General features: G+C 64.3%; 53 protein-coding genes, 1 tRNA gene, 1 other RNA gene and 1 pseudogene. 18 read left to right on the top strand and 38 right to left on the bottom strand.

The annotated features are described in order from the left end of the window. Nucleotides 1-86 precede the first annotated feature (86 nt). A complete protein-coding gene (locus P9272_RS31040) occupies nt 87-848 on the bottom strand; it encodes an HpcH/HpaI aldolase/citrate lyase family protein (protein ID WP_278163769.1) in 762 nt (253 codons plus the stop codon). Between the two features lie 121 nt (nt 849-969). On the opposite strand from P9272_RS31040, the gene P9272_RS31035 reads away from it, so the two are divergent. Then, complete coding sequence (locus P9272_RS31035) at nt 970-2,061, top strand: LLM class flavin-dependent oxidoreductase (RefSeq protein ID WP_278163767.1); 1,092 nt, start codon at nt 970-972, stop codon at nt 2,059-2,061. On the opposite strand, the gene P9272_RS31030 is transcribed toward P9272_RS31035, so the two are convergent. The 13 genes from P9272_RS31030 to P9272_RS30970 form a co-directional block, all read right to left on the bottom strand. After that, the gene (locus tag P9272_RS31030) at nt 2,062-2,457 is read right to left on the bottom strand and encodes a RidA family protein (RefSeq protein ID WP_128256971.1); all 396 of its coding nucleotides are present in this window, start codon (nt 2,455-2,457) and stop codon (nt 2,062-2,064) included. A gap of 35 nt (nt 2,458-2,492) precedes the next feature. Beyond that, nucleotides 2,493-3,641 carry an acyl-CoA dehydrogenase family protein gene (locus P9272_RS31025; RefSeq protein WP_278163764.1) on the bottom strand — a complete coding sequence of 383 codons (1,149 nt, stop codon included), beginning with the start codon at nt 3,639-3,641 and terminating at the stop codon, nt 2,493-2,495. A gap of 210 nt (nt 3,642-3,851) precedes the next feature. Continuing rightward, nucleotides 3,852-4,664 (bottom strand): enoyl-CoA hydratase family protein, encoded by an 813-nt coding sequence (locus tag P9272_RS31020; RefSeq protein ID WP_278163762.1) that lies wholly within the window; start codon nt 4,662-4,664, stop codon nt 3,852-3,854. Continuing rightward, nucleotides 4,661-5,125: a MarR family transcriptional regulator gene (locus P9272_RS31015; RefSeq protein WP_128256968.1), complete on the bottom strand. Its 465-nt coding sequence runs from the start codon at nt 5,123-5,125 to the stop codon at nt 4,661-4,663. Before P9272_RS31015 ends, P9272_RS31020 begins: the two co-directional genes overlap by 4 nt. Further along, nucleotides 5,119-5,892, bottom strand: coding sequence for an SDR family NAD(P)-dependent oxidoreductase (locus P9272_RS31010; RefSeq protein WP_128256967.1), 774 nt, complete (start codon nt 5,890-5,892; stop codon nt 5,119-5,121). The genes P9272_RS31015 and P9272_RS31010 overlap by 7 nt, the downstream gene beginning before the upstream one ends. Then, entirely contained in the window at nt 5,889-8,183 is a 2,295-nt protein-coding gene (locus P9272_RS31005) for a bifunctional salicylyl-CoA 5-hydroxylase/oxidoreductase (protein ID WP_278163759.1), read from the bottom strand. The genes P9272_RS31010 and P9272_RS31005 overlap by 4 nt, the downstream gene beginning before the upstream one ends. A gap of 194 nt (nt 8,184-8,377) precedes the next feature. Beyond that, on the bottom strand, nt 8,378-8,977 hold the full coding sequence (locus P9272_RS31000; RefSeq protein ID WP_278163757.1) for a VOC family protein: 600 nt from the start codon (nt 8,975-8,977) through the stop codon (nt 8,378-8,380). 80 nt (nt 8,978-9,057) lie between these two features. Next, a complete protein-coding gene (locus tag P9272_RS30995; RefSeq protein WP_278163755.1) occupies nt 9,058-9,882 on the bottom strand; it encodes an ATP-binding cassette domain-containing protein in 825 nt (274 codons plus the stop codon). Further along, a complete protein-coding gene (locus P9272_RS30990; RefSeq protein WP_278163753.1) occupies nt 9,875-10,753 on the bottom strand; it encodes an ABC transporter ATP-binding protein in 879 nt (292 codons plus the stop codon). The genes P9272_RS30995 and P9272_RS30990 overlap by 8 nt, the downstream gene beginning before the upstream one ends. Further along, a complete protein-coding gene (locus P9272_RS30985) occupies nt 10,750-11,598 on the bottom strand; it encodes an ABC transporter permease (RefSeq protein WP_278163751.1) in 849 nt (282 codons plus the stop codon). Before P9272_RS30985 ends, P9272_RS30990 begins: the two co-directional genes overlap by 4 nt. Next, nucleotides 11,591-12,598: an ABC transporter permease gene (locus P9272_RS30980; protein ID WP_278163750.1), complete on the bottom strand. Its 1,008-nt coding sequence runs from the start codon at nt 12,596-12,598 to the stop codon at nt 11,591-11,593. Before P9272_RS30980 ends, P9272_RS30985 begins: the two co-directional genes overlap by 8 nt. A 68-nt stretch (nt 12,599-12,666) precedes the next feature. Then, on the bottom strand, nt 12,667-14,196 hold the full coding sequence (locus P9272_RS30975) for an ABC transporter substrate-binding protein (RefSeq protein WP_278163748.1): 1,530 nt from the start codon (nt 14,194-14,196) through the stop codon (nt 12,667-12,669). An 85-nt stretch (nt 14,197-14,281) separates the two neighbouring features. Next, the gene (locus P9272_RS30970) at nt 14,282-15,856 is read right to left on the bottom strand and encodes an NAD(P)/FAD-dependent oxidoreductase (RefSeq protein WP_278163746.1); all 1,575 of its coding nucleotides are present in this window, start codon (nt 15,854-15,856) and stop codon (nt 14,282-14,284) included. 117 nt (nt 15,857-15,973) lie between these two features. On the opposite strand from P9272_RS30970, the gene P9272_RS30965 reads away from it, so the two are divergent. The 5 genes from P9272_RS30965 to P9272_RS30945 are packed head-to-tail and all read left to right on the top strand — an operon-like array spanning nt 15,974 to nt 22,604. Then, nucleotides 15,974-16,765 (top strand): cyclase family protein, encoded by a 792-nt coding sequence (locus P9272_RS30965; RefSeq protein ID WP_128256958.1) that lies wholly within the window; start codon nt 15,974-15,976, stop codon nt 16,763-16,765. A gap of 16 nt (nt 16,766-16,781) precedes the next feature. Next, nucleotides 16,782-18,347, top strand: coding sequence for an NAD(P)/FAD-dependent oxidoreductase (locus P9272_RS30960; protein ID WP_278163743.1), 1,566 nt, complete (start codon nt 16,782-16,784; stop codon nt 18,345-18,347). Then, nucleotides 18,347-18,829, top strand: a complete 483-nt coding sequence (locus P9272_RS30955; RefSeq protein ID WP_128256956.1) for a MarR family transcriptional regulator — start codon at nt 18,347-18,349, stop codon at nt 18,827-18,829. The genes P9272_RS30960 and P9272_RS30955 overlap by 1 nt, the downstream gene beginning before the upstream one ends. A gap of 45 nt (nt 18,830-18,874) precedes the next feature. Continuing rightward, the gene (locus P9272_RS30950) at nt 18,875-21,028 is read left to right on the top strand and encodes an indolepyruvate ferredoxin oxidoreductase subunit alpha (RefSeq protein WP_278163740.1); all 2,154 of its coding nucleotides are present in this window, start codon (nt 18,875-18,877) and stop codon (nt 21,026-21,028) included. After that, the gene (locus P9272_RS30945) at nt 21,021-22,604 is read left to right on the top strand and encodes an indolepyruvate oxidoreductase subunit beta family protein (protein ID WP_278163738.1); all 1,584 of its coding nucleotides are present in this window, start codon (nt 21,021-21,023) and stop codon (nt 22,602-22,604) included. Before P9272_RS30950 ends, P9272_RS30945 begins: the two co-directional genes overlap by 8 nt. A gap of 51 nt (nt 22,605-22,655) precedes the next feature. On the opposite strand, the gene P9272_RS30940 is transcribed toward P9272_RS30945, so the two are convergent. Beyond that, nucleotides 22,656-23,102 carry a pyridoxamine 5'-phosphate oxidase family protein gene (locus tag P9272_RS30940; protein ID WP_128256953.1) on the bottom strand — a complete coding sequence of 149 codons (447 nt, stop codon included), beginning with the start codon at nt 23,100-23,102 and terminating at the stop codon, nt 22,656-22,658. A gap of 294 nt (nt 23,103-23,396) precedes the next feature. Here P9272_RS30940 and P9272_RS30935 point away from each other — a divergent pair, with 294 nt between their 5' ends. Continuing rightward, nucleotides 23,397-23,666, top strand: a complete 270-nt coding sequence (locus tag P9272_RS30935) for a hypothetical protein (RefSeq protein WP_128256952.1) — start codon at nt 23,397-23,399, stop codon at nt 23,664-23,666. A gap of 275 nt (nt 23,667-23,941) precedes the next feature. Here the strand turns inward: P9272_RS30935 and P9272_RS30930 are convergent, their stop codons facing one another. From P9272_RS30930 to P9272_RS30890, 9 genes are all read right to left on the bottom strand, one after another. Then, nucleotides 23,942-25,180, bottom strand: coding sequence for a DUF1501 domain-containing protein (locus tag P9272_RS30930; RefSeq protein ID WP_278163735.1), 1,239 nt, complete (start codon nt 25,178-25,180; stop codon nt 23,942-23,944). A 20-nt stretch (nt 25,181-25,200) separates the two neighbouring features. After that, nucleotides 25,201-26,658 carry a DUF1800 family protein gene (locus P9272_RS30925; RefSeq protein ID WP_278163733.1) on the bottom strand — a complete coding sequence of 486 codons (1,458 nt, stop codon included), beginning with the start codon at nt 26,656-26,658 and terminating at the stop codon, nt 25,201-25,203. A 99-nt stretch (nt 26,659-26,757) separates the two neighbouring features. Continuing rightward, a complete protein-coding gene (locus P9272_RS30920; protein WP_278163731.1) occupies nt 26,758-27,048 on the bottom strand; it encodes a hypothetical protein in 291 nt (96 codons plus the stop codon). Between the two features lie 111 nt (nt 27,049-27,159). Beyond that, nucleotides 27,160-27,603, bottom strand: a complete 444-nt coding sequence (locus P9272_RS30915; protein WP_128256948.1) for a periplasmic heavy metal sensor — start codon at nt 27,601-27,603, stop codon at nt 27,160-27,162. Continuing rightward, nucleotides 27,600-28,049, bottom strand: a complete 450-nt coding sequence (locus tag P9272_RS30910) for a hypothetical protein (protein ID WP_278163728.1) — start codon at nt 28,047-28,049, stop codon at nt 27,600-27,602. The genes P9272_RS30915 and P9272_RS30910 overlap by 4 nt, the downstream gene beginning before the upstream one ends. Nucleotides 28,050-28,123: 74 nt before the next feature. Continuing rightward, the gene (locus P9272_RS30905) at nt 28,124-28,663 is read right to left on the bottom strand and encodes an RNA polymerase sigma factor (protein ID WP_278163773.1); all 540 of its coding nucleotides are present in this window, start codon (nt 28,661-28,663) and stop codon (nt 28,124-28,126) included. A gap of 45 nt (nt 28,664-28,708) precedes the next feature. After that, the gene (locus tag P9272_RS30900; RefSeq protein WP_278163726.1) at nt 28,709-29,149 is read right to left on the bottom strand and encodes an acid-shock protein; all 441 of its coding nucleotides are present in this window, start codon (nt 29,147-29,149) and stop codon (nt 28,709-28,711) included. Between the two features lie 153 nt (nt 29,150-29,302). Further along, nucleotides 29,303-29,491: a DUF2158 domain-containing protein gene (locus P9272_RS30895; protein WP_126062900.1), complete on the bottom strand. Its 189-nt coding sequence runs from the start codon at nt 29,489-29,491 to the stop codon at nt 29,303-29,305. A gap of 1,057 nt (nt 29,492-30,548) precedes the next feature. After that, nucleotides 30,549-30,624 (bottom strand) — tRNA-Thr (locus tag P9272_RS30890). Between the two features lie 333 nt (nt 30,625-30,957). Here P9272_RS30890 and P9272_RS30885 point away from each other — a divergent pair. Continuing rightward, nucleotides 30,958-32,157: a hypothetical protein gene (locus tag P9272_RS30885; protein ID WP_278163724.1), complete on the top strand. Its 1,200-nt coding sequence runs from the start codon at nt 30,958-30,960 to the stop codon at nt 32,155-32,157. A gap of 36 nt (nt 32,158-32,193) precedes the next feature. On the opposite strand, the gene P9272_RS30880 is transcribed toward P9272_RS30885, so the two are convergent. After that, the gene (locus tag P9272_RS30880) at nt 32,194-33,792 is read right to left on the bottom strand and encodes a cisplatin damage response ATP-dependent DNA ligase (protein ID WP_128256944.1); all 1,599 of its coding nucleotides are present in this window, start codon (nt 33,790-33,792) and stop codon (nt 32,194-32,196) included. 232 nt (nt 33,793-34,024) lie between these two features. Then, nucleotides 34,025-35,035: a ligase-associated DNA damage response exonuclease gene (locus P9272_RS30875; protein ID WP_128257163.1), complete on the bottom strand. Its 1,011-nt coding sequence runs from the start codon at nt 35,033-35,035 to the stop codon at nt 34,025-34,027. 109 nt (nt 35,036-35,144) lie between these two features. On the opposite strand from P9272_RS30875, the gene P9272_RS30870 reads away from it, so the two are divergent. Further along, a complete protein-coding gene (locus tag P9272_RS30870) occupies nt 35,145-36,068 on the top strand; it encodes a methyltransferase domain-containing protein (protein ID WP_278163721.1) in 924 nt (307 codons plus the stop codon). 88 nt (nt 36,069-36,156) lie between these two features. Then, nucleotides 36,157-36,531, top strand: a complete 375-nt coding sequence (locus tag P9272_RS30865) for a hypothetical protein (RefSeq protein ID WP_278163719.1) — start codon at nt 36,157-36,159, stop codon at nt 36,529-36,531. Nucleotides 36,532-36,574: 43 nt separating this feature from the next. On the opposite strand, the gene P9272_RS30860 is transcribed toward P9272_RS30865, so the two are convergent. From P9272_RS30860 to P9272_RS30830, 7 genes are all read right to left on the bottom strand, one after another. Next, nucleotides 36,575-37,516, bottom strand: a complete 942-nt coding sequence (locus P9272_RS30860; RefSeq protein WP_278163717.1) for a glyoxylate/hydroxypyruvate reductase A — start codon at nt 37,514-37,516, stop codon at nt 36,575-36,577. Between the two features lie 38 nt (nt 37,517-37,554). Then, nucleotides 37,555-39,183, bottom strand: coding sequence for an ABC transporter ATP-binding protein (locus P9272_RS30855; RefSeq protein ID WP_278163714.1), 1,629 nt, complete (start codon nt 39,181-39,183; stop codon nt 37,555-37,557). Beyond that, nucleotides 39,180-40,319 carry an ABC transporter permease gene (locus tag P9272_RS30850; RefSeq protein WP_278163712.1) on the bottom strand — a complete coding sequence of 380 codons (1,140 nt, stop codon included), beginning with the start codon at nt 40,317-40,319 and terminating at the stop codon, nt 39,180-39,182. Before P9272_RS30850 ends, P9272_RS30855 begins: the two co-directional genes overlap by 4 nt. Further along, nucleotides 40,319-41,419: a microcin C ABC transporter permease YejB gene (locus tag P9272_RS30845; protein WP_128256938.1), complete on the bottom strand. Its 1,101-nt coding sequence runs from the start codon at nt 41,417-41,419 to the stop codon at nt 40,319-40,321. Before P9272_RS30845 ends, P9272_RS30850 begins: the two co-directional genes overlap by 1 nt. A gap of 30 nt (nt 41,420-41,449) precedes the next feature. Continuing rightward, nucleotides 41,450-43,327: an extracellular solute-binding protein gene (locus P9272_RS30840; RefSeq protein WP_278163709.1), complete on the bottom strand. Its 1,878-nt coding sequence runs from the start codon at nt 43,325-43,327 to the stop codon at nt 41,450-41,452. Then, entirely contained in the window at nt 43,327-45,207 is a 1,881-nt protein-coding gene (locus tag P9272_RS30835; RefSeq protein WP_278163707.1) for an extracellular solute-binding protein, read from the bottom strand. Before P9272_RS30835 ends, P9272_RS30840 begins: the two co-directional genes overlap by 1 nt. A 156-nt stretch (nt 45,208-45,363) precedes the next feature. After that, nucleotides 45,364-46,032: a cytochrome c family protein gene (locus tag P9272_RS30830; protein WP_128256935.1), complete on the bottom strand. Its 669-nt coding sequence runs from the start codon at nt 46,030-46,032 to the stop codon at nt 45,364-45,366. A 193-nt stretch (nt 46,033-46,225) separates the two neighbouring features. Here P9272_RS30830 and P9272_RS30825 point away from each other — a divergent pair, with 193 nt between their 5' ends. Together P9272_RS30825 and P9272_RS30820 are read left to right on the top strand one after the other, a co-directional pair. After that, the gene (locus tag P9272_RS30825) at nt 46,226-46,954 is read left to right on the top strand and encodes a 3-deoxy-manno-octulosonate cytidylyltransferase (RefSeq protein ID WP_278163704.1); all 729 of its coding nucleotides are present in this window, start codon (nt 46,226-46,228) and stop codon (nt 46,952-46,954) included. A gap of 10 nt (nt 46,955-46,964) precedes the next feature. Continuing rightward, a complete protein-coding gene (locus P9272_RS30820) occupies nt 46,965-47,828 on the top strand; it encodes a prephenate dehydratase (protein WP_278163702.1) in 864 nt (287 codons plus the stop codon). A 37-nt stretch (nt 47,829-47,865) separates the two neighbouring features. Here P9272_RS30820 and P9272_RS30815 read toward each other — a convergent pair whose 3' ends face one another. From P9272_RS30815 to P9272_RS30795, 5 genes are all read right to left on the bottom strand, one after another. Then, nucleotides 47,866-48,297, bottom strand: coding sequence for a type II toxin-antitoxin system VapC family toxin (locus P9272_RS30815; RefSeq protein ID WP_278163700.1), 432 nt, complete (start codon nt 48,295-48,297; stop codon nt 47,866-47,868). Then, entirely contained in the window at nt 48,297-48,548 is a 252-nt protein-coding gene (locus tag P9272_RS30810) for a type II toxin-antitoxin system Phd/YefM family antitoxin (RefSeq protein WP_128256931.1), read from the bottom strand. The genes P9272_RS30815 and P9272_RS30810 overlap by 1 nt, the downstream gene beginning before the upstream one ends. Before the next feature lie 144 nt (nt 48,549-48,692). Beyond that, nucleotides 48,693-48,998, bottom strand: a complete 306-nt coding sequence (locus P9272_RS30805) for a Dabb family protein (RefSeq protein WP_128256930.1) — start codon at nt 48,996-48,998, stop codon at nt 48,693-48,695. Between the two features lie 10 nt (nt 48,999-49,008). Beyond that, nucleotides 49,009-49,950 carry an NAD(+) diphosphatase gene (gene nudC / locus P9272_RS30800; protein ID WP_128256929.1) on the bottom strand — a complete coding sequence of 314 codons (942 nt, stop codon included), beginning with the start codon at nt 49,948-49,950 and terminating at the stop codon, nt 49,009-49,011. 35 nt (nt 49,951-49,985) lie between these two features. Further along, a complete protein-coding gene (locus P9272_RS30795; RefSeq protein ID WP_278163696.1) occupies nt 49,986-50,405 on the bottom strand; it encodes an HIT family protein in 420 nt (139 codons plus the stop codon). A gap of 181 nt (nt 50,406-50,586) precedes the next feature. Between P9272_RS30795 and ffs the strand changes: the two genes are divergently transcribed. The 6 genes and pseudogenes from ffs to P9272_RS30765 all read left to right on the top strand — a co-directional run. Next, an RNA gene (gene ffs, locus P9272_RS30790) (signal recognition particle sRNA small type) lies at nt 50,587-50,683 on the top strand. A 106-nt stretch (nt 50,684-50,789) separates the two neighbouring features. Next, entirely contained in the window at nt 50,790-52,607 is a 1,818-nt protein-coding gene (locus P9272_RS30785) for a DNA polymerase III subunit gamma/tau (RefSeq protein WP_278163694.1), read from the top strand. A gap of 22 nt (nt 52,608-52,629) precedes the next feature. Beyond that, complete coding sequence (locus tag P9272_RS30780) at nt 52,630-52,953, top strand: YbaB/EbfC family nucleoid-associated protein (protein ID WP_112127993.1); 324 nt, start codon at nt 52,630-52,632, stop codon at nt 52,951-52,953. Nucleotides 52,954-53,171: 218 nt separating this feature from the next. Then, a complete protein-coding gene (locus P9272_RS30775; protein WP_278163691.1) occupies nt 53,172-54,152 on the top strand; it encodes a cell wall hydrolase in 981 nt (326 codons plus the stop codon). Nucleotides 54,153-54,251: 99 nt separating this feature from the next. Continuing rightward, nucleotides 54,252-54,857, top strand: coding sequence for a recombination mediator RecR (gene recR / locus P9272_RS30770; protein WP_278163689.1), 606 nt, complete (start codon nt 54,252-54,254; stop codon nt 54,855-54,857). Nucleotides 54,858-54,881: 24 nt separating this feature from the next. Next, nucleotides 54,882-55,436: pseudogene (locus P9272_RS30765) on the top strand (lytic murein transglycosylase); the annotation flags it as partial. Nucleotides 55,437-55,525: the final 89 nt, after the last annotated feature.

The raw sequence follows: 55,525 nt of genomic DNA, 5'->3' as shown, positions 1-55,525 counted from the left end.
CGTCGCATATTTCAAGGTGAAAGTTTTAAGCTTAAAAAGTTTGGGACTCCTGTGGCGCCGCCGATACGCTCCGGGTCGCGTCCATTTTACGCCAACTCATCGCGTGCGGCGGCGGAATTGGCCGCCGCGCCTGCGCCAAGAAACATCGTGTCGCTGGCCAGCACGAAGAAGCTCGCGCCGAAGGCTCTCCATCGGGCGACATTCTGCGGGCTGGCGCAGAATATGCCGGCGGTCCTGCCATGTGCGAGTGCTACACCGATGATGCTCTTGATCGCCGCATTGAGCTTGTCCGTGCCGGCAGGTCCGATCGCGTCGATCGATACCGAGAGATCGCCCGGGCCGACGAAGATCAGGTCGACGCCTTCGACGGTGGCGATTGCTTCGATGTTGGCGAGACCTTCCGCCGTCTCGACCTGGACCGCGACGACGATCCGGTCATTGGCGGCGGCCAGATATTCGGGAATGCGATAGCCGTAGCCGGCGGCCCGTCCGGGACCGACGCCGCGCTCGCCGAGCGGCGGATAGCGCGAGACCTTGACGGCCATCGCCGCCTGCTCTGCGGTCGAGACACGCGGCACGAGCACGCCTTGCGCGCCGCTGTCCAAAGCCGCCTGGATGGCTTCCGGCGCATGGCCGGGAACGCGCACCATCGCCGGCACGCGATGCACGTCGGCCGCCCGCACCATGGCTTCGATCATGCCGCGCGAGATCTGCGCATGCTCCCAGTCTATGCACAGGAAATCGAGCCCGGACGACGCCATCACCTCGACAGCGACCGGATGAGGAATGGCGGCAAAGGACCCGATGAGGTTCGTCTTGCCGATGCACTTCTGGCGGAACTCGCTCATGCCGATCCCCTTTTCGTGTTGCCCAATCCATATCCGCAAACGACGACGAGGCGAAGCTATTTCAGGCTTGAAATATTTTCACGCGGGCCTAGCGTGTGGCGTGCCGCCCAAGAGTTCCAAGATGATCAAAGCGCATCCCCTGCATGGCCCGAACAGACTGAAGCTCGGCGTGTTCTCGACCAACGCGGATGGAGGCCTCGCCATCACCGATGTGCCGGAGCGCTGGACGTCAAGCTGGCAGGACAATCTGACGGCGGCCCAGATCGCCGACCGCGCCGGGCTGGAATTCATGCTGCCTATCGCCCGCTGGCGCGGCTTCGGCGGCCGCAACAAGGTGCGCGAATTCTCGTACGAGACCTTCACCTGGGCGGCAGCCCTTGCTGCGTCGACCGAGCAGATCGGCCTGTTCATGACGGTGCATGTGCCGCTCGTGCACCCGCTCTACGCCGCCAAGGCGCTGGCGACGGTCGACCATATCAGCCAGGGCCGCGCGGGACTCAACATCGTCTGCGGCTGGAACCCCAAGGAATTCGGCATGTTCGGCACGCCGCTGGTCGAGAAGGGGTACGATCAGGCGGCCGAATGGATCGAGATCCTGGGGCGGCTGTATGCTTCGGGCGAGCCGCTCGATTACGAGGGCGCCTACTATCGCCTGAAGGAGGCGGTGAGCCGGCCGGTCAGCCTGCAGGTTCCGCGCCCGGTGACCATGAACGCCGCTTTCGGCGGCCCGGGCCGCGATTTCGCAGCCGCCCGATGCGATTATCTGTTCACGACCTTCTCCGAGATGAGCGACGCCGGCAAGCATGTCGCCGACATCAGCGAACGTGCCGACAAAGTCGGCCGCAGCGTCGGCGTCTATACGGTTGCGCATGTGGTCTGCCGCCCGACAATGGAAGAGGCGCAGGCTTATTACACGCGCTATGCCGTCACGATGGCCGACCACGAAGCGGTCGATGCCCACATGGCCGGCAAGAAGGAATTCTCGCAGTCGCACGACCCGCATGCCTATGACCGCTACCGCCAGCGCTTCGCCGGCGGCGCCGGCACTTATCCGCTGATCGGCACCCCAGAAACGATCGCCGCCGACATGGCCGAAATAGCCGGCCATGGCTACCAGGGCATCGCTTTGTCCTTCGTCAACTATACGCAGGAACTGCCCTATTTCTGCGACCACGTTCTGCCGCTGCTCAGGCAGGCGGGGCTGCGCGGCTGATTATTCCGGGATCACCGCGGTCGCCTGAATCTCGACCTTGGCGCGGTCCTCGACCAGAGCCACCACTTGCATCGCTGCCATCGCCGGAAAGTGCCGGCCGATAACGGCGCGATAGGCCTCGCCGATGCCTTTGAGGTTGCCGACATATTCGGCCTTGTCGGTAAAATACCAGGTCATCGAGGTGATGTGCCGCGGCTCGCCGCCGGCTTCGGCCAGCACGGCAACGACGTTGGCGAGCGTCTGGCGCACCTGCCCGACGAAGTCGTCGGTCTCGAATTTGCACTCGGCGTTCCAGCCGACCTGACCGCCGATAAAGACAAGCCGGCCACGCGCGGCCACGCCATTGGCATAGCCGACCGGTTTGGCCCAGCCCTCAGGCTGCAGGATGGTGTGCATGTCTCCCCCCATTTCAGATGCGGTTGGCAAAGGTTTCACGCCGCGCCCATGACTTGTCTGGCGATCACCACCTTCTGCACGTCGGAGGCGCCCTCATAGATGCGCAGCGCCCGGATCTCGCGGTAAAGGCTCTCGACGATGTGACCCTTGCGCACGCCGTCGCCGCCATGAAGTTGCACGGCCCTATCGATCACCTCCTGCGCCTTGTCGGTGGCGAAGAGCTTCGCCATCGCCGCTTCGCGGGTGACGCGGGCGGCCCCCATGTCCTTGGTCCAGGCGGCGCGATAGATGAGCAGCGAGGCGGCGTCGACATCCAGCGCCATGTCGGCGATATGGCCCTGCACCATCTGCAACTCCGCCATCGGCGCGCCGAAGAGTTTGCGTTCCGCAGCGCGCTTGACGCTCTCGTCCAGCGCGCGCCGTGCGAAGCCGAGCGCGGCGGCGCCCACCGTCGAGCGGAAGACGTCGAGCACCGACATGGCGATGCGGAAACCGTCGCCGGGCTTGCCGATCAGGGCGGAAGCCGGGATGCGGACATAGTCGAAGGAGAGCCGCGCCAGCGGGTGAGGGGCAATGACCTCGAGCCGTTCGGCGATGCCGAGACCCTTCGTGTCACCGGGTACGATGAAGGCGGAAATCCCCTTGGCGCCCGGCGCCTCGCCGGTGCGGGCGAACACGACATAGAGGTCGGCGATGCCCCCATTGGAAATCCAGGTTTTTTCGCCGGAAAGTACGTAGTCGTCGCCGTCGCGGACCGCTGTCATCTCCATGTTGGCGACGTCCGACCCTGAACGTGGCTCCGACAGCGCGAAGGCCGAGATCGCCTCGCCGGCCCGCGTCTTCGCAAGCCAGCGCTGCTGGTCCGGCGTGCCGAACAGCGAGATCGCGCCGGTGCCTAGGCCTTGCATGGCGAAGGCGAAGTCGGCGAGACCGTCATGCCGCGCCAGCGTCTCGCGTGTGATGCAGAGCGTGCGCACGTCGAGCGGCGCGGGATTGGCCGGGTCGAGCGCCGTCGGCTTCAGCCAACCGTCGCGGCCGAGTTTCGCCACGAGGTCGCGGCAGGCGGCATCGACGTCGTGGTGATCGACAGGGAGGTTTTTCGCGCACCAGGAGTCGAGTTGTTCGGCGAGTTCGCGATGGCGGTCCTCGAAGAAGGGCCAGTTGAGGAAGGAGCGGTCAGGCATAGCGAAAGCCTCCTGCGCCGCGTTCCTTCACACCCCCCTCTGTCCTGCCGGACATCTCCCCCGCAAGGGGGGAGATTAGCCGTTCCATCGGCGGTGCACTTCCCGCCACGTTGATAATTGGCGAAAGCGTTCGTGACATCTGATCTCCCCCCTTGCGGGGGAGATGGCCGGCAGTCCAGAGGGGGGTGCTTGGGCGAAAACCGTCCATCATTAATTTCCCTCGAACACCGGCTTTTCTTTCGCCGCGAACGCCTTGTAAGCCCGCTCGAAATCGCCGGTCTGCATGCAGATCGCCTGCGCTTGCGCTTCCGCCTCGATCGCCTGGTCGAGGCCCATCGACCATTCCTGGTTGAGCTGCGTCTTGGTGATGCCATGCGCGAAGGTCGGACCGGAGACAATGCGCGCCGCCATGTCGAGCGCATCGGCCTCGAGCGCGGCCGGCTCGACCAGGCGGTTGTAGAAACCCCAGCGCTCGCCTTCGGCCGCGCTCATGGTGCGGCCGGTGTAGAGCAGTTCGGCGGCCCGGCCCTGGCCGATGATGCGCGGCAGGATCGCGCAGGCGCCCATGTCGCAGCCGGCGAGACCGACGCGGGTGAACAGGAACGCGGTTTTCGCTTCCGGCGTGGCGATGCGGATGTCGGAGCTCATGGCGATGATCGCGCCGGCGCCGACCGCCACGCCGTCGACGGCCGATATGATCGGCTTCCCGCAGTTCAGCATCGCCTTGACGAAGTCGCCGGTCATGCGCGTGAAGGCCAGCAACTGCTTCATGTCCATCTTGACCAGCGGTCCGATGATGTCATGGACATCGCCGCCCGAGCAGAAATTGCCGCCATTGGGCAGGAACACGACCGCATCGACATCCTCGGCATAGACGAGGCCGCGAAACGTGTCGCGCAGCTCGGCATAGCTGTCGAAAGTCAGGGGGTTCTTGCGCTCGGGTCGGTCGAGCCGGATCTTTGCGACTTTGCCTTGGACTTCCCAGAGAAAATGCTTCGGCTTGAGCCTGGCCATCGCGCTCATTCGCGTCCCTCCCAATTGCTGCGGAACGATTTCAGCATGCCGGTGAGCCGCTTCGCTTCTTCCTCGCTGACACCGCCGAGCAACTCGCCGACCCAGCCCTCATGCACGGCCGCGATCCTCGCGAAAGCTTTGGTGCCTTCCTCGGTCAGCCGCACCATCGAGGTGCGGCGGTCGCCGTTGCGGCGCGCGCGCGTCACCAGCCCTTCGGAAACCAGGCGGTCGACGATGCCGGTGACGTTGCCGTTGGACACCAAAAGGAAGCGCGACAGGTCGCTCATCAGCATCCCTTCCGGCGAGCGGTAGAGGGCCGCCATCACGTCGAAGCGCGGGAGTGTGGTGTCGAACTCCTTCTTCAGCCTTTCGCGCAACTCGGCCTCGATGGTGCGAGAGGCGCGCAGCAGCCTGATCCACAGCCTCAGCCTCTCCTTGCCCGGCCCGGTGGAGGTCGGTCCTGCTACCATGTCTCGCCTCCGGAGATGGAGATTGCCTGTCCGGTGATCGATCGAGCCGCATCGCTGCACAGCCACAGCACCGCGTCTGCGACCTCGTCCGGTTGGATGAAACGTCCCTGCGGGTTGACAGCCGACAGGCTCTGCCTTGCTTCCGTTGCCGAACGTCCGGTCTTTTCGACGATGCGTTGGACGGACTGCTCCAGCATGTCGGTCTCGACAAAGCCGGGGCAGACGGCGTTCACCGTCACACCCGACTTGGCGGTCTCAGTGGCCAAGGCGCGCATTAGCCCGACGACGCCATGCTTGGCCGCGACATAGGGCGCGACATAGGCGTAGCCTTTCAGACCGGCAGTGGAGGCAACGAAAACGATGCGACCTGTCTTCCGCCCGAGCATGCCGGCCAGCGCCGGCTTGACCGTCAGGAAGGCTCCGGTGAGGTTGACGTCCAGCGTGCGTTGCCAGTCGGCCAAAGACGTCTTGTGCGCCGGCGCGCTGCCCGCCATGCCGGCATTGGCGACGACGATGTCGAATGGTCCGCGCGCCGCCTCGGCTTGTTGATAAAGGGCCGCCATCGACGCCTCGTCGGCGACGTCGGCGGCAATGCCGAGGATGCGGTCGCTTGCGCGCGCCACCTTGGCAAGCTCCGCCTCGCGCCGCCCGCAGACGGTGACGGCAACGCCGGCTTCCGCCAGCGCCAGCGCAATGGCTTTGCCGACGCCGGAGCCGCCGCCGGTAACCAGCGCATGCTTACCGGCAACTGCCTGCGCGGCGCTCATACTTTCAGCCCCGCCGCTGCTTCGCGCTCGGCCAGCCGGTAGATCTGGTCGCGTCCCGGCAGATAGGGATCGGGCCATTTGACGCCGCGGTCGCCGAGCGTCACTGCCGCGTGGAGCGTCCAGTAGGGGTCGGCAAGATGCGGGCGCGCCAACGCCACGAGATCGGCTCGGCCGGCCATGAGGATCGAGTTGGCATGGTCCGGCTCGTAGATGTTGCCGACCGCCATCGTCGCCATGCCGACCTCGTTGCGGATGCGGTCGGAAAACGGTGTCTGGAACATGCGGCCATAGACCGGCCTGGCCGCGATCGAGGTCTGTCCGGCCGAGACGTCGCAGAGATCGACGCCCGCTTCGCGCAGCAGCTTGGCGATCTCGACAGCGTCCGCTGGCGTCACGCCTTCGATGCCGACCCAGTCATTGGCCGAGATGCGCATCGAGATCGGCTTTTCCGCCGGCCACACCGCGCGCACCGCGTGGAAGATCTCCAGCGGATAGCGCATGCGGTTTTCCAGCGAGCCGCCATACTCGTCGGTGCGGCGATTGGTCAGCGGTGTGATGAAGGCCGACAGCAGATAGCCATGCGCGGCATGGATCTCCAGCATGTCGAAGCCGCAACGCCCGGCCATCTGAGCCGAGGCGACGAATTGGTCGCGAACCATGTCCATGTCGGCGCGGTCCATCGCCTTCGGCACCTGGTTCTGCGGCGACCACGCCACGGCCGAAGGCGCCATCACCGGCCAGTTGCCGGAAGCCAACGGCACGTCGGTTCCTTCCCAGCCGACGCGGGTCGAGCCCTTGGCACCGGAGTGGCCGATCTGGGCGCAGATTTTTGCTTCCGTCTCGGCATGGACGAAATCGACCAGCCGTTTCCACGCGACCTCATGCTCCGGCTTGTAGAAGCCCGGGCATCCGGGCGTGATGCGCCCTTCCGGGCTGACGCAGGTCATCTCGATATAGAGCAGCCCGGCGCCACCTTTGGCGCGCTCGGCATAGTGAGCAAAATGCCAGTCGGTCGGGCAGCCTTCGACGGCCTTGTACTGCGCCATCGGCGAGACGACGATGCGGTTGGTGAGCGTCATGTCGCGCAGCTTGAACGGCGCGAACATCGGCGCGCGGCGCAGCATGTTGCCGCCGGCGCCGGCCTTGCGCTGGAACCATTCCTCGGCCCCCGCCAGCCATTCGGCATCGCGCAGGCGCAGGTTCTCGTGGCTGATGCGCTGCGAACGGGTGAGCAGCGAATAGTTGAACTGAACTGGATCAAGTCCGAGATATCGTTCGACTTCCTCGAACCATTCGAGAGAGTTGCGCGCCGCCGATTGCAGTTTTAGCACCTCGGTACGCCGCGCGTCTTCGTATTTGCGGAAGGCCGCCTCGAGGTCCGGCTCCGACTCGACATAGTCGGCCAGCGCGACGGCGCTCTCCAGCGCCAGCTTGGTGCCTGAGCCGATCGAGAAATGCGCCGATGCCGCAGCGTCGCCCATCAGTGCCAGGTTCTTGTAAGACCAGCGTTCGCACAGCACGCGGGGGAAGTTGATCCAGGCCGAACCCCTGATGTGGTTGGCGTTGGTCATCAGCGGGTGGCCGCCGAGATGCTTTGCAAAAATGCGCTCGCAGGCCGCGATCGATTCCTGCTGCGTCATCTGGCCGAAGCCGAAGGCGTTCCAGGTCTGCTCGCTGCATTCGACGATGAAGGTCGCCGTCTCGCTGTCGAACTGGTAGGCATGCGCCCACACCCAGCCATGTTCCGTCTTCTCGAAGATGAAGGTGAAGGCGTCGTCGAATTTCTGCGTCGTGCCGAGCCAGACGAACTTGCATTTGCGGGTGTCGATGTCAGGCTTGAACACGTCGGCGAAAGTGGCGCGGGATTTGGAGTTCAGCCCATCCGAAGCAACCACCAGGTCATGCGTTTCCATGAAGGGTCGCGGATCGGAAATCTCGGTCTCGAACTGCAGCTTGATGCCGAGCTCGCGAGCGCGGCGCTGCAGGAGGATCAGCAGCCGCTTGCGGCCGATGCCGCAGAAGCCGTGGCCAGAGGAGACGGTGCGCACGCCGTCATGGATGACCGCGATGTCGTCCCAATAGGCAAAGTGCTTCCTGATCCAGACGGCGCTGACCGGGTCGTTCCTGGTCAGGTTATCGAGCGTCTCCGCCGAGAGCACCACGCCCCAGCCGAACGTATCGTCCGGGCGGTTGCGCTCATAGACCGTCACCTCATGCGCGGCATCGCGCAGCTTGAGCGAGATGGCAAAGTAGAGTCCGGCCGGTCCGCCGCCGAGAACCGCAACCTTCATGTCTTGCGATCTCCTCTAGAGCAATTCCAGGAAAAGTGCGTTAGCGGTTTTCCGTCCGGAATTGCGTGAACTCTATAAGATGTCGGGAGCCGCCGGCTGGGCTGGCGGTTCCGGATGTCAGTATCACGCGCTCGTGCAATTATTTCAAGCTTAAAGTTTTATAATTGAACGATAGTGAGGCGGTTGAAATCGGATCACTTGGAGGGGGCTTTCGGGCTCCAAAGAACCGTCTCCGCCCCCTTCTCATAAGCCATGCCTCCGGGGTAGCTGATCGCTTCGAGCTGAAGGCCCCAGGGCGCCTGAAAATAAAGGATGGTCTGGCCGGCCGCGGGGCCTTCCTTCACTGGCAGCGGTCCCAGCCTGGTCTTCACGCCCTTGCCGTCCAGATAGGCTTTCGCGGCCGCGACGTCGTCGACATAGAAGGCTATGTGGAAGCCGCCAATGTCGCTGTTCTTCGGCGTCAGGTCCTTCTGGTCCGGCGCGGTGTATTTGAACAATTCGATGTTCGAGCCATAGCCGCAGCGGACCATCGTGATCTCCTGGATCACCGCCTTCGGATCGACCCCGAGCAGGTCCTGCATGAAGGTACCTTTGTCGTCGGCGAACGGGCCGAAGGACATCGCCTTCTTGCAGCCTACGACATTGGTGAAGAAGTCGACGGCCTGCTTCATGTCGGGCACGGTGATGCCGGTATGGTCGTGCCCGCGCATGCCGGGGATCATGTCCGCGGATGCTGCTCCCATTGCGCCGGACAAGGAGGCCGCGAGGACCGCAGCCTGGATTGGAAATTTCATGTCACCCTCCGTTGGCGGGCCGACTTGTCCCTGCACACATCCGAGGCCCGCTGGCCGGCGTGCGGATATCCAAGCTCAATTCATGCCGGCGCCTTGGGCCGCAGCCAGTTCGGATCGATCTCCGGCAGCGGAATGGCGGCGAGCAGGTCGCGCGTGTAGGTTTCCTTGGGATTGTCGAACAGCGCATCCGTTGGGCTGGCCTCGACGATCCTGCCTTCGCGCATGACGATGACCTGTTGGCAGAGCCGCCGGATCACTGAAAGGTCGTGACTGATAAAGGCGACCGTCAGCCCCATCTCGGCCGCCAGCTTCTCCAGCAAGGTCAGGATCTGCGCCTGCGTCGAGACGTCGAGGCCGGAGACGATCTCATCCGCCAGCACGAATTTCGGCGACAGCGCCAGCGCTCGTGCGATGCCGACGCGCTGCCGCTGGCCCCCGGACAGCTCGTGGCGGTAGCGGTTGGCAAAATTCTGAGGCAGGCCGACGCGCTGCAGCGCTTCCGCAACGCGCTCCTTCAGCCGGTCGCCGAGGCCGTTCTGCCTCAAGGGCGCCGCGATGATGTTGAAGATCGTGTGGCGCGGATTGAGCGAGGACATCGGGTCCTGGAAGATCATCTGCAGGGCGCGCCGCAGCGGTCTGAGCTCTCCTTCCGAAAGATGGCTTATGTCGCGTCCCTCAAAGCTGATCGCGCCGGCGCTCGGCTCGAGCAGCCTGACCAGCGCGCGGCCGAGCGTCGACTTGCCCGAGCCGGATTCGCCGACGATGCCGGTCACGGATCCCTTTGGCAGGTCGAAGTCCAGACCTTTCAGGATTTCGGCCAGCGGCGCGCGCCCGATCAGCGGCTTGCGCGTCATATCGGGGAGGGCCACTTTCAGCCCGCGCACGGAAAACAGCGGCTCAGCCATGGCTGGGCCTCCAGTCCTTGTCGGCGGCTGCGATCTCGGCCGTGAGCCCGGCAAGCACACTCTCGTCCACCGGCTTCAGCGATGCGTAGGGATCGGTGTAGCGCGGCGTCGCAGCGATCAGCGCCCGCGTGTAAGCGTGCTGCGGAGCGGCGAAGAGCTGGGCGGTCTCGGCTTCCTCCACCACCTTGCCGGCATAGAGCACCGACACTTTCTGGCTGATCTTGGCGACGACGCCGAGATCGTGGGTGACGAACAGGATCGCCGTGCCATGGTCGCGCTGCAACTGCGCGATCAGCCGCAGGATCTGCTTCTGCACGGTCACGTCCAGCGCCGTCGTCGGCTCGTCGGCGACGATCAGCCTCGGTTCCGCCGCGAAGGCGGCTGCGATCAACACGCGCTGGCGCATGCCGCCGGATAGCTCATGCGGATAGCTTTTCAGCACGCGCTCGGGATCGCGGATCTGCACTTCGTCGAGCAATTGTCGGATGCGTTTGTCCGCCCGCTCGCCGCTCCAGCCGAGGATGCGCACCAGCCGGTCGGTCATCTGCGGGCCGATGCGGCGCGACGGGTTGAGCGCAGTCAGCGGATCCTGCGGGATCAGCGCCGTGCGCGCGCCGATCAGGGTCCGCCGCGCCTTGGCATCGAGGCGGCCGAGATCCTCGCCTTCGATCAGCATCTCGCCTTCGACGATGCGCACGCTTTTCGGCAGCACGCCGAGCACCGCCTTGCCGATCATCGTCTTCCCGGCGCCGCTTTCGCCGACCAGCGCGCGCACTTCACCCGGTTGCACGCTGAGCGACACCGAGCGGAGCACACGCTGGCCATTGGGCAGCACGGCGCTCAAGCCGCGGATGTCTAGACACGCGCTCATCGCAGCACCGGATCGAAGCGCGCCTTGAGCGCTTCGCCGAACTGGCTGAAGGACAGAACGGTGAGGATCAGCGTGATCAGCGGGAACACCAGCACCCACCAGGCCTGATGGATCGACAGACGTCCCTCGGCGATGATGCTGCCCCAGGTCGGATCGTCGGTCGAGATCGACAGATTGACGAAGGAGAGGATCGCCTCGACGATGACGGCGATGCCCATCTCCAGCGATAGCAGCGCGACCACCGAAGGCAGGACATTGGGCAGCACTTCGCGCAGCATGATGCCGATGCGGCCATAGCCGGCGATGCGCGCGCTCTCGATATAGTCCATGCGCGCCTGGCTCATCGCCTCGGCGCGGATCACCCGGCAAAAGCGCGTCCAGTCGATGATCGCGATGGCAAGGATGACGGAGCTGAGTCCCGTGCCGAGCACGGCGACCAACAGGATCGCGAACAGCACCGGCGGGAACGCCATCCAGACATCGACGACGCGCGAGATGATGCGGTCGGCCCAGCCGCCGAAATAGCCGGCGATCAGCCCGAGCGCCGAGCCGAGAAGGCAGGCGGACGTCGCTGCGGCAAAGGCGACGATGAAGGCGATGCGGCCGCCGAAGATCAGTCGCGACAACAGATCACGCCCCAGGCTGTCGGTGCCCAGCCAATAGCCGGGCTCGGCGCCGTCCAGCCAGAACGGCGGCAGGCGCTCCAGCATCAGATCCTGCGCCAGCGGGTCCTGCGGTGCGATCAGCGGCGCGAAGACGGCCGCGAGCATTGCCAGGAGCAGCCAGCCGCCTGCCAGCCACAGCCTGGGGCTCAAGCCGCGTCGGGCAATGCGCGCCTCATCCATGGCGCAGCCTCGGATTGAGCAGCGCATACATCATGTCGACGGCAAGGTTGATCAGCACGAAGAGCAGCGCGAACACCAGCACGATGCCCTGGATCAGCGGCAGGTCTCGGTTGATGACGGCGTCGATCGCCATGTTGCCGAGGCCTTCATAGGAAAACAGCCGCTCGACGATGACGGTGCCGCCGATGAGGAAGGTGAATTGCACGCCGACCAGCGTCAGCGTCGGCAGCGCCGCGTTCTTCAGCGCCTCGCGCAGGATGACCTGTGTTTCGGAGAAACCTTTGACACGCGCCAGCACGACGTAGTCGAGGTCGAGCACTTCCTTCAGCGACTGTTTGAGCAATTGCGCGATGATCGCCGCCAGCGGAAGCGCCAGTGCGACGGCCGGCATCAGCATGTGCTTGAGCAGGTCCCAGGTGAGATCGAGGCGGAGCCTGAGGATGCTTTCGACCAGGTAGAATTGGGTGACGAAGGGTAGGTCGAGCTGCGGCGACACCCGGCCTGAAATGTCGAAGACAGGCACCAGAACGCCGAACAGAAGGATCAGCACCAGGCCCCAGAGGAAATCGGGAATCGAGAGTGTCGCGCCGCTGGCGATGTCGATGCCGGCCTCGACCGCCGTGCCGCGCGAGCGCGCGCCGAGGATCGCGGCCGTGGTGCCGATCGCGATCGCCATGAGCAGCGCCACGGTCGCCAGCTCCAGCGTCGCCGGCAGCCGGTCGAAGACTAGGCCAAGCACGTCCTGGCGCAACGAGATCGACGTGCCGAAATCGCCATGCAGCACGCCGCCGAGCCAGATGAAGAACTGCTGCACGATGCTCTTGTCGAGTCCATAGAGCGCGCGCAGCCGGGCGATGTCGTCATCGCTGGCGCCGGGCGGCAGCATCATGGCGATGGGGTCGCCTGGCGCGACGCGGATGACGACGAAGACGACGATGGCAACGCCGAAAAGCGTCACCAGCATCGTCAACAGACGAACGAGGAATCTCTGCAGCAGCATGTGCCCATATGCCTGGATGAAAATGCGCGCTATCTTGCGGACGGCGCGCGGCAATCCAAGTCCGATGATCAGGCGGCCGGGGTCATCAGCGCCGGCAGCAACGCGCCGGACACGTGCTGCACGACATTGACCTTCTTCGAATGCACGATCGGCTGCGCATACTGGATCAACGGCAGCACATAGGCCTGCTCGGCGATGTATTTGTCGACCGCCTTCCAGCCGGCGATGCGCTTGGCCTCGTCCTTCTCGCCCCACAACGGCCCGATCTTGGCGTCGAGATCATCCGTCTTCCAGGAGGAATGCGGCGACGGTCCAAACATGGCGAAGCCGGTCGAGGTGGTCGGGTCGCCGATCGAGTTGCCCCAGTTGTAGAAGGCGGCCGGCGCCAGCTTGTGCGCGGCCCTGAGCTCGTAGTGCTTGGCGATCTCGTAGACCTCGATCTCGGCCTCGATGCCGACCTTGCGCCACATGCCGACGATCGCCTGCACCATCTCATAGTCCTTGGGCTTGAAGCCCTTGGTCGTCTGGATGGTGAACTTGGCCGGCTTCTTGGTCGAATAGCCGGACGCGGCAAGCAGCTCCTTGGCCTTGTCCGGGTTGTGCTCGACCTTGATCGACGGATCGAAGGCCGCGTATTCCGGCGTCTCCAGCGTGTCGATCGGCTGGCCGTAGCCGCGCAGCAGCCGCTTGACCAGGAGCTCCTTGTCCACCGCCATCACGGCCGCCTGCCGCACGTTCTTGTCCAGCATGGCGTCCTTGTTGTTGAAGAAGATCATGCCGATGTCGGAAACGTTCTTTATCGAGCCGGCAAGTCCGCTCTTCTTGATAAGGCGGTCATATTCCTCATAGGGGATTTCGAGCGTCACCTGCGAGGAGCCGGACTCGATTTCGGCGACACGGCTCGCGGCGTCGGTGACGAACTTGATCGTCACATTCTCGAAGGCCGGCTTGGTGCCCCAATAATGCGGATTGGCCTTGAGTCGTAGGAACGCGTTGCGCTCGAACTTGTCGACCATATAGGGGCCGGTGCCGATCGGCGCCTTCTCGAAACCTTCTGCGCCGACCTTCTCGTAATAGGCTTTCGGCAGGATGTAGCCCGTCAGGAACGACATCCACTTGAAATAGACCGGGTCGAACTGCACGACGTCGCCGGTGATCTTGTTGCCGTCGATCTTGAAGTTGTTGACGTTCTTCCAGACGAACTGGATCGGGTTCCCGGTCTTCTCGTCGCCGGCGCGGGTCAGCGACCACACGACGTCTTCCGGCGTGAAGGGCGATCCGTCATGCCATTTGACGCCCTCGCGCACCGTCATTTTCACCTTGGTGCGATCGTCGTTCCAGCCCCATTCGGTGAGCAGTCCGGGCGTGAAAGAGAGGTCCGGCTTCTGGCCGATGATCTGGTCGAACACCGACTGATAAAGACCCTGGATGGTCGGGTTCACCGCCGAAGGTCCGGTCGTCGGGTCCCATGAGGGCAGGTTGACATTATAGGCGATGGTGAGCTCGCCAGCCGCCTTGGCCGTCCTCGGCAGGCCGAGCGTCGCCGCGCCGATCGTGGCGGCGCCATATCCAAGCAAGTCGCGTCTGTTGATGGTCATGGTCGTTCCCCTTGTTGGTTGTCATTTTATGCGCGCGGCGTTTTCATTCGGTGATGGGCAACCGCGCCTTGTCCATGCCGGAAATCTAGTTTCCTCCGAGTTGTTGGGCGAGCATGAAGCCGGAGCCCGCGCCCGTGCCGGCGCCCGGCCAGGTCGCCGCGCCGGTGAGGTAGAGGTTGGCGACCGGCGTGTTCCAGCGCGCGAAGCCGCTGGCCGGGCGGAAGAGAAAATTCTGCGCCAGATGGTGGCTGCCGCAAATCTGGTCGCCGCCGACGAGGTTCGGGTTTTCGCGCTCGAGATCGAGCGGCGAGAAGATCGCGCGGCCAAGGATGTTCTGGCGCAGCCCCGGCGCATAGCTCTCGACGATGTCGAGCACGCGTTCGGCATAGGCGTCCTTGACCGCATCCCAATGGGCAGGCGCGATCTTGGCGGCCCCGTCTCCGGCAATCTCGGCCGGCAGCATGCGCACCTGCAGCCACAGCACGTGCTTGCCTTGCGGCGCCCGCGACGGATCGACGGCCGTCGGCTGGCCCACCACGAGCACCGGCTGGTCGGGCAGCAGCCCGGCTATCGCCTGCTGGTAGGTGCGCGACATCGCATCGAGCGACGGCGCCAGGTGCACATAGGCGAACTGGCGAAGCTCGGCGCCGGCGCTCCAGTCCGGCAGGTCGTCCATGGCCAGATGGATCATCATCGTGCCCGGCGCGTGACGGAATGTCTGCATCGCCGCGTCGAAGCCGACGTCGCCTGAGCCATCGGGCAGCAGCTTGCCCGGCAGCGCTTTCGGCGCGACACCGGCGATCACGGCCTTGGTCGCGACATGGCTTTCGCCCGATGCCAGCCGCACCCCGTTAGCCTTGCCGCCGGAAACCGTGATCTCGGCGACTTCCGCGCCAGTCGTGATCTGGCCGCCGGCCGCCTTCACCATACCGGCCAGCGCGCGGATGATCGTATCGGCGCCGCCTTTGCCCAGCACCATGCCGAAACTCTGGTTAGCCATCGATTCCAGGTAGGGGAAGACGGCGCCCCCGGCGATGTCGGGCGAGAAGTCGAGATGCATGCCCCAGGCGGCGAGCGTCGTGCGTACATGCGGCGTCTCGAAATTCTCCTCCAGCCACGCGCGGGGCGATGAGAGCAGCAATCGAGCCGTATCCAGCGCGCCGGCAAGACCCTTCTTGCGCCAGAGGTTCCAGCCCGTGCCGGCCAGCGCCTTTGCGCTCATCGGCGACCCCAGCAGGCGGAACAGATGCTCGGCTTCGCCCGGGAAGGCGGCGGCCAGTTTCCGCCATGTGGCCGCGTCCGCCGCCGAGAAGGCGGCCAGCCGCGACGCCGTCTTTTCGAGGTCGTTGCTCACACCGAACCATTTTCCGTCCGGGAAGGCGCTGGCGAAACAATCGGTCACGGGCGCGAATTCCAGCCCGTGGCTTTTCAATTCATTTGCATATTTCCGATGAAAGGCGGAGCCGGAGAACAGGCTCAAATTCATCGCTCCGAAATCGTGCCGGAAGCCGGGCAGCGTGTATTCGGCGGTCCGCACCGCACCGCCGATCGTCTGGCTGCGCTCGAAAACCGCTATTTTCCAGCCCTTGAGCGCCAAATGCGCGGCGCATGCCAGACTGTTGTGGCCCGCCCCGACAAAGATGGCGTCGAACTCGCTCACGCCCCGCCCCAAAATGCTTTATGCTTAAAGATAATTGCAGATGCATATGTTTTCGTCTAGTAGGTATATTAAGGGCCGCAACGAGCCTTGACCATCAGACAAGAGGGAACAAAGACCATGGACACGCAGAAACTCCTCGGCGAGGTCGCCGGCCAGCTGCTTTCGGGCGCCATCAAGGTGGTCGACCTGACGGCGCCTCTCGGGCCGAACACGCCGCTGATCAAGCTGCCGCCGGAACTTGCCGTCGACACGCCGAAGGTCGAGATCCACGAGATCTCCAAGTATGACAAGAACGGTCCGTGGTGGGCCTGGAACTGGCTGAAGCTCGGCGAGCATTCGGGCACGCATTTCGACGCGCCGCAGCACTGGATCACCGGCAAGGACTATCCGGACGGCGCCACCGACACCATTCCGGCGCAGAATTTCGTCGGGCCGGTCAATGTCATCGACTGCTCGAAGGAAGCCGCCGCCGACCCGGACTTCCTGCTCACCGTCGACCACATCGAGGCCTGGGAAGCCAAGCATGGCGCCATCAACCCCGGCGAATGGGTGGTGATGCGCACCGACTGGTACAAGCGCAACGGCTCGGAAGCTGAATTCCTCAACGCCAACGAGACCGGCCCGCACACGCCCGGCCCGACGGCGGAAGCCATCCAGTTCCTGATAGCCAAGGACATCAAGGGCTGGGGCTCGGAGACGATCGGCACCGATGCCGGCAAGGCTGGCGGCATGGAGCCGCCGTTCCCGGCACACACGCTGATGCACAAGGCCAACCGCTATGGGCTGGCGAGCCTCTGCAATCTCGACCAGCTGCCGCCGAAGGGCGCGATCCTGATCGCGGCGCCGCTCAAGATCGAGCGCGGCACCGGCAGCCCGATCCGCGCGCTGGCGCTGGTGCCGCGGGGTTAAAGCCAAGGCCACGACGATGACCGCCCCCGATCACATCCTCGTCGGCAGCGGCATCAACGCCCTGGTCTGCGCGGCCATGCTTGGCGCAAAGGGCGCCAAGGTGCTCGTGCTCGAGCGCAACGACCGCATCGGCGGCTGCATGCGCACCGAGGAAATCACTGCGCCCGGCTTCGTTCACGACGTGATGGCCACGACCTTCGTCCTGTTCATCACCTCGCCGGCCTTCACCGCGCTTGGCAAGGACCTTGCGCGGCATGGGCTGGAGTTCTGCCACACGGCGACGCCCACAGGTGTGCTCACGCCCGACGGCAGCCATGCCGTGCTCACCACCGATCGCGCCGCCAACATTGCGGCGCTCAACCGGATCGCCGCCGGCGACGGCGACCGCCATGGCGGCGAAATCGGCGGCATCGAGCGCGATGCCGGGCTGCTGTTCGGCCTGCTCGGCGGCGCGCTCTGGTCCTATCCGACGACCAAGCTCATCGCCGGCGAGGCCTGGCGGCGCGGCCCGCGCAATCTCGCCGCCTTCATGGGGGAGGCGCTGGTGCCCGCGCGCGGCTGGCTGGAAACGACTTACAGCTCCGATGTTGTCCGCGCGCTCTGGGCGCCTTGGGTGCTGCATGCCGGGCTCGGCCCGGAAGACGCGTTCTCCGGCCAGATCGCCAAGGTCATCGCCTTCGCGCTCGAAGCGGCCGGCGCGCCGATCGTCAAGGGCGGCGCGAAAAACCTGCTCGCCGCCTTCGAGGCGCTGATCAGGGAACGCGGCGGCGAGATCCGCGTCAGTGCCGATGTTGCCTCGGTCGTGCAGAGCGGCGGCCGCGCCACTGGCGTGCGGCTCGCGTCCGGCGAAACGCTGAGCGCTGCGAAAAGCGTCATCTGCTCGGTCACGCCGACCCAGCTCTACGGCCGCCTGCTCGGCAAGGATGCGCCGGAGGCAAAAGCCACGCAGTCCTATCGCTACGGCAAGGGCAACTTCCAAATCCACTATGCGCTCGACAAACCGCCGGCATGGCGCGGCGGGGGCCTCGATAAGGTGGCGCTGCTTCATCTGACGCCGGGGCTCGACGGCGTCTCGAAAGCTTGCAATGAGGCGGTGCGCGGCCTCCTGCCGGAAGTGCCGACCATTTGCGTTGGTCAGCCGCACGCGCTCGACCCGTCGCGCTGTCCGGGGGGGAAGGCGATCCTCTGGCTGCAGCTTCCGGAAGCGCCGCGCTACATCAAGGGCGATGCCGCCGGCAAGCTGAATGCCCCGGCTGACGGGCGCTGGACCGAAGCGTTGCGCGAGGCCTATGCGGACCGCGCCGAGGCGATCGTCGCCAGCCACATCGACGGTTTTGGAGAGACGGTCATCGCGCGCCGCGCCTATTCGCCGGCCGATCTCGAAGCCATGAACATCAACCTGGTCGGCGGCGACCCGTATGGCGGATCGTCCACCATCGACCAGTCCTTCCTGTGGCGACCGTTCAAGACGAGCCGCAATCATGAGACCGGCGTCAAGGGCCTCTATCACATCGGCGCCTCGACCCATCCGGGGGCGGGGCTTGGCGGCGGCTCCGGCTTCCTTCTGGCGGGGAGGCTGTGATGGAACAGAAGCTCGCCGAAAAACGCCAGCGCATCTCGACCCTCGGACAGATCGGCCTGCAGCAGTTCGCGCCCTATCTGATGAACCGCATCATGGGCCGCTACAACGCTACTTTGCGCGAGGATTTCCGCAAGCAGGGTCTGACCATTCCGCAGGTGAGGACGCTCGCCGTGCTCTCGGTCACCGATGGCGTCACCGTCAACGACCTCTCGGTCTACACGGTGATCGAGCAATCGACCTTGAGCCGCACGCTCGACACGCTGGAAGGCCAGGGCCTGGTGCGGCGCGAGCAGGGCGTTACCGACAGCCGCATCCGCCATGTGTTCCTGACCGACGGCGGCCGCGCGCTGTTCACCCGCGCGTGGCCGGCCATGCACGACGCCTTCGAAGCGATGTTCGAGGATGTCGACGATGCCGAATATGCCGCGCTGATCGCGATCCTGCAGAAGATGCTGAAGAACATCCGCAAGCACGACATCTGAATTGACGTACGCGCCGCCTGATTGCGGGAACGGAAGGAGGCAGAGATGGCCGAACGGTCTTTTGCCAAGGAAGTCGAAAAGCTGAGGCTGGGCGCCGGCGAGGAGTTCGCCGGCGAGGGCATCCTCGCCATCACCAAGGCGCTCTTGCAATGCGGCGTCGGTTATGTCGGCGGCTACCAGGGCGCGCCGATCAGTCACCTGATGGATGTGCTGGCCGACGCGCAGGACATCCTGGGCGAGCTCGGCGTGCATTTCGAGGCGAGCGCTTCCGAAGCGACCGCCACCGCCATGCTGGCGGCCTCCGTGCATTATCCGATCCGTGGTGCAGCCACCTTTAAGTCGACCGTCGGCACCAATGTCGCTTCCGATGCGCTCGCCAATCTGGCGTCCGGCGGCGTCACCGGCGGCGCGCTGATCATCGTCGGCGAGGATTACGGCGAGGGCTCCTCCATCATGCAGGAGCGCAGCCATGCCTTCGCCATGAAGAGCCAGGTCTGGCTGCTCGACCCGCGCCCGAACCTGCCTTCGATCGTCAAGGCGGTCGAGGACGGCTTCGAACTGTCGGAGGTCTCCAACACCCCAGTGATGCTGCAGGTGCGCATCCGCTGCTGCCATGTCCATGGCCACTTCATTGCCAAGGACAACAAGCGCCCGCCAATGTCGGTCGCCGACGCGCTTGCCGCGCCGCGCCGCGATACCGGCCGCATCGTGCTGCCGCCCGCCTCCTTCCTGCATGAGAAGGAGAAGGTCGCCAAGCGCTGGCCGGCCGCGGTCGATTTCATCAAGAGCCGCAAGATCAACGAGATGTTCGGGCCGGACCATGGCTCGGTCGGCATCGTCATGCAGGGCGGCATGTACAATTCCGTCATCCGCGCCCTACAGCGGCTCGGCCTGGCCGACACCTATGGCGATACCGACGTGCCGCTTTATGTGCTGAACGCCGTCTACCCGCTGGTGGACGACGAGTTCGTCACCTTCTGCGAAGGCAAGCAGGCGGTGCTCGTCGTCGAGGAGGGGCAGCCCAACTATATCGAGCAGGCTTTCGCGGCCATGCTGCACAAGGCCGGGCGCGGCACCAAGCTGGTCGGAAAGGAGCACCTGCCGATGGCCGGCGAATACACCGGGCAGGTCATGCTTGACGGCATCGGCTCCTTCCTGCGCGCCAACGCTCCGCATCTCTTGCCAGGTGAGGTGCGCGCGCCAAACAAGCTGGGCGAAGGCGTCGACACCGCCGACCTCATCAACGTCGTGCCTGGACGTCCGCCCGGCTTCTGCGTCGGCTGCCCGGAGCGGCCGATCTTCGCCGCGACCAAGCTGGTCGAGCAGGAGCTCGGCAAGCATCACATCGCTTCCGACATCGGCTGCCATCTGTTCTCGATCATGCCGCCCTTCGAGCTCGGCGCCACCACCATGGGCTACGGGCTTGGGCCGGCCTCAGCTTCGGCGTTCAATTCGCCGGACGCCAAACGCCGCTCAATCTCCTTCGTCGGCGACGGCGGTTTCTGGCACAATGGCCTCACTTCCTCGATTGGCAACGCCGTCTTCAACCGGAATGATGGCGTCATCGTCATCGTCGACAATTTCTACTCGGCCGCCACCGGCGGCCAGGACATCCTGTCCTCGCGCGCCAACAACCGCACCAAGTCGACCAAACACCCGATCGACGAGGCGGTGAAGGGCATGGGCGTCAAATGGCTGCGCCACATCGACCGCACCTATGATGTCGGCAAGATGCGCGCCGCGCTGCGCGACGCGCTGACGACCGAGGAGAAGGGGCCGAAGGTCATCGTCGCCTCGTCGGAATGCATGCTGAACCGCCAGCGCCGCGAGAAGCCGCTGGTCGACAAGGCGATCAAGGGCGGCGAGCGCGTGGTTAAGCCGAAATTCGGCGTCGATGAGGACATCTGCACCGGCGACCATGCCTGCATGCGGCTCTCCGGCTGTCCGTCGCTGTCGGTGAAGTCGCTCGACGATCCGCTGCGTGACGATCCGGTCGCCTCGATCGACCAGAATTGCGTCGGCTGCGGCAATTGCGGCGAGGTCGCGGATGCCGCCGTGCTCTGCCCCTCCTTTTACCGCGCCGATGTCGTCCACAATCCCGGCCGCTTGGACCGTTTCCTCGGAAGCGCGCGCCGCGCCGTGATCGGCCTGTTGCAGCGCCGCCGCGAGAGCCGCCGCCTGATGTTCGCCGATGCTTGACCCTAGCGCAGCGCTGCGCCCGAAGACGGGCGCTTTGGATGACGAGCAAGTGATAAAGCTCGCCGTGCTCGCCGTTGGCGGCCAAGGCGGCGGTGTGCTGGCCGATTGGATCACCGACGCCGCCGAGCGCAACGGCTACATCGCGCAATCGACCTCCGTGGCCGGCGTCGCCCAGCGCACCGGCGCCACGATTTATTACATAGAGATGGCCCGCGACACCGGTCGGCTGCCGGTCTTCGCGCTGTCGCCCTCGCAGGGCGACGTCGATATCTTGATCGCTGCTGAATTGATGGAAGCCGGCCGCGCCATCATCCGCGGTTTCGTCACGCCCGAGCGCACGACGCTGATCACCTCCTCGCATCGCATCGCCGCCGTCTCGGAAAAGATCGAGCCGGGCGACGGACGCGCCTCGTCGGAAAAGGTGCACGCGACGGCGCAAGCGGCGGCGAAGCGCTTCATCGCCTTCGATATGGAAAAAATCGCAGCCGACAACGGCACGATGATCTCGGCCAGCCTGCTCGGCGCGCTGGCCGGCTCGGATGCGCTTCCCTTCACCCGCGAAAGCTATGAGCAGGCAATCGGAGCCGGCGGCCGCGGTGTGAAAGCCAGCCTCGCCGCCTTTGGCGCGGCTTGCGACCGCGCACGCGGCATCGCGGCTGCACCGTCTGGGGATAATGCAGCCAAGCCTGCTGCTGCCGAGGCCAAGTCAACGGCGAAGGTCAGGGGCCCGGAAACCCTGCTTAAGGGCTGGCAGCAGCTTGCCGCCCGCGTCGCGTCGCTCCCGGAGCCCATGCGCGACATGGCCGAACGCGGCTTGAAGAAAGTCGTAGACTTTCAGGACATCGCCTATGGCGCCGAATATCTCGACCGGCTGGACACAGCGGTGGCACTGGACAATGTGGAGCGCAACTATGCGCTGTCGATCGCGGCGGCAAAGCATCTCGCCAACGCCATGTGCTACGACGACATGATCCGCGTCGCCGATCTGAAGACGCGTTCGACTCGCGACCGGCGCGTGCGCAAGGAGGTCGGCGTCGAGGAAGGCTCAGTGCTGCAGGTCACCGAATATTTCCATCCGCGCATCGAGGAGTTCTGCGGCACTCTGCCGGCAAGCCTTGGCAGCTACATCGAGAGCCGGCCGAAGCTCGCCGCCTTCCTCGACCGCCGCATAAATCGCGGCCGCCACATACGCACCGACAGCCTTACGGGCTTCGCCATGCTCTGGTTCATCGGGGGCCTGCGCCGCTGGCGCCGCCGCCTGCTGCGCCATAAGGTCGAAGTCGAGCATCTCGAGCGTTGGTATAGCCTGGCGCTGAGCCATGCTCGCCAGGACTACGCTTTAGCCACCGAAATCCTGAACTGCCGCCGGCTGATCAAGGGCTACAGCGACACCCATGCCCGCGCCCAGTCGAAATTCGACCGCGTGCTCTCGGCGCTGCCCCTGCTCAAGGGCCGCGAAGACGCCGCCGACTGGATCCGCCGCCTGCGCGAGGCGGCGCTGAAGGACGAAAAGGGCGATATGCTCGACGGCGCGCTGAAGACGGTGGCGACGCTCGACGAAGAGCCGGCTCAATAACCGCTCTCGCTGAAGCGATGGGCGTGGCGCCGGGACAACGGCCGAAACAGCCTATTCGGCGGCTTCCCGTCCTGAGACCTGCTCGACAAGGATCCGGAAAAAGATATGCGGCAAACTATCCGAGACGGGAGGCGTGACAGGTCTGAGCGCGCCGGGTTCCCACCAATCGGTGTGCTTGCTCAAGACCGACCAGGCATGGTCGCGCTCAACCTTATGGCCGACCCGGTCCGGCAGTTCCTCATAGCGACCGTCGACAACAACGCTTCTCCATCCGCGTCCTTGCGTGTGTTCCTGCACCTGGGCGCACACTAGGGGATTGGCCCGCATCCAGTCGATCTTTTTACCCTCCAAGGAGAATGCATAGAGATGGCTGTCGGCGTAGGCATAGTTGAAGCATACGACGTAAGGTTGCCCATCCTTCACGCATGCCAGATGGCCAACGCGGTTTGCCGCCAGCAATTTCGTGCATTCCAAAGTGGAGAGCGTGCGGATCATCATCGCTATGAACTCCCATCTTCAACTAGCCTTCGACCGGTCCCGCCGATTGGCCTTTATCAATCTAAAGCCTAGAGCGGGGCACGTCCTGGCTCATTGATGTGGATCAATTTGATGCCGGGCGACGGCCGCGGCAATGCCAATTTCAACGGCGCAACCGCGAGGCGCCGCGTGCCGAACCGCCGCGGGGCGGCACCGTTGAATGGGGGTTAACGAAGATGTGATCCGCACCGCTCCGACGGAATTCGACCTTGTCCTCCGTTTCACGAGGGTAGGGACAAATTACGGAGACAACGCATGTTCACAAGATACTTGCTGCCTATCGCCCTGGCCGCCGGCACATTGACGCTTTCCGCCGTAGGCTCCGAGGCCATGCCGCTTGTCAAGCCAAGCGCATCTTCGCTGCCGATCGAGACCGTCGGCTGGCGTTGCGGCCCCGGCTGGCACATGAACCGCTGGGGCAGATGCGTGCCGAACGGCCGGGTGATCATCCGCCCGATGCATGTGCGCCACTGGCACCCCGGCTTCTGGTATCACGGCCGCTGGCATCACGGTTTTTGGAGCTGATGATCCGTCGAGGGGATCGACGCCCGTGCCGGAATTGGCGCGGGCGTTTTGGCTAAGGTCCCCACGCACGGCGTTCGAAACCTACGCGCCAGCGTTCTTGATTGGCCGAGGCCCCTCCGCCCGTGGATGACGAACTGACAGGCGCCGAAGCTCATCACTGACCGGCAAAGTCTAAAGCATGTCTCCCGAAAGTGGGAACCGGTTTCGGGACATGCGTAAAGTCAAAACCCTAAAGCGCATGGAGCGAATCTGAAAGATCGCGACGCGCTTTAGGCTCACCCCACCAAGTCCCGCATCGGCTTCACACCGGCCGACTCCGGAAACACCTTGTCGCCAAGCGCCGCCGCCGACAGCCCGAACTGATCCGCCAGCAAGCCCTTCAGCACAGCGCGTACATCGCTGGTCGGCGCAAGGTCGCGCTGTTCATAAAGCTGCGCCGGCTTCAGGCCCGGCCAATCGGCAATGACGCGGCCGCCCTTGATCGCGCCGCCCGCCAAAAGCACCACCGTGCCGGTGCCGTGGTCGGTGCCAACGGTGCCGTTGATGCGGGCCGTGCGGCCGAACTCGGTGATGGCCACGACCGCCGTGTCCTGCCAACGCGCGCCGAGCCCTTTCTCGAATTCCTCGAAGGCGCCGTCGAGGCCGCCGAGCAGATTGGCGAGCCGGCCGGTGGCGCCGCCTTCATTGACATGCGTGTCCCAACCGTCGAAAGCTAAAGCCGCGATGCGCGGCCCGTCATCGGCCGCCATCAGCCTAGCCGCACCCTGCGCAGACTGCCGCATGCCGGCGGCATTGTCGAGGCCGCCCTTCGGCTTCATTGTCTTGCCGTCGAGCTGGTCGCCCATCGCCATGCGGTCGGCGGCGAGACCTTTCTGCAGGGCTGCAGCCAGCACCGGGTCACGATGATTGTAGAGGTCGAGCACGCGCTCGGCCAAGGCGTCGCCAGGGGTCGGCAGCGCCTGCGGCGCCCACCCGAGCACGGGGGCGCCACCGCGGATCACCAGCGGCGTCGACGGCCCGACCGCCAGCCCGCCGAGCTTCGCCACGCGGTCCCCCGTCGGCAGGCAGGCCAAAGCCCGGTTGAGCCAGCCGCTGGTTGCGTTGCCGGGGCCGGGCAGGCCGCTTTCCAGCACGTCCTGGCCGTCGAAATGCGAGCGGTCGCGATAGGCCGTCGCCGCAGCATGCACCACCGCCGCCTGCCCGTCCTTGAACAGGCGCGCAAACACCGGCATTGCCGGGTTCACGGCAAAGAAACCGTCGAGCGGCAATGCGGGGTTGGCGCCTGAGAGCGAAAGCGCGATGTCGCCATGCAGGCCGGCATAGTCCGGATCGCCGACCGGCCCGACCGTCGACAGCCCGTCAAGCGCGCCGCGCAGCACGATGACGATCAGGCGCGGGTCGCGTTTGTCGGCGGCGCGCGCAAAGGGCGGCAGATAGGCCCAGGCGAACAGCGCGCCACCGCTCATCAGCATCGCGCGGCGGGACAGGCTTGGGGTTTCGCAAAGAAGGCTCATAGCCATATCTCCGTGTTGGATCACCGTCGTTGAAATTCCGGAGCCATCAGCAACAGCGCCAGGCCCTGCTGCTTGGATTCAGCGCGAGCGATCGCCTCTCGCGTCTGCGACGAGACCGAGGTGCCGAGAAGAACGGAAAGCATTTCGTCGGGATCGCCGATGTCGTTCGCCTGCTTCGCGGCCTGCCAGGCGATGTCGAGACGCGTCTTCAGCCCCTCCGCCGAAGCCCAGGCGTCTGTGCTGTCGGAAAAGCCGTTCGGTCCAGGCGGCTGCCACAGCGGCTCGCCGAGCACGCTCAGCCAGCGGAGCGACCGTTGCGGTTCGTTGCCGGCGGTCGCGCCGACCGCGCGGCGCAACGCGACGACGTAATCCAAGGGCGAGCGCAGCTTCGTGAGCGGCGCCGACCAGGCTTCGGGCATGTCGATCAGCGTCAAGGCGATCGAGCGCAGGTCGCCATCGGTCTTGGTGAAGACCGTGGCCAGCCGGGCGACGGCCGCTAGGGGCGGATCATCGGCGATGAAATGGCGCGCAAGCTTGGTGGCGATGTGCCGCGCGGTGGCCGGATGGCGGGCGATGTCGTTGAGAGCGGCCTCCGCTTGGCCCATGCCGCCATCGGGATAGGTCTTGCCGAGCAGCACCGCTTGGCCCGGCTGATGCGCATTGGCGTTGAAGACGAAGCTTCCCGGCTCTCCCAGCCGCCCCTCGCGGCCGGCCATGGTCCAGCCGGTCAGCATGCCGGCGAAGCTGGTGACGTCGGCTTGGCTATAACCGCTACCGACTCCCAGCGTGTGCAATTCGAGAATTTCGCGGGCCAGGTTCTCGTTCAGCCCACGGCCGCGCCTTTTGCCGGCGCGCGAATCCGGCCCGATGGACTGCTGGTTGTCGAGATAGAACAGCATGGCCGGATGATGCTCGACCGCAAGCAGCATGTCGGCGAAGCGGCCGAGCACGAAGGGGCGGATCGCCTCGCGTTCGAAGGCGCCGGCGCAGGCCCGCACGACCGGCGCCTTGGCGACGGAAACGCAGAAATGGTTTGACCAGAACCCGACCAGCCGCTCCACGAAGCCAGGCGCCGCGGGGAGTGCCTTGTCGAACCGGGCCTGCGCCTCGTCCCGATAGATATCGGCCTCGACACGTGGCACCGTGGGTTTGGCTTTTGTCACAGCCGGACCCGCTGGATCATCCGTTGCCATCGGCTGCATGGCGGCCGCCGCTTTTTCATCCCGCGCCGCCTTGCGCTCCATGGCTGCCGCCATGCTGGCCTGGATCGCCGCTGTGCTGTCCAGCAGCCCGGCATTCCGTGGGTCGTCGGGGGAAATCAGCGCGATGTCCTGCTGCTTGAGCTCGGCCTTGAGGCAGCCGCGCGGATCGGCGGCGATCTTGCCGAGCTCGTCGCCCGGTCTTGCGCCGAGGCCGAAGCGGTGGAGCGCCACCAGCGCCGGATCAGGCGACCGGGACTGTGAAACCGGTGCGGCCATCGAAGCCTCCGTCCGAAGCCGATGCCTCGGTCAGTATGTTCCATGGATCGGGAAGGCGCTCACAACGCCGGACGCAGCACCGGCGCCGGGAGCGGGCCGTTACCAGCGGCGCCAGTGGTGCCAGTGATGGTAGGGATGCCAGACCGGGCCGATATACACGCGCGGTCCGCCCCAGTAATAATAGCCCGGATAGATCACGCGGCGGTTGGGGACGCAGCGACCCCAGTAGTTGGGATGCCAACCCGGACCGCAGCCCCAGGCGACATGCTCGATCATTGCCGGCGCGGCGGGCGCAAGCGGTGCGATAGGCATGGCCGAGGCGGCACTTGCCGCGACCGCGCCACCGATGGCGAGCGCTGCCGCGAGCGAATATTTCGTCAGACTGTTCATGGGATGCTCCCGAAGTTCCGAAGTTGAAGAGAACCTGCCCGCCGCCCAAGGCGGTCACAGGCCTGTCCCTCTTTTTCTTGAACGGGGCGTGTCCGCTCTTTCCGTCGCTGCCTATGGCGAATTTTTTGCAGGCGGCGGCTGCCGGCCCGCACGCCGAAGCAAGGCGTCGGCCAGCAACTGGCGGTCTTCCTGCGAGCCCGATGCGGCGAACTCAATGATGCGTTGCTCGAGCCGGGTGCGGACGGTGACATCGGCGTTGCGCACTCGCTCCAGGGCGGCGGCAAGCGCGTTGCTGTCGAGGGTCGGCTGCTGCAGCAGGTTCGCCGCCTCGCGCCGCGCGGCCTGTCCATCGAGGATCACGTCCCGCGATTCCCGGCGCACCTCGCGCAGTGCCTGGCGAAAGATCTTGCGGTCGGCGGCGGGCAGCCGCCCGCCAGCCGATTCCAGCGAATAGCCGGGATTGGACTTGCCGATCAGCCAGCCCGCCCCGCCCGCGACCGCGCCGATCAGAAAAACGTTGAGCATCAGAGATGCCGCGACAAGACGCGGGTTCATAGATCCTCCTCCGCCTGGTCGGCATCGGGTCCGGCGTCGCCGAACGACGTCGTATTGGCGTCCATCACATAATGATCGGCCTGGATATCCGGGCTGACGACGGTCACCAGCGCCAGCCCGGCCACGGCGCCGGCGACCCAGACGCCTGCAAGCCCGAAGCCCAGCCACCAGAACCGCCGGCGGCGCTTCTGGCTGACCTCGGTCGCGGCGCGGGCGACTATGGCGCGATGGAGTCCCGGGCTGGCTGCTTCGACCCGATGCCGGTCGAGCATGGCGTCGAGCCTGCCGGCGCGCGCCAGGATGGCGCGGCCTCGCTCGGTCTCGGCAAACAGCATGGCGGCGGCCTGCTCGGCCGGCGGCCAGCGGTGCAAGGCGCTGCCATAGGCATCCGCCAGCGCGGCGAAGCGCCCGGCATCCATCGGCCCTCCCGAAACTTTCTCAGCCATCTTTTTCCCCCTTCCACCATTTTGACGTGGCCCCCCACCCCGCGGTCGGCTGAATTCGACGTCCCTTCAAGGTCTCATTCATCGCAATCTCCTGCGAGCATGGCCTGCAACGCGCGCCGACCCCGCGCGAGCAGACTTTCCAGCGCATCGACGCTGACCTGCATGGCGCCGGCGGCTTCGATGTTGGACAGCTCCTGATAATAGACCAGCACGATCGCCTCGCGCTGGCGCGGCGCGAGGCGTTGCAACGCCTGGCCGACCCTGCGCTCTTCATCGCCCGGCATGGCATCGGGAAGCGGCGCGTCATCGGCCACCTCCGGCAAGTCGTCGGTCGTCCACTCGCGCCGGCGCCGCAGCCGGTCGTAGCAGAGGTTGAGCGCGACGCGATGGATCCAGGTGTCGAAGCGTGCGTGCCCCCGGCGCCAGCTCGAGGCGTGGCGCCAGATGCGCACGAAGGTCTCCTGGGCGACGTCCTCGGCCTCCGCTGCGTCGCCGAGCATCCGTGCGGCCAGAGCCAGGATGCGCGGCAGCTTGCGCGCCACCATCGCCTGCACGGCGGCGGGGTCGCCGGCGCCGATGCGCCGTACCAGCTCCTCGTCCGGATCGGCGCCCATCAACAGGAGCGCTCGCATGTGTCATTGCGCGGCATAACCTCTTGGTCATTGCTCCTGCTTGGGAGCGGTTTTGTGGCCTGGCCGTTCGTCGGCGCTGAGCACCCCGTCGCCGTTCTTGTCCAGCTTGGCGAAGCGCTTGGCCAGGAAGGCGTCGAGTTCTCCCTTGTCGACGAAGCCGTCCTTGTTGGAGTCCATGCGCGCGAAGGATTTGGCCGGATCGCCCTTGGCCTTGCGCTCGGTCTGGAAAGCAGTCCATTCGGCGAGGCTGACCTTGCCGTCATTGTCCGTATCCGCCCCCATGAACGCCTTTTCGCGGCGCGCCTCGAATTTTTCCAGCGTCAGGTCGGACTTGGTCTGGTCGGACTTGGCGGCAGCCGCAGTGTCCGGCGTCGACTGGGCTGGCGCGGCGGCAGGCGCCGTCGTCTGGGCGGCCGCGACAGCGGTCTGCAGGCCAAGGGCAACGACGAATAGGGTGGGGCGGATCATGCTCTCGTCTCCGGTTGCGCGCGGCCATTGACGGCCACGCTTCAGCCGTTGAACGCGGCGACGAGCAAAATCCGTCGATCCTTTTTCGACCGAACAAATGAATCCATCGGGCCGGCTCCGCCGAACCGGAACGTTAACGAACTGAAGCGGCGACTATCTCTGGTTGTCGACCACCACAAGTTGGTCCGGCTTGAAGCCGGCGTGCTGCGGGGTCCAAACGTCGCCCTCGCGGTTGAACCAATGGCACAGATATGTGCCGGAAGCCGCGCCGTCGCTGACGGTCATTTCCGGGCCTCCGGATTTCAGCCTGACGACGTCTCCGGTCTTGAAACTATTGGGCATTTCGACCTCCCATGCTGACAGGCCGAGTTTCCCACCAACAGCGACTCCCGACAATGGCCGAGACGCGCCGATGACGTGGTACAGGTTGGGAAGGTGTCGAGAAACTGCGCCGGCAGCGCTCCATGTGTGGCTGGATCGTCGGGGCGTCGCGTGCCAAGCGAGCGGCCTGATCGCTCCATGCCTTCAATCGGTGTCGCGCTGTGGATCAGGCGGTTGCGCCGATCGGCTGTCTTGTCCGGCCGGCCGGACGGTCATGGACCTTTCATCGGGCCACAATGCCTGAGCCTTCATAACCGCTGCCAGAAGATTGTCTGCTTCAACGCTTCCGATCTCGGTTAGAAGCGGGCTGTTGCCCCCTGCTGCGAAATCGACGTGATAGACAGTCCAGCTCCTCATTGCATTTCCGGCAATTTGCGTCTCGGCGTGGGCACGCGGATAGGTGCCCGGCTCGCTTTTGTGGTTGGGATTTTGAGGTCCGCGAGCCGGGCATGCGCCAACCGATGGGCGGGGGGCTTGGGGTTATCAGCCGGCGCGATGGCGAGACTGTCTGATTTGCCCGCTGGTCCACAATCGACCGAGGTCCATCCTGCCGGGCGCATTGGTCCGAAGGAACCAAAGATATAGCCCCTTATTCCGCTAGGGCAGGTTGCTAGCGCCGGTGATCTTTTATCACCTGGGCGCTTGTGGCCGACGTTGGCTCTCGCCCCCTCATTACCCGCTTCCTGTGAAACTGGTGGCGATATAGCGGCGCTGGCAAAGAAAAATGGCGCACCCGAAGAGATTCGAACTCCTGACGCCCAGATTCGTAGTCTGAAGGATGGTGCTAGCCGGCGTCGCGGTGTTCGGCCAATTCGTCCACCAATCGTTCGCTTTGCCGACGACGAATATGGATGGGCGGAGCGTCGGGGCCAAGAACGCCGCCGCAACTCGCCATCCGTATTCGGCAGCCAGCATTTTTTTGGAGACGACGTGGAGACAAAGGCTTTGGCGAAAAGTGATGTCTCCAACTCGCCGTCCGGACGGTTGGGTATCGCCCCTTGATCTACCCGGGAAGTCTTGGTGCCGCTTGCGTGACTCGAACACGCGACCCCATCATTACGAATGATGTGCTCTACCAACTGAGCTAAAGCGGCCCGGGAAGCACCAGGCTTCCAGAATGCGCTGCGTGATAGACTCAACCGCTCGCTAATTCAAGATGGGCAGTGGCGAATTCCGGCCTCGTTGCCGGCAATTCCCATCTACGGTTACCGCGCAACAGGTGCGGCCGTGGCGCGCGGCGGCGTCCAAGCCGGCTGCTCCGCACCTGCATCGCCCGGAGTGTTCGTGACGAAAAATGTTGATTCTCCAGCAAAAAACGCCGAAATGGCGTTGGATACGCTGGCAAGGCAGCCGCTTGCCCGTTGATCGATTGGCCGCCTGCGGCTAACGATCAGGGAACTGTGAGCGAACGCGCAGAGGGAGCTCGCTTGGACCCCATCGAGAAAGCTATCCGCAACGCCTTCGAGAAAGGCAATGCCGAGGACCGGGCGTTCCGAGAGAAGGTCTATCGATCGGCCTTTGCCGCGCTGGACCGCGTCCTGCAGGCCAACCCGAACATCACGGTCGAGGCCGCCATCGGCCGCCGCAAGGCGGTGCAGGCCAAGATCACCGAGATCGAATCCGAATTCCTGCCGGCCGTCCCTGATGTGACGCTGCCGCCGGAAAACGTCGTGCCGGCCAGCAATGGCGCGCTGCAGTCGCCCCGCGTCGACGCGCCGGCCGTTTCGGCCGCGCCTTCGGTCGACGCGCCGCTGCCGCCGTCGCAGTCAGCACGCTCGCCCTCGATCACCGTCGACGGACCGGTGCAACCCGATGCCTCGGACCAGCCCCGTTCGCGCGTGCTGCCGCGCGTGCCCGACATCATGCCGGACGAGACGGCGCTTCCGGATGCGCCCTCGCTCGATGATTCGCCAGGCGCTCCGGTCGGCAACGGCGCGCAGGTCGCGCCCGATCGCGACGAGCGGCGGATCAGGGGCCGGCGCCTGCCGCTGACCGCGATCTTCGTCGTCGCGACATTGCTCGCCGCCGCCGGCATCGGTCTCTACTTCGCCAAGCAAACCGGTGTCTTCAAGACGGCGGCCGAGCTCGACACCGGCCCGCCGGAACCGACGCCGACCCTCGACAGCGAGGACTCCTCGCAGCCGGGCAACACCGGCTCGCCGCAGAAGCCGGGCGAGGCGGACCAGTCGAAGAACTGGATCAACGTCTTCTCGCCCGCCGACCCGACCCATGTCAGCGCGCCTTCCGACGCCGGCGCCGAGGTGATGAAGGACGACACCGGTCAGTTCCTGCGCATCCGCTCCGGCGCTTCCGGTTCGGCCATTGCCTTCGATGTAGGCCAGGGCGTGCTGGAGAAGCTTGTCGGCAAGCACGCCATGTTCGACATCGTCGCCCGCTCGGAAGAGGGCAAGGAGACGCAGATATCGGTCGACTGCAATTTCGGCGATCTCGGCGATTGCGGCCGCAAGCGATACGCCGTCGGACACGAACGCAACGAATATCTGTTCGACGTGCAGTTCCCGGACAAGCATCCGGGCGCCGCCGGCACCATCGCCGTCAACTCCGACATCGACCAGAAGGGCAAGTCGGTCGATATCTACGAGATACGCGTTTCGATCGCGCAGTGATCGCGTCGCACCGTGTCCAAGCAGGCGACTTGTTGATTAATCCAGCAGGGCCTGCAGCGTCTCGATGCGGTCGGCTTCGACCGACGGCTTGTCCCAGCGCAGCCGCGAGATGCGGGGAAAGCGCATCGCGACGCCGGATTTGTGGCGGGTTGAGCGGTTCAGACCTTCGAACGCCACCTCCAGCACTAGGCCGTTCCTGCGGTCGGCGCGCACCGAGCGCACCGGGCCGAAACGCTCGATCGTGTTGTCGCGTACATATTTGTCGATCTCTTTCAGCTCCTCGTCGGTGAAGCCGAAATAGGCCTTGCCGACCGGCACCAGCTCTTCCGAGCCCTCGGGGCCGGACCACACGCCGAATGTGTAGTCTGAATAAAAGCTCGAGCGCTTGCCGTGGCCACGCTGCGCATACATCAGCACCGCGTCGATGGTGTGCGGGTCGCGCTTCCACTTGAACCAGGGCCCTTTCGGCCGGCCAGCGAGATAGGCCGAATCCCAGCGCTTCAGCATCACCCCTTCGATGATCGGATGCGGCGGCGCCTGGCGCAGCCGTTCCAGCGTCTCCCAATCGGGGAACTCGACCAGCGGCGAGAGATCGAAGCGGCTGGGATCGAGGGTTTGCACAAATGCTTCGAGACGCCTGCGGCGCTCCGTGAAGGCAAGTGCGCGCAAATCCTCGCCGTCGATCTGCAGCGCGTCGTAGCAGCGCATGAAAGCCGGATAGCGTTGCTGGATCTTTGGCGAGACACTCTTGCGGTTGAGCCGCTGCTGCAGGTCGGAGAATGTTCCGGTCGCCTCGCGCGGATCGCCGACCAAAAGCTCGCCGTCGAGCGCCGCTTCGAAAGTCATCGCTGCGGCAAGGTCTGGGAAGGAGCCGGACACGTCGTCGCCGGTGCGCGAATAGAGCCTGCGCACGCCGCCCTCGCACACCGCCTGCACACGGATGCCGTCCCACTTCCATTCCGCCGCATAGGCGCTGTGGTCGAGCTTTTCGAGGTCGCCATCGTCGACGGCGTTGGAGAGCATCACCGGCCGGAACAGCGCAAGTGCCGCGCTCCTCGGCTTTTCCGCCCGGCCTTCCAGCCAGGCGAACAGCTCGGTGTAAGGTGGCGTCAGCCCGTGCCAGAGCTCCTCGATCTCGCTGACATCGACCTTGCCAAGATCGGCCAGAGCCTGTTTGGCGAGCCGCGCCGACACACCGATGCGCAAGCCCCCGGTCACCAGCTTGATGATGGCGAAGCGCGCCGAGATGCTGGCGTCGTCGAGCAGTCGCGCCAGCACCTTGGGCCCGTCGGAACGGCTTGCCGCCTGCAGTCTGCTGACCACCTCGGCCAGCGTCGGCATGTGATTGGGTATGTGCCCTTGCGGCTGCGGCCAGACCAGCGATACAGTCTCGGCAAGGTCGCCGACATAGTCATAGGAATAGCCGAACAGCACCGGATCCATGCGCTCGACGACCAGCGCACGCAGCATCGCCGGCTTCACCGCCGCGATGTTGAGATCGCCCGTGATCGCCGCCAGCGCCAGCCCGCGATCGGGATCCTCGACGCTGTGGAAATAGTCTCTGAGCAGCGTCAGCTTGCCGTTGCGCGACGGCGTCAGCACCAGACGGTCGAGGAGCTCGGCGAAGCGGTTCATGCGCGCCACGCCAGTGACGAAAACCGGCGCGAGGCCCGCCTCTCTGGCCTGCCGGCCATCTCCCCCGCAAGGGGGGAGATTGGCAGCTTCAGAGCCGGCGCATCTCCTGTTACGTCGGAGATCAGCGAAAGCCGGCGCCACGTCTGATCTCCCCCCTTGAGGGGGAGATGCCCTGCAGGGCAGATCGGGGGGCCGTAGAGCGCGGCGGTGACGATTGGTGAGCCCTGCATCATCAATCGCCCTCGTCCTCATAGCCCACGAGATGCAGCGGCCTTGCCGCGATGCCCTCCAGCTCGCACCAGCGCACCAGCGCCTCCTCGCGGCCATGCGTGACCCAGATTTCCTCCGCGCCCGTTTCCTTGATCGTGATGATCAGCTCGTCCCAGTCGGCGTGGTCGGAAATGATCAGCGGCAGCTCGACGCCGCCCTGCTTTGCCCGCTGGCGGATGCGCATCCAGCCCGAGGCGAAGCACGAGATGGGGTCGGGAAAACGCCGCGCCCAGCGGTCGGCGAAGGCCGAGGGCGGGCCGACGACGATGGCCCCGGCGAAATCGGCCTTGCCGCCGCTTTCCACCGTCGCCGGCTCAAGCTGGCCGAGATCGATCCCCTGGCTCTGATAGTATTCGCTGAGCTTGGCCAGCGCGCCGTGGATATAGATCGGCTTGTCGTAGCCGGCGTCGCGCAACAGCCGCATCACACGCTGCGCCTTGCCGAGAGCATAGGCGCCGACCAGGTGCGAACGTTCGGGAAACTGCGTCGCCGATTTCAGCACGCGCGCGATCTCCTCATGGTCCGGCGGATGCCGGAACACCGGCAGGCCAAAGGTCGCTTCGGTGATGAAGACATCGCACCGGATGGGCTCGAACGGCAGGCAGGTGGCGTCTTCCTGGCGCTTGTAGTCGCCGGAAGCGACGATGCGCATGCCCCCATGCTCGACGCAGATCTGCGCCGAGCCCAGCACATGCCCGGCCGGGTGGAAGGTGACGGAGACGCCGTTTATGTCGAGTGTTTCGCCAGGGACCGCTGCCTGCGTCGATCCGGCGAAATCCTCACCATAGCGTAGCCCCATGATGTCGAGCGTCTCTTGCGTGGCGAGCACCGAGCGGTGGCCGGAGCGCGCGTGATCCGAATGGCCATGCGTGATCAGCGCCCGCCCGACGGGCCGCACCGGATCGATGAAGAAATCGCCGGGCGGGCAGTAGAGGCCTTCCGGCCGGGGTTTGAGCAGGTCGTGGGCGCGCATTGTCTTGAACATAGTGGCTAAATTTGCCGCGGGAAGCCCGTTGCAAGAGACTGCTGACTCATCTTAAAGCCAGCCGTCGGCTCCGTATTGCCGGTGGGATTCTTCAGGAATGAAACCGCTCCAGGCCTCGTCGGGCGATTTGACTGCCGATCGTCGCGCCGATTTCGCCGAGATGCTGCTCGCCTCGGGCGAGCCCGCGCAGGCGGCGGAGCTTCTGCTCGGCGCGCTGGAGCTGACGCCGCGATGGGACGCGGGCTGGTTTCGCCTCGGCGAGATGCAGGAAGCGGCTGGCCTGCTCGACCAAGCCGCAGAAGCCTGGATCATGGCGCTGAAGCTGGACCCCGGGGATCGCCTCGGCGCCGTGCTCAAGCTTCAACTAATCGGCAAGGCGCCCGCGGCCCCGGCGCCTCCCAGCGCCTTTGTCGAGACCTTGTTCGATCACTACGCCGACAGCTTCGAAGAGTCGCTTGTCGGGAAGCTGGGCTATCGGCTGCCGGACTTCCTCGGCCAGGCCATCCGCGAGGCAAGGCCCGGCCGGTTCCGCCTGGCCATCGACCTCGGCTGCGGCACCGGCCTGATGGGCGAAAGGCTGCGCCCATTCGTCGACCGTCTGGAGGGCTACGACATCTCGGCCGCCATGCTGAGGAAAGCGAAAGCCAAGGGCATCTATGACCTGCTGGCCAAGGCCGACCTTCAGCGTTTTTCTCATCCCGGAGCGGGGGCCGACCTTGTGGTCGCGGCCGATGTATTCATTTATCTGGGCGCCCTCGAACGCATCGTCGGCGCGGTGGCTGGCACGCTTGCCGAGGACGGCCTGTTCGCCTTTTCGCTCGAGACGCTTGCCGGCAGCAGTGATTTCGCCCTTTTGCAGTCACGGCGCTACGCTCATTCCGAGGCCTATGCGCGGCGCGTGCTCTCCGCCAGCGGGCTGGCGGTCCTGTCTCTGGAAAGCATGGTTATCCGGCACGACCGGCATGATCCCGTCATGGGCCTGGCCGTCGTGGCCGGCTTCCCCGCCGCTTCTGCCGGGTGAGCACTCAGGCATGAGCCGGTGCTTGCTGCGAAAAAGCCTGAATGGCATGGTCGGGGTGGCGCGGGGCAGACATCACGAGGAGAAATCCATGCGCTGGACCATGGTTGTGTTGGCGTCCTGCCTGACGGTCGCCGGCTGTGTCGGCGGCACGTCGATGGCCGAGCGCCAGGACGAGGACGTCCAATCCTCGTTGCAATATGACGATGTGCCTTGCGATCAACTGCTGGCGCAGCGCAATCAGCTGGCGCAGCAGAACAATCTGCCGATCACGGCCAAGCCGAGCTTCTCGAATCCGGCGATGGGCTTCGGCCCGTTCACGCCGGACATGCGCTCCAAGGCGCAGCGCGCCAGCAACAAGGCGAGCGGCGAGATCGACGCCATGAGCCGCTCGATCGAGCGCCGCGACTGCGGCAAGCCGAAGAAGAAAGAGACGTTCGGGTTGCCCGGCTCGCAGCCTTCCTGAGCGTTCGCGGCAGGCGATCAAGCAGCGATTTCGGGCCCCTGGACTAATAACCGGCCTCGCGGTCCACCAGGTTTTCAAGCTTTTCGCCGCGCTCGAAGGCTGCCATCTGGCGAAGCATGATCGGCGCCAGATGGGCCGGGTCCGAGGTCGCCGCCGCGTGCGGCGTGATAAAGACTTTCGGATGGCTCCACAGCGGGCTGGTCTTCGGCAGCGGCTCGACCTCGAACACGTCGAGGCTCGCCTCCTTCAGCGTCCCGTCGTCCAGCGCGCGCACGATGTCGGCGTCCTTCTGCAGGCGTCCGCGACCGGCATTGATCAGCACCGCGCCGCCAAGCCCGTTGCGCCGGCGCAGTTCCTTCAGCAGGCCATAGTTGATGATCCCTTGCGTTTGCGGCGTCAGCGGCAACAGCACCACGAGGATATCGGTGGCGTTGAGGAAGGGGATCAGCCCGGCTTCGCCGGAATAGCTCGAAACGCCCTTCATCGGCCGGTCGGTGCGCGACCAGCCGTTCACGGCAAAGCCGAGCGACAAAAGCACCGATGCCGCCGCGCGGCCGAGATGGCCGAGGCCCATGATGCCGACGGAAATGTCGCCGGCCGGGCGCTGCGGCGGCTCGTGCCAGATCTTCTTTGGCTGCTGTGCCCGATAGAGCATGCCGTGCCGGTGGTGATCGAGCACCCGCCACACGACATATTCGGTCATGTATTGGGTGAGATTGTCGGCGACGACCCTGACGATCGGCACGTCGGGCAGGCCGGGATCAGCGAAGATATGGTCGACCCCGGCGCCGACTGAAAAGATGGCTCGCAGATTGGGCAGCCCGGAGAGCAGGTTCGGCTTGTGCTTCCACACGACCGCGTAGGCAATCGAGGGATCGCTGGGGCCTGCAGGCTCCAGCACCACCTCGCGCTCAGCCGCCAGCAACTGATGCCAGCGCTGTGGATGAAAGGCCGTGACGGCAAGCAGGATTTTGCCTTTTTCCATTTGCGGATTCAGTCCTTGTTACGTCGATCCAGCCGAGCTTATTCGCTGACCACGCCGGTCGGCGCCGTCTCGATCTTGAAGGCCGCCGCCATCAGCGCCCGCGTATAGTCGGTCTGCGGGCTGCTAAAAATCTGTTCGGAAGGTCCCGCTTCGACGACCTTGCCATTGCGCATGACGATGACGTCATTGGCAAGGGCGCGGACGACCTTGAGGTCATGGCTGATGAAAAGATAGGCGAGATTGTGCTTGGCTTGCAGGTTGCGCAAAAGATCGACCACTTGCGCCTGCACGCTCATGTCGAGCGCCGAGGTCGGCTCGTCGAGCATGACGAAGCGCGGATTGAGCACCATGGCGCGGGCAATGGCCACGCGCTGGCGCTGACCGCCGGAAAATTCATGCGGGTAGCGATGGCGCGTTTCGGGATCGAGGCCAACCTCCTTCAGCACGGCGACCACCTTGTCGTCGCGCTCGTCGGGCGAGAGTTTCGGCTCGTGGATCTTCAAGCCTTCCTCGATGATCTCCGAAACCGACAGGCGTGGGCTGAGCGACCCGAACGGGTCCTGGAAGACGATCTGCAATTCGCGCCTGAGCGGCCGCATGGCGCTGAAGGAAAGCTGGTTGATGTCGCGTCCATTGAAATTGATCGCCCCGGTCGAAGAGATCATCCGCGCGAGCGCCAGCCCGAGCGTCGTCTTGCCGGAACCGGATTCGCCGACCACGCCGAGCGTCTGGCCGGCGCGCACGGTGACGTCGATGCCGTCCACGGCCTTCACATGATCGACAGTCTTGCGGAAGAAGCCCCTCTTGATCGGGAACCAGACCTTCATGTCCTTGCCGGTCATGACGGCCTTGGCGGCCGGGTCTGCCGCAGGCGGCTTCCCCTTCGGCTCGGCGGCCAGCAGATGCTTCGTGTAAGGATGTTGCGGGTTGGCGAATATCCCCTTGGTCGGCCCGGTCTCGACGATCTTGCCCTTGGTCATCACGCAGACACGGTCGGCGATCTTCCTGACGATGCCGAGGTCGTGGGTGATGAACAGCATCGACATGCCCTTGCGGCTTTTCAACTCCGCGAGCAGTTGAAGGATCTGCGCCTGCACGGTCACGTCGAGCGCCGTCGTCGGCTCGTCGGCGATCAAAAGCTCCGGCTCGTTGGCCAGCGCCATTGCGATCATGACGCGCTGGCGCTGGCCGCCGGAGAGTTGATGCGGGTAGGCGTCGAGACGTTTTTCCGGTTCGCGGATGCCGACCTCGTTGAGCAGTTCCAGCACGCGCGCCCTGGCCTGGCGGTCGCCGAGGCCCTGATGCAGCTTCAGCACCTCGACGATCTGTTGCTCGACCGTGTGCAGCGGGTTGAGCGAGGTCATCGGCTCTTGGAAGATCATGGTGATCCTGTTGCCGCGCACGCCGCGCAACGCCTTCTCGTTCATGGCGAGCAGGTCGGCGCCACTGAACAGGATTTTGCCTGAGGGATGACTGGCGGCGGGATAGGGCAGAAGCTTCAGCACCGACAGCGCCGACACCGATTTGCCAGAGCCGGATTCGCCGACCAGGGCAACGGTCTCGCCCTTGCCTATGTCGAACGAGATATGGTCGACGGCGACAGACTGCTTGCCGCCCTGCGCGAAGGCGACACTCAGATCTTGGACGGACAAAAGGGCTTCGCTCATTTGAACGTCTTGCGCGGATCGAAGGCGTCGCGCGTCGCCTCGCCGATGAAGACCAGCAGGGACAGCATCAGCGAAATGACGATGAAGCCAGAAATGCCGAGCCAGGGCGCGTTGAGATTGCGTTGCGCCTGTTTCAGCAATTCGCCGAGCGAGGCCGAGCCGGGCGGCAGGCCGAAGCCGAGATAGTCGAGCGAAGTCAGCGTCGAGATCGAGCCTGAGAGCAGGAAGGGCAGGAAGGTCAGTGTCGCTACCATGGCGTTCGGCAACAGGTGCCGGAACATGATGGTGAGGTTTGGCACGCCGAGCGCGCGGGCCGCGTTGACATATTCGAAGTTGCGGGCGCGCAGGAATTCGGCCCGCACAACGCCGACCAGGGCGACCCACGAGAACAGCAGCATCAAGCCGAGCAGGATGAAGAAGCCGGGCGGAAGGATGGCCGAGACGATAAGCAGCAGGTACAGCACTGGGATCGCCGACCAGATCTCGATGAAACGCTGGAAGAGGAGGTCGGTCCAGCCGCCGAAATAGCCCTGCAAGGCGCCGGCTGCGACGCCGATCAGCGATGACCCGAGCGTCAGGACCAGGCCGAACAGAACCGAGATGCGGAAGCCGTAAAGCACGCGCGCAAGCACATCGCGGGCTTGGTCGTCGGTGCCCAGCCAATTCCAGTTGCCGACCACGCAATTGGCGTCGGCCTCGCCTTTCGGATACTGGCTGCAGCGCGTCTTCTTGTCGTAAAGCCAGGACGGCTTTGCCGGAGCCGGTTCCGGAATGGCGTTGTTGACGGTCTGATAGGAGTAGCGGACTGGCGGCCAGATCATCCAGCCATTGGCGTTGATTTCGTCTTGGATGACTGGATCGCGATAGTCGGTGACCGCATAGAAGCCGCCGAACTTCTCCTCCGGATAGGCGACCAGAACCGGAAACAGGATCTCGCCCTTGTATGAGGCGATGATCGGCTTGTCGTTGGCGATCAGCTCGGAGAACAGCGACAGCACGAACAGGAACAGAAAGATCCAGAGCGACCAGTAGCCGCGCCGGTTGGCCTTGAAGTTCTGCAACCGCCTTTGGTTGAGCGGCGACAGAAATGGCCTGCGGGGCCTGGCCGGCGCGCTTTCGATCGCAGCCTCGGCCATCAGATGTCTCTCCGCTCGAAGTCGATGCGCGGATCGACCCAGGTGTAGATCAGGTCGGACAAGAGGCCGACGAACAGGCCAAGCAGCGAGAAGATGTAAAGCGTGGCGAACACCACCGGATAGTCGCGATCGATCACCGACTTGAAGCCGAGCAGGCCGAGGCCGTCGAGCGAGAAGATGTTCTCGATCAGCAGCGAGCCGGTGAAGAAGGCCGAGATGAAGGCGCCGGGAAAGCCGGCGATCACGATCAGCATGGCGTTGCGGAAGACGTGGCCATAGAGCACCTTGCGCTCGGACAGGCCCTTGGCGCGCGCCGTCACGACATATTGCTTGCGGATTTCTTCGAGGAAGGAGTTCTTGGTGAGCAGGGTGGTCGTTGCGAAGGCCGACAGCACCAGCGCCGTAAGCGGCAGCGTCATGTGCCAGAAATAGTCGGCGATCTTGGCGGGCCAGGACAGTTGGTCCCAATTGTCCGAAACGATGCCGCGCAGCGGGAACCAGTCCCAGAACGAGCCGCCGGCGAACAGCACCATCAAAAGGATGCCGAACAGGAAGCCGGGAATGGCATAGCCGACGATGACGACGCCGCTGGTCCACACGTCGAAGGTCGAGCCGTCCTTCACCGCCTTGCGGATGCCGAGCGGGATCGAGATCAGATAGGATAACAGCGTGATCCACAGGCCGATTGAGATCGAGACGGGCATCTTCTCCAGGATCAGGTTCAGCACCGAGATATCGCGGAAATAGCTGTCGCCGAAATCGAAGCGGATATAGTTCCACAGCATCATGCCGAAGCGTTCGAGCGGCGGCTTGTCGAAGCCGAACTGCTTTTCCAGCTTCTTGATGAATTCTGGATCGAGCCCCTGCGCGCCGCGATATTTCGAGCCGACATCGCCGGCAACGTCGAAATTGCCGCCACCGCCGCCGGCGTCGCCGCCTCCACTGCCCAGGCGATCGTTGCCACCTTGGTTGGTCAACTTGGCGATCACCTGCTCGACCGGGCCGCCTGGCGCGAACTGGATGACCGCGAAGGAGATCGCCATGATGCCGAACAGCGTCGGGATCATGAGAAGAATGCGGCGCAGGATATAGGCGCCCATCAGGCGTCCGACTCCGCGCAAACGTTCATGTCAGGCTTTGCCAATCTTTGCTGCCTTGCCCTTGTCGACCCACCACAGCGCCTCGACCGGAAAGCCGAAATCGGGTTTCTGCTCGGGAAAGCCGAACATGTCCCAGTAGGCGCTTCGGTGATTCGCCAGATACCAACTTGGAATCCAATCGCGCCGCGCGCGCAAGGCCCGGTCCAGTGCGCGCATGGCGGTGGTCAGGCTTTCGCGGTCCTTGGCGGCGCCGACGGCATCGATCAGCGCGTCGATTGCCGGGCTTGCAATGCCCGACAGGTTGCGCGAGCCGGACACGGCGGCGGTGCGCGAGTGGAAGAAAATCTCCAGATCGTCGCGGGTCGGCGTGGCGCTGAAACTGAATGCGGCCGACAGCAGGTCGAAGTCGAATGTCGATTGCCTGAGCTGGTACTGCGCCGAATCCACCAGACGGATCGAGGCGTCGATGCCGATTGCCTTCATGTTGGCGACCCAGGGCGAATAGACCTGCACAAAGGTCTCGTCATCGACCAGGAATTCGGCCGTCAGCCGTCCGCCTTTGTCGTTGACCACGAAATCGCCGGAGCGTTTCCAGCCTGCCTGTGCGAGCAGCTTCAGTGCGGCGCTCAGTTGTTTGCGGTCTCGCCCGGACCCATCCGACGGCGGTTGCGTCACTGCTTCGCCGAAGGCTTCCGCCGGCAGCTGGTCGCGCAAGGGTTCCAGCAGCGCCAGTTCCTGCGGCGTTGGCATGCCCTCGGCCCGAAAGTCGGATTTCTCGAAGCAGGATTGCGAACGCTCGTAGGACCCATAGAAAAAATTGCGCCGGGTCCATTCGAAATCGAAGCAGAGCGCGATCGCCTGCCGCACATGCGGATCCTTGAATTGCTCACGTCGCTGGTTGATGGCGGTGGCCTGCATGGACGGCGTCGTCTCGGCAGGAAATTCATGCTTGATCACCTTGCCGGCGGTGAAGGCAGGAAAGTCGTAGGCTGTCGCCCAGACTCGCGACGTGGCCTCTTCCCGATAGAGGATCTCGCCCTTCTTGAAGGCCTCGAACGCGGCAGTGCGATCCTGGTAGAATTCGATGCGGATCCGCCCGAAATTGTTCTGGCCGCTATTGACCGGCAGGTCGTTGCCCCAATAGTCGGCCACGCGCTCATATTCGATCCAGGCGCCCGCTGACCAGCGTCCGACCTTGTAGGCGCTTGAGCCGAGCGGCGGATTGAGCTGCGAGGAATCGAACGGGTTGGCCGTGAAAAAGGCCTTCGAAAGGATAGGAAAACCGACGATGTTGAGGATGGTTCGGGCAGACTGCTTGCCATCGAATGTAAGTTCGACGGTGTGAGCGTCCTTCGCCACGGCATCTTCCAGATGCGTCAGCGGCAGCGCGTAGTCCGGATGCCCTTTGTCTTTCAGCAGCTTGAAGGTGAAGGCGACGTCGTCTGCCGTTAGCGGGGAACCGTCATGGAACCGTGCCTGCGGGCGCAGCGAGAAGGTGAAACTATTGCGGTCGTCCGAAATCGTCACGCTCTCGGCGATCAGCCCGTAGACCGCGTCAGGCTCGTCGAGCGCTCTGGCCATCAGCGTATCGAAGCACATTTCCATGCGCTGCGGGGAATCGCCCTTGGGGACGAATGAATTCAGCGTGTTGAAGGTCTGCGGGCTCTGGTTCGCGCCCCAGTTGGGCGGCGAGAAATTGAACGTGCCGCCTTGCGGCGCATCGACTTTGACATAGTCGAAATGTGTGAAATCGGGCTTGTATTTCAGGTCGCCGAAGGCCGACAGGCCGTGCAGCTTGACGCCCGACGGAGTGTCGGCAAAGGCCCGGCCCCGCAGCAGCGCGGCGGTAGTGGCTGCGGCGCCGAGCCCCAGGAAATCGCGGCGACGAAGCAAAGCCTGCCGCCCCATCAATTGAGGCCCTTGTATCTGGCGGCCAGCGCCTTTTCCTTCTCGGGGTCGATCCACCAGGAATCGATATCGGCGCCGAGATATGCCGGCTGCTTTTCCGGTATACCGAACTTGTTCCAATAGGCATACCAGACAGCCGAGCGATAGTACTGCGGCAGAACGTAGAAGTTCCACAAAAGCACTCGGTCAAGGGCATGGGTGGCGGCGACCAGGTCGGCGCGATCGGTGGCGAAAATGATCCGATCGATCAGGGCGTCGACGACCGGGTCCTTAATACCCATAAGGTTACGCGATCCCGGGGTCTCTGCTGCCTTCGAACTCCAGAATTCGCGCTGCTCGTTGCCGGGCGATTCAGATTGCTGAAGCACCGTCGTCACCACGTCGAAGTCGAAGTGATTGATACGGTTGATATATTGGGTCTGGTCGATGATGCGTAGGGTGGCGTCAACTCCAATCTTGCGCAGGTTGGCGATGTAAGGGCTGGAGATGATCTGGTCGGTATCGTTCGAACCCAGTATCTCGAACTTAAGCGGCGCGCCGGTCTTCGGGTTGACCATCTTGCCGCCTTTGATCTGCCAGCCGGCCTGAGCAAGAAGATCAACTGCCTGTTTGAGGTATTTCCGCTCAGCCTGAGGCGAGTCATAGACAGGCAGCTTGAACTCCTGCGTAAACAATTCGGGGGGCAGCTTATCGCGATACTTCTCCAGGATATCCAGCTCCTTGCCTTTCGGCAGCCCGCTTGACGCCAGTTCGGTGCCCTGGAAATAGCTCGATGTTCTGGTGTTGAAACCGAAAAACAACGTCCTGTTCATCGTCTCGAAGTCGAAGGGCAGGGTCAGCGCCTCACGCACCCTGCGGTCCTGGAAAAGCGGTCGCCGCTGGTTGAATACGAAGCCCTGCATGGGCTGCGCATGCTCGCTCTCGAAGGTTTTCTTGATCACGTCCCCAGCCTTGAAGGCCGGGAAGTTGTAGAACGTTGCCCATCTGCGCGAACTCATCTCGCGATGAGTGTCGTCAAGTCCACCTTTGGTGAAGGCCTGCCATGCGGCGTTGTCGTCGAGGATGTAGGTGAAGTGCTGCGTGTCGAAATTCTCGCGGCCTATCTTCACCGGCAGGTTGGCCCCCCAATAGTCAGGCACCCGCTGCCAGATGATCTCCGAACCGGGCTTGAAGCTGGCGATCTTATAGGCGGCGGAGCCCAGCGGCGGCTCCAGCGTCGGCCTGGTGATGTCGCGCTTCTTGCCGCTTGCATCGGTGCCTTCCCACCAATGCTTCGGCAAAACGACGAGATCGCCGAGGATCTTGGGCAGCTCACGATTGCCCTTCTGGTTGAAATGGAACTCGACCTCGCGATCCGAGATCGCGACCGCCTCGGTCACGTTCTCGAAATAACGGTTGTATCTGGGGCTGTTGGCCTTCAGCACCTGGAATGACCAGACCACGTCGTCGACGGTGATCGGCTGGCCGTCATGCCATTTTGCCCGCGGATCGAGCCGGTAGGTGGCCGAGGAAAAATCGGCAGGGTACTTAAAGGCGTCTGCGATCAGCGGGTGGCTGACACTGCCTTCGTCGGTAGCCTGTTCCATCAGCGTGTCGTAAAGCAGGCCGCCACCAAAATCGGCGAAGCCGGCGGCGGGCGACCCTTGCACGATATAGGGGTTGAAGCTGTCGAAGGTCCCTATAGCGACGGCATTGTAGGTGCCGCCCTTCGGCGCATCCGGATTGACATAATCGTAATGCTGGAAATTCTCGCCGTATTTTGAAGGTCCGATCAGCGACGATGTCGTGCGCCATTCGTCGGCGAAGCCGGCGTGGAGGCTGGCGGCGAAGGCGAGCGCGAATGCCGATGCGAAAAGCGTGCGGAAGCGGCCAACCTTCATGCGTTCTCCTCGTCGCTAGTTCCAACCACCCGCAATCTAGATCATTTAACGGCGGTGGAAACCGCAAGGGACTGCCTTTGTCGCTGTCCATGCAGCTTTCCTAACAGAAAAGCCGGGACGAACCCGGCTTTTCCAAGGACGTCTCTGACAAAATGTTTATTGAGCGGGCGCCGCCGGCTTCGCCGGAGCGGCGCTTTCGGCGGGCTTGGCTGGCGCCGCACCTTCCGCCGGCTTCGCGGCTTCGGCCGGCTTTGCCGAAGCATCGGCGGCGGCACCCGGTTGCGGCAGCGGCTTCGGATTGTCCGACAGCGTGCGCAGATAGGCGATCACATTGGCGCGGTCTTCTTCCTTCGGCAGGCCTGCGAAGCCCATTGCCGTACCCTTCACGAATTTCTTCGGCGAGGTGATGAAGTGATTGAGGTTCTCGTAGGTCCAGTGCTCCTGGCCGCCCTTCGAGAAGTCCTTCATGCCGGCCGAATAGGCGAAGCCCGCATGCTCGGCGACGGGACGGTCGACGACGTCCCAGAGATCCGGACCGACCTTGTTCGGGCCGCCCTTTTCACCGGAATGGCAGGCCTGACATTTCTTGAAGATGGATGCGCCCGCCTCGGCATTGGCACTGGCGAGCAAGTCGGCGATCGGCTTTTCGGCCGCGGCAGGCGCGGCTGCGCCGCCTTCGGTCGGCTCCTGGGCCTCGATGGCGAAGCCGGGCTTTTCGGGGGCGGGCGAGGCGAACAGCCCGTCCGAGACGAGGCCTATCGAAAAGATAATGAAGCAGGTTCCCAGAAATCCGCCGAGCAGCTTGTTGACTTCGTTGGAATCCATACGCCCCTTGCTCCCTTTTCCGGCGGACCGTCCCGTCCACTCCGTCCGTCGGTATCGCGAACTGCCCTGAAAGGCCAGTCAAATCGGGCGGAAACTAGGTCTTTTGCTCTGGCGTTGCAACACCTATAAGGGCGCTTCCAGTGAGACCTTTTGCCACTTTTCCATCCCCGTTTTTCGACCGCCCTGAAATCCGATGCCGACCTTGATCCTGATCCCCGCCCGCATGGCCTCGACGCGCCTGCCGGGCAAGCCGCTGGCCGACATTGCGGGCGCGCCGATGATCGTCCATGTCGCCCGCCGCGCCACCGAGGCTGGACTTGGCCGCGTCGTGGTGGCGACCGACACGCAAGCCGTCGCGGAGGCCGTGCGGGCGCACGGCTTCGAGGCTGTCATGACCCGCATGGATCACGAATCGGGCTCTGACCGCATCTTCGAGGCGCTGAAGGCCCTCGATCCCAAAAAGCAGGTGGAAACGATCGTCAACGTCCAGGGAGACCTGCCGACCATCGATCCCGAGATCATCGGCGCGTCGCTACGTCCGTTTGAGGACAGATCGGTCGATATCGCGACGCTCGGCGTCGAGATCGTGCGCGACGAGGAAAAGACCAACCCGAATGTGGTCAAGATCGTCGGCTCACCACGTTCCGCGACACGGCTGCAAGCGCTCTATTTCACCCGCGCCACCGCGCCATGGGGCGAGGGGCCGCTCTACCATCATATCGGCCTCTATGCTTATCGCCGCGACGCGCTGGAACGCTTCGTCGCGCTCAAGCCCTCGCCGCTGGAGCGTCGAGAGCGGCTGGAGCAATTGCGCGCGCTGGAGGCCGGCATGCGCATCGACGCCGAGATCATCAAATCGCTGCCGCTTGGCGTCGACACGCCCGACGATCTTGAGCGCGCCAGACAGATACTTTCAAGCTGAGACCATCCGCATGACTGCAAAGAACAACAGAATCTCCTTCCAGGGCGAACCCGGGGCCAATTCCGACACGGCCTGCCGCAACATGTTCCCCACGATGGACCCCTTGCCCTGCCCGACCTTCGAGGACGCGTTCAATGCGGTCGAGACCGGCAAGGCCGAGCTCGCCATGATCCCGATCGAGAACACGATCGCCGGCCGCGTCGCCGACATCCATCACCTGTTGCCGGAATCGAAGCTGCACATCGTCGGCGAGTATTTCCTGCCAATCCATTTCCAGCTGATGGTGCTGCCCGGGGTAAAGCGCGAAGAGATCAAGACCGTGCACAGCCACATCCATGCGCTGGGACAGTGCCGCAAATATATCCGCAAGAACGGCTGGAAGCCGGTGATCGCCGGCGACACGGCGGGTTCGGCCAAGATGGTGTCGGAGGTCAAGGACCGCACGATGGCCTCGCTGGCGCCGGCTTTGGCCGCGGAACTCTATGGGCTAGACATCATCGAGAAGAATGTCGAGGACACCGATTCCAACGTCACCCGCTTCGTCGTGCTGACCAAGAACAAGCAATGGGTGGAGCGGCCCACGCCCGACGCCAAGATGATGACCACCTTCATCTTCCGCGTCCGCAACGTGCCGGCCGCGCTCTATAAGGCCATGGGCGGCTTCGCGACCAACGGCATCAACATGACCAAGCTCGAGAGCTACCAACTCGGCGCCTTCACCGCGACGCTGTTCTACGCCGACATTGAAGGCCACCCGGACGATCCGCTGGTCAAGCTGGCGCTGGACGAGCTGCGCTTCTTCTCGCGCGAAATGCGCATCCTTGGCGTCTACCCGGCAAGCGCCTCGCGCGAGCAGTGGAAGGTGGCTGATTAGGGCATGTCAATACAAGGCACATGCGTGAAACGGTGACTTAGGCCTCCGCTTGGATGTCCCACGGATTTACCAGCGTTACTCCCATTCCCTCGAAATCGCCGATGTTGCGCGTTACCAGCGTCATTCGCCGGGTGAGGGCCGTGGCGGCGATATACGCGTCATTGATCGGTTTGGGATTGGGCACATGCCATCGTGCCGCCTGAACAGCTGCCGCGTCGTCCAGCGGCACGATTCGACCGGAGAATGTTAGGATGACCGCATTTTCCAACCAGTTGCGCAATACTTTGCCAGCAACGGCATCATGGCGTTCCACCTGTCTTACGCCGATCTCCAGCTCGTGCAGCACCACGGCCGAAATAAAGGTTTCGGCAGGATCGACGGTCTCGTTCCAGAGCACGACGTTAGGATGTGCCCTACCGCTCGATACCTTTCGCAATTCGGACACGACATTGGTATCGAGCAACAGCATCAGGACAGGTCTACTGGCTCGGCACGTTCCGTGCGGGGCGGGAGCGGCAAATCGAGGTCACCCGCCTCCGGCGCAGCCAGCATGTCACCGAGCGACCGCGTTTTGCCGGTGAGCCGTTTATATTCATCGAACGACATGAGGACATGCGCTGGCCGCCCCCTGTCGGTGATGATCACAGGACCGTCCTTGGCAGCGCGTTTTGCGCGGCCAAGATCCTGATTGAGTTCGCGACCCGAAAGCGTGGTGATCATATCGATTTCGCAAATGTAGTTACGTAACCACATCTAATGCATTTGAGCAGAAATTGCAAGGTTGAGCGGATAGATAGCAACCACCCATCGCAGGTGATTGGTGTGTGTGCCTGGCGGCTCACCCTGTTTCACAACGACTTGCGCTTAGATCACCGCGCCCAGCGGCACGTAGTCAATCTCCAAGAATTTCTCCACCTCCGGTACCCAGCGGTCGCGAACGAAGGCGACGTGGTCGGGGTGCTCGTTGTAGCGCGTGTAGGCCGCCTGGTCGGCGAACTCCATCGAGAAGCCGAATTGGTAGTCGTTCTTGGGGCTCACCTGTCGCAATTGCTCGAAATGAGTGACGCCCTTGATCCCGGTCAGGATTTTCTTGGCGTCGTGGAGGAAGCGCTTTGTCTCCAGCGAATGCGGCGGATGCTTCAAAGTGAAGACGACCGTATGACGGATCATTCTTCTGCTCCTATTTGCTGTCGACCCAGGCGCGGATGAGGTGGTGGGCGATCGCCCCTTTCGGCGGCGTGATCAAGCCGCCGGCATGCTGCCTATCCAGCATCGTGCGCACCTCGTCGCGAAAGAACCAGCGGCAGTCCTCCAGCTCGTTGAGGTCGGCCTGGATATCCTCGTTGAGCGGCTCGCCGAAGCAGCCGATCATCAGCGAATACGGGAACGGCCAGGGCTGGCTGGCGTGGTAGACGACGCGGCCGAGCCGGATACCGGCCTCCTCCAGCGTCTCGCGCCGCACCGCCGCCTCGATCGTCTCGCCCGGCTCGATGAAGCCGGCAAGCGCTGAATACATGCCCGGCGCGAAATGCCGGCCGCGCCCCAGCAGGCACTTCTCGCGCGTTGCCGTCAGCATGATCGCCACCGGGTCGGTGCGCGGGAAATGGTCGGTGCCGCAGGCCGGACAGTGGCGCCGGTAGCCGCCGGCGCGCATCTCCGAGCGGTTGCCGCATTTCGAGCAGAAGGCGTGGCTGGCATGCCAGGCAAGCAGCGCCGCCCCTTGCGCCAGCGCGCCGGCCGCCGCCTCGTCGATCAGCCCCTGCATGTAGACGGAACGATAGTCGATCGCCTTGATCGTCTCGGGGAGATTTTCCGGCTCGACACCCGCCGGCACGGCCAGCACCGGGCCGGCGTCGGAGAAGCCGAGCAGCACGCCGCGATCGAGCGAGACATCGAAGGCCTCGCTCTCGGCCACGTTGAACCATGGGTCGAATTTGTCGCCGTCGAGTTTGAGGTAAAGCCGGCCGGCATGCATTAGCATCAGCCGTGTGGTCCGGTCGGCCAGCGCCTTTTCGACCGCGTCGTCGGCGCGGTTCTCGGATTGCCGGTCGATCCGGTTGCCGGCGAAGCCGACGAACTGGCTCGGCTCGCGCAAGGGCGCGTCAAACAGGCGGAAGCTCATGGGGACTCGGAATGCGCTGGTGGACACTGGTCAGCTTATAGCGCCGCCTTGATCGTTTCGGCAAACCGCCTCATATCGGAGCGCTGATAGGGCTCGCGTATGCCGTGCCCCCAGACAGGGCCGGGCCAGCCGGGATCGCCCTCTGACCGGGCGATGACATGGACATGCAGCTGGCGCACGACGTTGCCCAGAGCGCCGGTGTTGATCTTGGTGCAACCGGTGACCCGCTTCAGCGCCTGCGCCACCATATTGGTCTCGAAGGTCAGCATCGCCTGGTCGAGCGGCGTCATCTCATGGATTTCCTCCACGCCCGGACGCTGAGGCACCAGCACCAGCCACGGCCAGCGGCGATCGTTCATCAATCTGAGTTCGCAAAGGCCAAGCCACATAAGCTGCTCGCTGTCCGCCTCCAGACGGGCGTCCAGCGTGAAACCGGCCTTGAGGCCAGGCAGCATGGGCGTTTCCTTCGTTTCTTGTATCATTCTTCAAACCAACGAACGCTAGAGCGGCGGCAAGGTGGCTGCAAGCGATTCATTGACCGCTCTTGGCGATTTGAAGGACTTTCCGGTCTCCATATGGCCGCAGGCTCCGGCTCTGCCCTTGCATTTCGCCGCTGAATTGCCGATATGGAGCGCGGGAGGTTGGTGGTGGACGATCCACTCGCCAACCGGGTCAGGTCCGGAAGGAAGCAGCCCTAACGAGCCCGGAACGGGTCATTGTTCCAGCCTCCCACCTCTTCGCCTTTCTCCCGCGACATTGACGGCGCCAAGCCGCGCGGGCGAGACTATGCGCAGGAATCGGCCGCCTTCCGTCGCGGTCCTGGGAGCTTTTGACGGCGAATGAGCGAAGCCGGAAACTTGGGGACGGAAAGCCTGGGGACCGGTAAGGCCGGCGCCTATCGCGTCCTGGCGCGCAAATATCGCCCTTCGAATTTCTCCGAGCTGATCGGCCAGGAGCCGATGGTCCGCACGCTGACCAATGCCTTTGCCACCGGCCGCATCGCCCAGGCCTGGATGCTGACCGGCGTGCGCGGTGTCGGCAAGACGACGACCGCGCGCATCCTCGCCCGCGCCCTCAACTACAAGACGGCGACCGTCGACCAGCCCTCCGTCGACCTTTCGGTCCCCGGCGAGCATTGCCAGGCGATCATGGAAGGCCGACACGTCGACGTCATCGAGATGGACGCCGCCTCCCACACCGGCATCGACGACATCAGGGACATCATCGACCGCGTCCGCTACGCGCCGGTCTCGGCCCGCTACAAGGTCTACATCATCGACGAAGTGCACATGCTCTCCACCCAGGCCTTCAATGGCCTGTTGAAGACGCTTGAAGAGCCGCCGCCGCACGTCAAATTCATCTTCGCCACGACCGAGATCCGCAAGGTGCCGATCACGGTTTTGTCGCGCTGCCAGCGCTTCGATTTGAGGCGCATCGATGCCGGCGCGCTGGTCGCGCATCTGTCCTCGATCGCCGCCAAGGAAGGCATTTCCGTCGACGATGACGCCCTGGCGATGATCGCGCGGGCCGCCGAGGGCTCGGCGCGTGATTCGCTCTCCATCCTCGACCAGGCGATCGCCCATGGCAGCGGCACCGTCAGCGCCGACGCCGTGCGCGCCATGCTCGGCCTCGCCGACCGCGCCCGCATCATCGACCTGTTCGAATATGTTATGAAGGGCGATGTGGCGGCGGCGCTTGCCGAGTTCCGCGCGCAATACGACACCGGCGCCGATCCGGCCGCCGTGCTCACCGACCTTGCCGAGTTCAACCACCTCGTCACCCGCCTGCGCTTCGTGCCGGCGGCCGCCGACGATGCCTCGCTTTCCGAGGATGAGCGCCGGCGCGGCGCCGAATTCGCCGGCGCGCTCTCGGTGCGCGTGCTGTCGCGGACCTGGCAGATGCTGCTTAAAGGCATTCCCGAGGTGCAGTCCTCCAACCGCCCGGTCGGTGCCGGCGAGATGGTGCTGATCAGGCTGGCGCATGCCGCCGACCTGCCGACGCTGGACGAGGCGCTGAAATCGCTGGAAGGCGCGGGCCCGCTGCCGAACGGCGCGCCGCGCGCCAATGGCGCATCGGCAAATCCGGGCAATGGCGGCGGCGCCAGCGCCGTGGCGCAGGCGCGGATGCCCAGTTCAAATGGCGGCGCCCAGACGATGCGGCTGGTCGAGGCGCAGCCCGTGCCGGAGGCCTATGTTCCGCAACCGGCGCCGGTCACCGAAGCGCCTGTCGTTCCGGTGAAATCGCTGGCCGACATCGTCGCGCTCGCCGACGCCAATCGCGACATCGCTATCAAGGTGCTGCTGAAGCGCTGCGTGCGGCCGGTGCGCATCGAGCCCGGTCGCCTCGACGTCACCCTGACCGACGACGCTCCGAAGATGCTGCTCAACGACCTGACCTCCAAGCTGCGCGCCTGGACCGGCCGCAACTGGCTGGTGTCGCTGTCGAAGGAGGAGGGCGGCCAGACACTGGCGGAGATGGAGACGACGAAGCGCGAGAACGCCTTCTCCGACGCCAAGGCGGATCCGACTGTCGCGGCCATCCTTGCTCGCTTTCCCGGCGCCAAGATCATCGACGTGCGCATTCCGGATGTGCCGGACGTGGAAGAGGTCGAGGCGGAAGTGCCGATCGAGCCTGCGGCCGACGACGACGAAATCTGAGACAATCGTAGAGGACCACCCGATGAAAGATCTTCTCGGCCTGATGGGCAAAGCGAAGGAAATGCAGGCCAAATTTCAGGCCATGCAGGACGAGATCGCCACGCTTGAAGCCACCGGCCAGGCCGGCGGCGGCCTGGTCAGCATCACGCTGACCGGCAAGTTCGAGATGAAGGCGTTGAAGATCGATCCGTCGCTGATCAAGGCCGACGAAGCCGAGATCCTCGAGGACCTCATCCTGGCCGCCCACAATGACGCCAAAAGTAAGGTCGAGCAGGTCATGCAGGAGAAGACCAAGGCGTTGACTGCAGGCCTGCCGATTCCCCCCGGAATGAAATTGCCATTCTGAGGCGGCGTCCGCCAGTTAATTGATTATGAACGGAAATCGAGACCGGGCCGCGATATTAACCATTTTGCCGGCAATGCTCACGGGCTCGTTTCGCGGCTTTCATAAAGTTTTACCCAAGTCCAGAAGTTGCTAACCCTCTAGCCATCTTTTTGCCCGAAAGAGTCTCATTCTTGCCACATCTCGGGGCGGGCTGGCATCTTGGACATGAGGCTTTTTTGGTGATCGCGACGCGATGGAAGACGCCGCTGCTGCTTATCGGCATCGTCACTTCCCCCTTGCTCCTGGCCGGCTGCAGCCAGACCACTTCCTCCCATGGTATGTCGGTGTCGGGACTGACCGACGCGCTCACGCCGAGCTTCCTCACGCGTTCCTCCAGTCATTCGCTGAAGGATAAGGAATGCCTGCAAAGGGCGATGTTCTTCGAATCCAACCGGTCGAGCCGGGACGGCATGATCGCCGTCGGCACGGTCGTGATGAACCGTCTGCGCTCGGGCCAGCACGGCAACACCATCTGCGAGGTCGTCGGCGAGAAGGGTCAGTTCGCGCCGGGCGTGCTGACGCGGCCGATGAATTCCAGGGCGCTGCCCGATGTCGAGGAGGCCGCCGACGCGGTGCTGAGAGGCGAGCGCAAGGCTAAGCTGAAGAATACGATGTATTTCCACACCGCCGGCCTGCGTTTCCCCTACAAGAACATGCATTACACCATGGTGGCCGGCGGCAACGCCTTCTATGAGAAACGCGGCCGCAACTGGCAGCCGCTGCCGGACGAGCCGATGGTGGCCATGGCCTCCGACAAACAGCAGAAGATCGACCCCGCAGCTCCCGTTCTGGTGGCTTCCGCCGAGCCGGTGGTCAAGAAGATCGTGCGACCGGATCCCACCAAGCAGGTCGCAATGAACGAACCGACGCTCCCTGCCAAGGCGGCAATCATTCCGGCAGAAGAGACCTATGTGACGGCCGCTGCTGCACCATCGCAGAAATCCGGCCGGGTGGCGCAGAAGCCGACGGTCGTGGCGATGCAGGAGCCGATGGCCGAACCGGACGCCTCGCGTTTCGGCGGCACGCTCAAGGGCCGCTACATCACCTCGGTGCCCAACGCGCAGCCGGAAGCGTCGATGGGCTTCCAGTCGACGCCTGAGAACACCGACGCCATCGGCGCGATGATCGCCAGCCAGGATCGGCCGCTCGAGACCAACTGAACCCGATTGCATCCAGCGCAGGGCCCGTCATGGCAGCATGGCGGGCCCTGTGTCGTTGCGGCTGTTCCAAACCGCTCGGAAAAATCCTAGATCAAGGCGATGTCGAAGAGAATCGCCGGTCCGGAAATCGAACGCCTGATCCAGCTCCTGGCCAAGGTGCCGGGGCTTGGGCCGCGTTCGGCGCGGCGCGCGGCACTCCATCTCATCAAAAAGAAGGAACAGCTGCTCGAGCCTTTGGCCGCAGCCATGGGCGAGGCGGTCGACAAGGTGCGCATCTGCTCGACCTGCGGCAATGTCGACACCTCCGACCCTTGCATGATCTGCACCGATCAGCGCCGCGACGCCGGCACGCTGATCGTCGTCGAGGACGTCTCCGATCTCTGGGCGCTGGAGCGCGCCGCCGCCATGAATGTGCGTTACCACGTGCTCGGCGGCACGCTGTCGCCGCTCGACGGCATCGGGCCGGATCAGCTCAACATCCGCTCGCTCGTCGACCGTGTCGCCGGCGGCGAGGTGAAGGAAGTCATCCTTGCGGTCAACGCCACAGTCGAGGGGCAGACGACCGCGCATTATTTGACCGATCAGTTGTCGGGGTTCGATGTGAAGGTGACGCGGCTGGCGCATGGGGTGCCCGTCGGCGGCGAGCTCGATTACCTCGATGAAGGCACGCTGGCCGCGGCGCTGCGGTCGAGGACGGCGTTTTGAAGCTGGCGGGGAGGGGGCTTGGAAATGACGGAACGCGGCTTTTGCATGACTGCTCTCGCATTCCTGCTGGTTGCCTTGATCGCGCTTTCTTCCTCCCCGACCCACGCCGCCCCCATCGACGACCAGTTCCAGGCCTGGCTGCAGACCGACCTCTGGCCCGAGGCAAAATCCAAAGGCATCTCGAAAAAGACCTTCGACGCCGCCTTTCTCGGCGTGAAGCCGAACCTCAAGCTGCCAGATCTCGTCCTGCCCGGCGAAAAGCCCAAGACGCCTGAGAAGCAGCATCAGGCCGAGTTCGGCCCACCAGCCAACTACTTCGCCGAAAAGATCATCCGCGCCGTCACCACGGGCGGGCGTGCGCGGGAGAGCGCCAATTCAAGAGTGCTCGGGCTGATCGAGAAACGCTATGGCGTTCCGGGCGAGATCGTTCTGGCGATCTGGGGCCGCGAGACCGGCTTCGGCGCGGCCAAGATGCCATATGATGCCTTTGAGGTGCTGGGCACCAGGGCGTTCATGTCGACCAAGAAAGGCTTCTTCCGGACCGAGGTGCTGGCGGCGCGCGACAAAGTCGAGCGCGGCCGGGGGCCGGGGCACCCCCTGTAAAAGTGCAGGGGCCGCGCGCGCGGCCCCCCCCAAAAAAATACGCCAAAGGTACAAAACCACCCCCG

Source organism: Mesorhizobium sp. WSM4976 (assembly GCF_029625685.1).
Classification (GTDB): domain Bacteria; phylum Pseudomonadota; class Alphaproteobacteria; order Rhizobiales; family Rhizobiaceae; genus Mesorhizobium.
This window is presented reverse-complemented; position numbering and strand designations above follow the sequence as displayed.

What these genes read in the sequence shown, in the direction of transcription:
- P9272_RS30935 (WP_128256952.1), top strand. Translation starts at nt 23,397, where the DNA reads ATGTTCACAAGATACTTGCTGCCTATCGCCCTGGCCGCCGGCACATTG.
- P9272_RS31015 (WP_128256968.1), bottom strand. Translation starts at nt 5,125, where the DNA reads ATGGTAGCAGGACCGACCTCCACCGGGCCGGGCAAGGAGAGGCTGAGG.
- P9272_RS30780 (WP_112127993.1), top strand. Translation starts at nt 52,630, where the DNA reads ATGAAAGATCTTCTCGGCCTGATGGGCAAAGCGAAGGAAATGCAGGCC.
- P9272_RS31035 (WP_278163767.1), top strand. Translation starts at nt 970, where the DNA reads ATGATCAAAGCGCATCCCCTGCATGGCCCGAACAGACTGAAGCTCGGC.
- P9272_RS30785 (WP_278163694.1), top strand. Translation starts at nt 50,790, where the DNA reads ATGAGCGAAGCCGGAAACTTGGGGACGGAAAGCCTGGGGACCGGTAAG.
- P9272_RS30810 (WP_128256931.1), bottom strand. Translation starts at nt 48,548, where the DNA reads ATGATCACCACGCTTTCGGGTCGCGAACTCAATCAGGATCTTGGCCGC.
- P9272_RS31025 (WP_278163764.1), bottom strand. Translation starts at nt 3,641, where the DNA reads ATGCCTGACCGCTCCTTCCTCAACTGGCCCTTCTTCGAGGACCGCCAT.
- P9272_RS31000 (WP_278163757.1), bottom strand. Translation starts at nt 8,977, where the DNA reads ATGAAATTTCCAATCCAGGCTGCGGTCCTCGCGGCCTCCTTGTCCGGC.
- P9272_RS31040 (WP_278163769.1), bottom strand. Translation starts at nt 848, where the DNA reads ATGAGCGAGTTCCGCCAGAAGTGCATCGGCAAGACGAACCTCATCGGG.
- P9272_RS31005 (WP_278163759.1), bottom strand. Translation starts at nt 8,183, where the DNA reads ATGAAGGTTGCGGTTCTCGGCGGCGGACCGGCCGGACTCTACTTTGCC.
- P9272_RS30940 (WP_128256953.1), bottom strand. Translation starts at nt 23,102, where the DNA reads ATGATGATCCGCACGCTCTCCACTTTGGAATGCACGAAATTGCTGGCG.
- P9272_RS30815 (WP_278163700.1), bottom strand. Translation starts at nt 48,297, where the DNA reads ATGCTGTTGCTCGATACCAATGTCGTGTCCGAATTGCGAAAGGTATCG.
- P9272_RS30855 (WP_278163714.1), bottom strand. Translation starts at nt 39,183, where the DNA reads ATGAGCGAAGCCCTTTTGTCCGTCCAAGATCTGAGTGTCGCCTTCGCG.
- P9272_RS30980 (WP_278163750.1), bottom strand. Translation starts at nt 12,598, where the DNA reads ATGCTGCTGCAGAGATTCCTCGTTCGTCTGTTGACGATGCTGGTGACG.
- P9272_RS30895 (WP_126062900.1), bottom strand. Translation starts at nt 29,491, where the DNA reads ATGCCCAATAGTTTCAAGACCGGAGACGTCGTCAGGCTGAAATCCGGA.
- P9272_RS30880 (WP_128256944.1), bottom strand. Translation starts at nt 33,792, where the DNA reads ATGAACCGCTTCGCCGAGCTCCTCGACCGTCTGGTGCTGACGCCGTCG.
- P9272_RS30870 (WP_278163721.1), top strand. Translation starts at nt 35,145, where the DNA reads ATGAAACCGCTCCAGGCCTCGTCGGGCGATTTGACTGCCGATCGTCGC.
- P9272_RS30985 (WP_278163751.1), bottom strand. Translation starts at nt 11,598, where the DNA reads ATGGATGAGGCGCGCATTGCCCGACGCGGCTTGAGCCCCAGGCTGTGG.
- P9272_RS30830 (WP_128256935.1), bottom strand. Translation starts at nt 46,032, where the DNA reads ATGGATTCCAACGAAGTCAACAAGCTGCTCGGCGGATTTCTGGGAACC.
- P9272_RS30915 (WP_128256948.1), bottom strand. Translation starts at nt 27,603, where the DNA reads ATGAACCCGCGTCTTGTCGCGGCATCTCTGATGCTCAACGTTTTTCTG.
- P9272_RS30865 (WP_278163719.1), top strand. Translation starts at nt 36,157, where the DNA reads ATGCGCTGGACCATGGTTGTGTTGGCGTCCTGCCTGACGGTCGCCGGC.
- nudC (WP_128256929.1), bottom strand. Translation starts at nt 49,950, where the DNA reads ATGAGCTTCCGCCTGTTTGACGCGCCCTTGCGCGAGCCGAGCCAGTTC.
- P9272_RS30990 (WP_278163753.1), bottom strand. Translation starts at nt 10,753, where the DNA reads ATGAGCGCGTGTCTAGACATCCGCGGCTTGAGCGCCGTGCTGCCCAAT.
- P9272_RS31010 (WP_128256967.1), bottom strand. Translation starts at nt 5,892, where the DNA reads ATGAGCGCCGCGCAGGCAGTTGCCGGTAAGCATGCGCTGGTTACCGGC.
- P9272_RS30930 (WP_278163735.1), bottom strand. Translation starts at nt 25,180, where the DNA reads ATGAGCCTTCTTTGCGAAACCCCAAGCCTGTCCCGCCGCGCGATGCTG.
- P9272_RS30975 (WP_278163748.1), bottom strand. Translation starts at nt 14,196, where the DNA reads ATGACCATCAACAGACGCGACTTGCTTGGATATGGCGCCGCCACGATC.
- P9272_RS30795 (WP_278163696.1), bottom strand. Translation starts at nt 50,405, where the DNA reads ATGCTGCCTGGCCTCAAGGCCGGTTTCACGCTGGACGCCCGTCTGGAG.
- P9272_RS30820 (WP_278163702.1), top strand. Translation starts at nt 46,965, where the DNA reads ATGACTGCAAAGAACAACAGAATCTCCTTCCAGGGCGAACCCGGGGCC.
- P9272_RS30955 (WP_128256956.1), top strand. Translation starts at nt 18,347, where the DNA reads ATGGAACAGAAGCTCGCCGAAAAACGCCAGCGCATCTCGACCCTCGGA.
- P9272_RS30965 (WP_128256958.1), top strand. Translation starts at nt 15,974, where the DNA reads ATGGACACGCAGAAACTCCTCGGCGAGGTCGCCGGCCAGCTGCTTTCG.
- P9272_RS30900 (WP_278163726.1), bottom strand. Translation starts at nt 29,149, where the DNA reads ATGATCCGCCCCACCCTATTCGTCGTTGCCCTTGGCCTGCAGACCGCT.
- P9272_RS30945 (WP_278163738.1), top strand. Translation starts at nt 21,021, where the DNA reads ATGCTTGACCCTAGCGCAGCGCTGCGCCCGAAGACGGGCGCTTTGGAT.
- P9272_RS30825 (WP_278163704.1), top strand. Translation starts at nt 46,226, where the DNA reads ATGCCGACCTTGATCCTGATCCCCGCCCGCATGGCCTCGACGCGCCTG.
- P9272_RS30845 (WP_128256938.1), bottom strand. Translation starts at nt 41,419, where the DNA reads ATGGGCGCCTATATCCTGCGCCGCATTCTTCTCATGATCCCGACGCTG.
- P9272_RS31030 (WP_128256971.1), bottom strand. Translation starts at nt 2,457, where the DNA reads ATGCACACCATCCTGCAGCCTGAGGGCTGGGCCAAACCGGTCGGCTAT.
- P9272_RS30920 (WP_278163731.1), bottom strand. Translation starts at nt 27,048, where the DNA reads ATGAACAGTCTGACGAAATATTCGCTCGCGGCAGCGCTCGCCATCGGT.
- P9272_RS30995 (WP_278163755.1), bottom strand. Translation starts at nt 9,882, where the DNA reads ATGGCTGAGCCGCTGTTTTCCGTGCGCGGGCTGAAAGTGGCCCTCCCC.
- P9272_RS30860 (WP_278163717.1), bottom strand. Translation starts at nt 37,516, where the DNA reads ATGGAAAAAGGCAAAATCCTGCTTGCCGTCACGGCCTTTCATCCACAG.
- P9272_RS30840 (WP_278163709.1), bottom strand. Translation starts at nt 43,327, where the DNA reads ATGGGGCGGCAGGCTTTGCTTCGTCGCCGCGATTTCCTGGGGCTCGGC.
- P9272_RS30960 (WP_278163743.1), top strand. Translation starts at nt 16,782, where the DNA reads ATGACCGCCCCCGATCACATCCTCGTCGGCAGCGGCATCAACGCCCTG.
- P9272_RS30910 (WP_278163728.1), bottom strand. Translation starts at nt 28,049, where the DNA reads ATGGCTGAGAAAGTTTCGGGAGGGCCGATGGATGCCGGGCGCTTCGCC.
- P9272_RS30850 (WP_278163712.1), bottom strand. Translation starts at nt 40,319, where the DNA reads ATGGCCGAGGCTGCGATCGAAAGCGCGCCGGCCAGGCCCCGCAGGCCA.
- P9272_RS30905 (WP_278163773.1), bottom strand. Translation starts at nt 28,663, where the DNA reads ATGGGCGCCGATCCGGACGAGGAGCTGGTACGGCGCATCGGCGCCGGC.
- P9272_RS30835 (WP_278163707.1), bottom strand. Translation starts at nt 45,207, where the DNA reads ATGAAGGTTGGCCGCTTCCGCACGCTTTTCGCATCGGCATTCGCGCTC.
- P9272_RS30875 (WP_128257163.1), bottom strand. Translation starts at nt 35,035, where the DNA reads ATGCGCGCCCACGACCTGCTCAAACCCCGGCCGGAAGGCCTCTACTGC.
- P9272_RS30925 (WP_278163733.1), bottom strand. Translation starts at nt 26,658, where the DNA reads ATGGCCGCACCGGTTTCACAGTCCCGGTCGCCTGATCCGGCGCTGGTG.
- P9272_RS30805 (WP_128256930.1), bottom strand. Translation starts at nt 48,998, where the DNA reads ATGATCCGTCATACGGTCGTCTTCACTTTGAAGCATCCGCCGCATTCG.
- recR (WP_278163689.1), top strand. Translation starts at nt 54,252, where the DNA reads ATGTCGAAGAGAATCGCCGGTCCGGAAATCGAACGCCTGATCCAGCTC.
- P9272_RS30950 (WP_278163740.1), top strand. Translation starts at nt 18,875, where the DNA reads ATGGCCGAACGGTCTTTTGCCAAGGAAGTCGAAAAGCTGAGGCTGGGC.
- P9272_RS31020 (WP_278163762.1), bottom strand. Translation starts at nt 4,664, where the DNA reads ATGAGCGCGATGGCCAGGCTCAAGCCGAAGCATTTTCTCTGGGAAGTC.